The organism is Pseudoroseicyclus sp. H15, assembly GCF_054353345.1.
Genome location: NZ_JBTHJE010000001.1, coordinates 393,151 through 450,399 on the forward strand (window position 1 = coordinate 393,151; position 57,249 = coordinate 450,399).

General features: G+C 68.5%; 47 protein-coding genes and 1 tRNA gene (2 of these 48 cut by a window edge). 18 read left to right on the forward strand and 30 right to left on the reverse strand.

The window, feature by feature from the left end:
• The 4 genes from ACXN5S_RS01795 to tsaD form a co-directional block, all read right to left on the reverse strand.
• Positions 1–275, reverse strand: partial view of a DUF1761 domain-containing protein gene (locus ACXN5S_RS01795; protein ID WP_458603671.1) — the 5' portion only. 142 nt of this gene lie to the left of the window's left edge; the window shows 275 of its 417 coding nt (coding positions 1–275); its start codon is at positions 273–275; its stop codon lies off the left edge, out of view.
• A 611-nt stretch (positions 276–886) separates the two neighbouring features.
• The gene (locus ACXN5S_RS01800; protein WP_458603672.1) at positions 887–1,309 is read right to left on the reverse strand and encodes an EVE domain-containing protein; all 423 of its coding nucleotides are present in this window, start codon (positions 1,307–1,309) and stop codon (positions 887–889) included.
• A gap of 6 nt (positions 1,310–1,315) precedes the next feature.
• A complete protein-coding gene (locus tag ACXN5S_RS01805; RefSeq protein WP_458603673.1) occupies positions 1,316–2,275 on the reverse strand; it encodes an NAD(P)H-dependent glycerol-3-phosphate dehydrogenase in 960 nt (319 codons plus the stop codon).
• Complete coding sequence (tsaD, locus tag ACXN5S_RS01810; RefSeq protein ID WP_458603674.1) at positions 2,272–3,366, reverse strand: tRNA (adenosine(37)-N6)-threonylcarbamoyltransferase complex transferase subunit TsaD; 1,095 nt, start codon at positions 3,364–3,366, stop codon at positions 2,272–2,274. Before tsaD ends, ACXN5S_RS01805 begins: the two co-directional genes overlap by 4 nt.
• 87 nt (positions 3,367–3,453) lie before the next feature.
• Here tsaD and ACXN5S_RS01815 point away from each other — a divergent pair, with 87 nt between their 5' ends.
• From ACXN5S_RS01815 to ACXN5S_RS01835, 5 genes are all read left to right on the forward strand, one after another.
• Positions 3,454–4,128, forward strand: a complete 675-nt coding sequence (locus tag ACXN5S_RS01815; RefSeq protein WP_458603675.1) for a uroporphyrinogen-III synthase — start codon at positions 3,454–3,456, stop codon at positions 4,126–4,128.
• Between the two features lie 138 nt (positions 4,129–4,266).
• A complete protein-coding gene (locus ACXN5S_RS01820; RefSeq protein WP_458603676.1) occupies positions 4,267–5,943 on the forward strand; it encodes a COG4223 family protein in 1,677 nt (558 codons plus the stop codon).
• A complete protein-coding gene (locus ACXN5S_RS01825; protein WP_458604069.1) occupies positions 5,943–7,475 on the forward strand; it encodes a heme biosynthesis HemY N-terminal domain-containing protein in 1,533 nt (510 codons plus the stop codon). The genes ACXN5S_RS01820 and ACXN5S_RS01825 overlap by 1 nt, the downstream gene beginning before the upstream one ends.
• A 147-nt stretch (positions 7,476–7,622) precedes the next feature.
• Positions 7,623–9,524, forward strand: coding sequence for a M10 family metallopeptidase C-terminal domain-containing protein (locus ACXN5S_RS01830; protein WP_458603677.1), 1,902 nt, complete (start codon positions 7,623–7,625; stop codon positions 9,522–9,524).
• Positions 9,525–9,667: 143 nt separating this feature from the next.
• A tRNA-Thr gene (locus tag ACXN5S_RS01835) sits at positions 9,668–9,743 on the forward strand.
• A gap of 49 nt (positions 9,744–9,792) precedes the next feature.
• Here the strand turns inward: ACXN5S_RS01835 and ACXN5S_RS01840 are convergent.
• Positions 9,793–10,773 carry a hypothetical protein gene (locus ACXN5S_RS01840; protein ID WP_458603678.1) on the reverse strand — a complete coding sequence of 327 codons (981 nt, stop codon included), beginning with the start codon at positions 10,771–10,773 and terminating at the stop codon, positions 9,793–9,795.
• Between the two features lie 433 nt (positions 10,774–11,206).
• Here ACXN5S_RS01840 and ACXN5S_RS01845 point away from each other — a divergent pair, with 433 nt between their 5' ends.
• Positions 11,207–14,752 carry a calcium-binding protein gene (locus ACXN5S_RS01845; protein WP_458603679.1) on the forward strand — a complete coding sequence of 1,182 codons (3,546 nt, stop codon included), beginning with the start codon at positions 11,207–11,209 and terminating at the stop codon, positions 14,750–14,752.
• Here the strand turns inward: ACXN5S_RS01845 and ACXN5S_RS01850 are convergent, their stop codons facing one another.
• Together ACXN5S_RS01850 and ACXN5S_RS01855 are read right to left on the reverse strand one after the other, a co-directional pair.
• Complete coding sequence (locus ACXN5S_RS01850; RefSeq protein ID WP_458603680.1) at positions 14,753–15,415, reverse strand: ABC transporter ATP-binding protein; 663 nt, start codon at positions 15,413–15,415, stop codon at positions 14,753–14,755.
• A gap of 13 nt (positions 15,416–15,428) precedes the next feature.
• Positions 15,429–16,889 carry a capsule biosynthesis protein gene (locus tag ACXN5S_RS01855; protein WP_458603681.1) on the reverse strand — a complete coding sequence of 487 codons (1,461 nt, stop codon included), beginning with the start codon at positions 16,887–16,889 and terminating at the stop codon, positions 15,429–15,431.
• Positions 16,890–17,002: 113 nt separating this feature from the next.
• Between ACXN5S_RS01855 and ACXN5S_RS01860 the strand changes: the two genes are divergently transcribed.
• On the forward strand, positions 17,003–17,938 hold the full coding sequence (locus ACXN5S_RS01860; RefSeq protein WP_458603682.1) for a glycosyltransferase: 936 nt from the start codon (positions 17,003–17,005) through the stop codon (positions 17,936–17,938).
• A gap of 108 nt (positions 17,939–18,046) precedes the next feature.
• Here ACXN5S_RS01860 and ACXN5S_RS01865 read toward each other — a convergent pair whose 3' ends face one another.
• Entirely contained in the window at positions 18,047–20,602 is a 2,556-nt protein-coding gene (locus tag ACXN5S_RS01865) for a glycosyltransferase (protein WP_458603683.1), read from the reverse strand.
• A gap of 73 nt (positions 20,603–20,675) precedes the next feature.
• Entirely contained in the window at positions 20,676–21,818 is a 1,143-nt protein-coding gene (locus ACXN5S_RS01870; protein ID WP_458603684.1) for a polysaccharide biosynthesis/export family protein, read from the reverse strand.
• 279 nt (positions 21,819–22,097) lie between these two features.
• On the opposite strand from ACXN5S_RS01870, the gene ACXN5S_RS01875 reads away from it, so the two are divergent.
• From ACXN5S_RS01875 to ACXN5S_RS01905, 7 genes are all read left to right on the forward strand, one after another.
• Positions 22,098–23,507 (forward strand): sulfotransferase family protein, encoded by a 1,410-nt coding sequence (locus ACXN5S_RS01875; protein ID WP_458603685.1) that lies wholly within the window; start codon positions 22,098–22,100, stop codon positions 23,505–23,507.
• Positions 23,504–25,843: a glycosyltransferase gene (locus ACXN5S_RS01880; protein WP_458603686.1), complete on the forward strand. Its 2,340-nt coding sequence runs from the start codon at positions 23,504–23,506 to the stop codon at positions 25,841–25,843. The genes ACXN5S_RS01875 and ACXN5S_RS01880 overlap by 4 nt, the downstream gene beginning before the upstream one ends.
• Positions 25,844–25,849: 6 nt before the next feature.
• Complete coding sequence (locus tag ACXN5S_RS01885) at positions 25,850–26,635, forward strand: class I SAM-dependent methyltransferase (protein WP_458603687.1); 786 nt, start codon at positions 25,850–25,852, stop codon at positions 26,633–26,635.
• The gene (locus tag ACXN5S_RS01890; protein ID WP_458603688.1) at positions 26,632–27,567 is read left to right on the forward strand and encodes a GNAT family N-acetyltransferase; all 936 of its coding nucleotides are present in this window, start codon (positions 26,632–26,634) and stop codon (positions 27,565–27,567) included. Before ACXN5S_RS01885 ends, ACXN5S_RS01890 begins: the two co-directional genes overlap by 4 nt.
• Complete coding sequence (locus tag ACXN5S_RS01895; protein WP_458603689.1) at positions 27,567–27,989, forward strand: sugar 3,4-ketoisomerase; 423 nt, start codon at positions 27,567–27,569, stop codon at positions 27,987–27,989. Before ACXN5S_RS01890 ends, ACXN5S_RS01895 begins: the two co-directional genes overlap by 1 nt.
• On the forward strand, positions 27,986–29,257 hold the full coding sequence (locus ACXN5S_RS01900; RefSeq protein WP_458603690.1) for a glycosyltransferase 61 family protein: 1,272 nt from the start codon (positions 27,986–27,988) through the stop codon (positions 29,255–29,257). Before ACXN5S_RS01895 ends, ACXN5S_RS01900 begins: the two co-directional genes overlap by 4 nt.
• 87 nt (positions 29,258–29,344) lie before the next feature.
• Positions 29,345–30,445 (forward strand): DegT/DnrJ/EryC1/StrS family aminotransferase, encoded by a 1,101-nt coding sequence (locus ACXN5S_RS01905; protein ID WP_458603691.1) that lies wholly within the window; start codon positions 29,345–29,347, stop codon positions 30,443–30,445.
• A 146-nt stretch (positions 30,446–30,591) separates the two neighbouring features.
• On the opposite strand, the gene ACXN5S_RS01910 is transcribed toward ACXN5S_RS01905, so the two are convergent.
• From ACXN5S_RS01910 to ACXN5S_RS01950, 9 genes are all read right to left on the reverse strand, one after another.
• Positions 30,592–31,968, reverse strand: coding sequence for a phosphomannomutase (locus ACXN5S_RS01910; RefSeq protein ID WP_458603692.1), 1,377 nt, complete (start codon positions 31,966–31,968; stop codon positions 30,592–30,594).
• Positions 31,969–32,050: 82 nt separating this feature from the next.
• The gene (locus tag ACXN5S_RS01915) at positions 32,051–33,094 is read right to left on the reverse strand and encodes a DUF2793 domain-containing protein (RefSeq protein ID WP_458603693.1); all 1,044 of its coding nucleotides are present in this window, start codon (positions 33,092–33,094) and stop codon (positions 32,051–32,053) included.
• A 142-nt stretch (positions 33,095–33,236) separates the two neighbouring features.
• Positions 33,237–34,277, reverse strand: a complete 1,041-nt coding sequence (locus tag ACXN5S_RS01920; RefSeq protein ID WP_458603694.1) for a leishmanolysin-related zinc metalloendopeptidase — start codon at positions 34,275–34,277, stop codon at positions 33,237–33,239.
• Positions 34,278–34,405: 128 nt separating this feature from the next.
• A complete protein-coding gene (locus ACXN5S_RS01925) occupies positions 34,406–35,320 on the reverse strand; it encodes a hypothetical protein (protein WP_458603695.1) in 915 nt (304 codons plus the stop codon).
• Positions 35,320–35,982 carry an acetyltransferase gene (locus tag ACXN5S_RS01930; RefSeq protein ID WP_458603696.1) on the reverse strand — a complete coding sequence of 221 codons (663 nt, stop codon included), beginning with the start codon at positions 35,980–35,982 and terminating at the stop codon, positions 35,320–35,322. Before ACXN5S_RS01930 ends, ACXN5S_RS01925 begins: the two co-directional genes overlap by 1 nt.
• Positions 35,979–37,109, reverse strand: a complete 1,131-nt coding sequence (locus ACXN5S_RS01935; protein WP_458603697.1) for a DegT/DnrJ/EryC1/StrS family aminotransferase — start codon at positions 37,107–37,109, stop codon at positions 35,979–35,981. The genes ACXN5S_RS01930 and ACXN5S_RS01935 overlap by 4 nt, the downstream gene beginning before the upstream one ends.
• A gap of 75 nt (positions 37,110–37,184) precedes the next feature.
• On the reverse strand, positions 37,185–37,826 hold the full coding sequence (locus ACXN5S_RS01940; RefSeq protein WP_458603698.1) for a class I SAM-dependent methyltransferase: 642 nt from the start codon (positions 37,824–37,826) through the stop codon (positions 37,185–37,187).
• On the reverse strand, positions 37,823–38,440 hold the full coding sequence (locus ACXN5S_RS01945; RefSeq protein WP_458603699.1) for a WbqC family protein: 618 nt from the start codon (positions 38,438–38,440) through the stop codon (positions 37,823–37,825). The genes ACXN5S_RS01940 and ACXN5S_RS01945 overlap by 4 nt, the downstream gene beginning before the upstream one ends.
• Positions 38,440–39,312 (reverse strand): hypothetical protein, encoded by an 873-nt coding sequence (locus ACXN5S_RS01950; protein ID WP_458603700.1) that lies wholly within the window; start codon positions 39,310–39,312, stop codon positions 38,440–38,442. Before ACXN5S_RS01950 ends, ACXN5S_RS01945 begins: the two co-directional genes overlap by 1 nt.
• 172 nt (positions 39,313–39,484) lie before the next feature.
• Here ACXN5S_RS01950 and ACXN5S_RS01955 point away from each other — a divergent pair, with 172 nt between their 5' ends.
• Positions 39,485–42,862 (forward strand): HlyD family secretion protein, encoded by a 3,378-nt coding sequence (locus tag ACXN5S_RS01955; RefSeq protein WP_458603701.1) that lies wholly within the window; start codon positions 39,485–39,487, stop codon positions 42,860–42,862.
• Between the two features lie 50 nt (positions 42,863–42,912).
• Here ACXN5S_RS01955 and ACXN5S_RS01960 read toward each other — a convergent pair whose 3' ends face one another.
• From ACXN5S_RS01960 to ACXN5S_RS01995, 8 genes are read right to left on the reverse strand one after another with little or no spacing between them, the layout of a single operon-like run.
• Positions 42,913–43,206, reverse strand: coding sequence for an acyl carrier protein (locus tag ACXN5S_RS01960; RefSeq protein WP_458603702.1), 294 nt, complete (start codon positions 43,204–43,206; stop codon positions 42,913–42,915).
• A 31-nt stretch (positions 43,207–43,237) separates the two neighbouring features.
• Positions 43,238–44,116 (reverse strand): class I SAM-dependent methyltransferase, encoded by an 879-nt coding sequence (locus ACXN5S_RS01965; RefSeq protein WP_458603703.1) that lies wholly within the window; start codon positions 44,114–44,116, stop codon positions 43,238–43,240.
• Between the two features lie 12 nt (positions 44,117–44,128).
• On the reverse strand, positions 44,129–45,022 hold the full coding sequence (locus ACXN5S_RS01970) for a CE1 family esterase (RefSeq protein WP_458603704.1): 894 nt from the start codon (positions 45,020–45,022) through the stop codon (positions 44,129–44,131).
• On the reverse strand, positions 45,019–46,539 hold the full coding sequence (locus tag ACXN5S_RS01975; protein ID WP_458603705.1) for a hypothetical protein: 1,521 nt from the start codon (positions 46,537–46,539) through the stop codon (positions 45,019–45,021). The genes ACXN5S_RS01970 and ACXN5S_RS01975 overlap by 4 nt, the downstream gene beginning before the upstream one ends.
• Positions 46,540–46,542: 3 nt before the next feature.
• A complete protein-coding gene (locus ACXN5S_RS01980) occupies positions 46,543–47,304 on the reverse strand; it encodes an SDR family oxidoreductase (RefSeq protein ID WP_458603706.1) in 762 nt (253 codons plus the stop codon).
• 8 nt (positions 47,305–47,312) lie between these two features.
• On the reverse strand, positions 47,313–48,065 hold the full coding sequence (locus tag ACXN5S_RS01985; protein ID WP_458603707.1) for an SDR family NAD(P)-dependent oxidoreductase: 753 nt from the start codon (positions 48,063–48,065) through the stop codon (positions 47,313–47,315).
• 2 nt (positions 48,066–48,067) lie between these two features.
• Positions 48,068–49,189, reverse strand: a complete 1,122-nt coding sequence (locus ACXN5S_RS01990) for an alpha/beta fold hydrolase (protein WP_458603708.1) — start codon at positions 49,187–49,189, stop codon at positions 48,068–48,070.
• A gap of 55 nt (positions 49,190–49,244) precedes the next feature.
• Positions 49,245–50,834: an alkaline phosphatase family protein gene (locus ACXN5S_RS01995; RefSeq protein ID WP_458603709.1), complete on the reverse strand. Its 1,590-nt coding sequence runs from the start codon at positions 50,832–50,834 to the stop codon at positions 49,245–49,247.
• 282 nt (positions 50,835–51,116) lie between these two features.
• On the opposite strand from ACXN5S_RS01995, the gene ACXN5S_RS02000 reads away from it, so the two are divergent.
• Positions 51,117–51,566, forward strand: coding sequence for a hypothetical protein (locus tag ACXN5S_RS02000; protein WP_458603710.1), 450 nt, complete (start codon positions 51,117–51,119; stop codon positions 51,564–51,566).
• Here the strand turns inward: ACXN5S_RS02000 and ACXN5S_RS02005 are convergent.
• Both ACXN5S_RS02005 and ACXN5S_RS02010 read right to left on the reverse strand, forming a co-directional pair.
• A complete protein-coding gene (locus tag ACXN5S_RS02005; RefSeq protein WP_458603711.1) occupies positions 51,557–52,453 on the reverse strand; it encodes a hypothetical protein in 897 nt (298 codons plus the stop codon). The genes ACXN5S_RS02000 and ACXN5S_RS02005 overlap by 10 nt on opposite strands.
• Entirely contained in the window at positions 52,450–53,454 is a 1,005-nt protein-coding gene (locus tag ACXN5S_RS02010) for a CE1 family esterase (RefSeq protein WP_458603712.1), read from the reverse strand. Before ACXN5S_RS02010 ends, ACXN5S_RS02005 begins: the two co-directional genes overlap by 4 nt.
• 182 nt (positions 53,455–53,636) lie before the next feature.
• Here ACXN5S_RS02010 and ACXN5S_RS02015 point away from each other — a divergent pair, with 182 nt between their 5' ends.
• The gene (locus ACXN5S_RS02015; RefSeq protein ID WP_458603713.1) at positions 53,637–54,536 is read left to right on the forward strand and encodes a sulfotransferase family protein; all 900 of its coding nucleotides are present in this window, start codon (positions 53,637–53,639) and stop codon (positions 54,534–54,536) included.
• Positions 54,529–55,914 (forward strand): hypothetical protein, encoded by a 1,386-nt coding sequence (locus ACXN5S_RS02020; protein WP_458603714.1) that lies wholly within the window; start codon positions 54,529–54,531, stop codon positions 55,912–55,914. The genes ACXN5S_RS02015 and ACXN5S_RS02020 overlap by 8 nt, the downstream gene beginning before the upstream one ends.
• A 30-nt stretch (positions 55,915–55,944) precedes the next feature.
• On the opposite strand, the gene lpxK is transcribed toward ACXN5S_RS02020, so the two are convergent.
• Complete coding sequence (gene lpxK, locus ACXN5S_RS02025; protein WP_458603715.1) at positions 55,945–56,931, reverse strand: tetraacyldisaccharide 4'-kinase; 987 nt, start codon at positions 56,929–56,931, stop codon at positions 55,945–55,947.
• A 4-nt stretch (positions 56,932–56,935) separates the two neighbouring features.
• A protein-coding gene (locus ACXN5S_RS02030; RefSeq protein WP_458604070.1) for a 3-deoxy-D-manno-octulosonic acid transferase crosses the window boundary here: on the reverse strand, positions 56,936–57,249 show its 3' portion. Its footprint extends 895 nt past the window's final position; only the last 314 of its 1,209 coding nucleotides appear in the window; its start codon lies off the right edge, out of view — the gene reads right to left on this strand; it ends in the stop codon at positions 56,936–56,938.

The following is a 57,249-nucleotide window of genomic DNA, read 5'->3' on the forward strand; positions in this document are numbered from 1 at the left end:
ATGAAGAACAGCCCCACGCCGAGGCCAGAGGTGAGCCCGCCGTGCCAGGTGGCGATGCCGGTGGCGCGGAAGATGTGCTGCATGAAGGTCGCGACGATCAGCATAGCGATGACCGAGAGCACATAGGGCAACGCGCTGCCCTGCGTCTGCGGCCGGCCCTCCACGTCACGCTTCAGGCCTGCGGCCTCTGCCCAGGGTTTCGCGAGAAGCATGTACCAGACAGCGCCGAAGAGCCATGCCGCCAGTGCGGCAGCGATTATCCCGAGAATGCCCATCGAAACCATCCACTATGTTGATACCAACATGGCAATGGCATGGACGGTACGCTTTGGGAATAGGGCTTGGCCCGTTCCCTCAGACGAAAGCGGCAAGCAGGCCAGCCCAGAAGATCGTGCCAAAGAGTGCGGCGGGGGCGATCCACCAGCCCGCGGCCGGCCGCCCTGATATTAGGCCTACGCGGCGGAAACGGGCGGGGCGGTGAAGTTGGGCAATCATACGCAAGGCTCCTGAGCAGGTGTCAGAAGCAGGCTAGCGCCGGCTCGCGCTGAGTACGGCAGGGCGGTCGCCCAGCTCTCGTGCAGAGGCGACCATCGCCTGTGCAGCCAATGTGCAGAGCGAAAGACAGAAGTATTGCGGAACAACGGACTAGGCCAAGTTAGCCCGAAGCAAGCGCCCCAAGCAGGCCATCTAGAACCGGCTGGCGAGCGCAGCTACAGGCGCCAGCCATGCAAGCGCACCGAAGACGCTGGCGGGAACGATCCACCAACCCTCGAAATGGCCAACCCCCGGCCTCGTCTCAATTCTCTCATTAACGTCACGCATGGCGGGCTCCTCCCACACCGACACGTACGATTAGAGAAGTTAACGCAGGCTCAATGGGTTCCTGTCAAACGCTTTCATTTTTAGACAACTCGAGAATGACCGCCCATTCCTCTTCAGTCACAGGCTGAACCGACAGGCGGGAGTTGTTGGCGAGCACCATGTCTTTCAGGCGCGGCTCGGCCTTGATTTCCTTCATCGTCACCGCCCGTTTCAGCGGTTCGACGGCGCGGATATCGACGCATTCCCAGCGCTCGTCATCGGTGGTGGAATCCGGATGAGCGCGGTTGCAGACCTCGACAATGCCCACGATCTCCAGCCCCGTGCGGGAATGGTAGAAGAAGCCCTGATCGCCCTCTTCCATCGCTCGCATGTTGTTGCGGGCCTGGTAATTGCGCACGCCATCCCACTGTTCGCCTTCATCGCCGCGGGCGACCTGATCGTCCCACGACCAGACATCGGGTTCGGATTTGAAGAGCCATTTGGCCATGCGATTCTATTCCTCTTTCAGCGGTCGTGAGAGTAGCCCGGCCAGCACCTCGGCCACATCGGCCTCGCCGGCGACCAGCGCAGCAACGGCACCGGTGATCGGCAGATCCACCCCGATGCGCTCCGCCAGCGCCATCGCGGCACCGGCAGTGGCGGCGCCCTCGACGGTGACCGAAGGGTCGAAACCTTCGCCCGAGCCGACGGCGAGGCCATAACGGTAATTGCGCGAGCCGGCGGAAGTGGCCGTGAGCACGAGGTCGCCGAAGCCGGAAAGGCCGGCGAGCGTCTCTGCCCGCGCGCCAAGGGCGAGGGCGAGGCGCTGCATCTCGGCGAAGCCCCGGGTGAGCAGGGCGGCGCGGGCGCTTTCGCCGAGCTTGGCGCCCATGGCAGCGCCGCAGGCGATGGCCATGACATTCTTCAGGGCCCCGCCCAGCTCGGCGCCCGTCACGTCGGTCGAGCGGTAGAGGCGCAGAGAGGGGGTGGAGAGCAGGTGCTGCAGATGCTCCGAGCAGCTGTCGTCGCCGCAGGCTAGCGTCAGGGCGGTCGGCAGGCCGCGCGCGATATCGGCGGCGAAGGAGGGGCCGGTCATCACGGCGGCGGGGGAACCGGGCAGCGCGGCCTCGATCAGCGCGGTGGGGCCGGTGACCGTTTCCAGGTCGATCCCCTTGGCGCAGACCACCAGGGGGCGCCCGCCCAGCATGGGCGCCGTCGACAGAAACCCACGGAGGGCCTGGGCAGGGACCGCGAGCAGCACGGCTTCGGACTCGGCCAGATCGCTCAGGTCAGAGGTCAGCCGAACGCTCTCGGGCAGCTCGGCCTCTGGCAGGCGAGGCAGGCGGCGGGTCTGTTTCGCCTCGGCGATCACCGCGGCGTCGCGGCCCCAGAGGACAACCTCACGCCCGGCGAGCCCCTCGGCGATGGCGAGCGCGGTGCCGAAGGCTCCGGCTCCGGCGACGGCGATGCTCATGCCTTGGCCCCTTTTTTGCCCGAGCCGATCATCGGCGCGGCGGTTTCGTCCAGCGGCCAGCGCGGCCGGGCACAGAGGCTAAGATCGTCGACCAGCCCCTCCGCCAGCCGCAAGCCGCCGGCATAGGCGATCATCGCGGCATTATCGGTACAGAGCGCGAGGGGAGGCGCCGCAAAGGCCACGCCGGCACTCGCCGCCTCTGTCTCCAACGCGGCGCGGATGGATTGGTTCGCTGCGACGCCGCCGGCGACGGCGAGTGCGGGGGCTTCGGGGGCCAGCTCGAGGTAGAGTTTCAGGGCCCGCCGCGCCTTGGCGGCGAGGATATCGGTGACGGCGGCCTGGAAGGCGGCGGAGAGGTCGGCCACGTCCTGCGCACCGAGCCCGCCCTGCTCGGTCACCAGCCGGTCGCGGGCCCGCAGCAGTGCCGTCTTGAGGCCGGAGAAGGACATGTCGCAATCGGGCCGGTCGAGCAGCGGTCGGGGCAGATCGAAACGGGCCGCGTCGCCCTTGGCTGCCGCCCGTTCGACATGCGGCCCGCCCGGCTGGGGCAGGCCCAGCAGGCGCGCGGCCTTGTCGAAGGCCTCGCCCGGCGCATCGTCGATGGTGCCGCCGAGGCGGGTGAACTCCGTCGCCGAGCGCACGATGAGAAACTGGCAATGCCCGCCGGAGACGAGGAGCGTGAGGTAGGGATAGCTCAGCCCGTCGGTGAGCCGCGGCGTCAGCGCATGGCCGGCCAGGTGGTTCACCCCGATCAGCGGCAGCCCCGTGGCGGCGCTCAGACCCTTGGCGAGCATCACGCCCGACAGCACCCCGCCGATTAGCCCGGGCCCGGCGGTCACGGCGATGCCGTCCAGCTGCGTCAGGCCCAGCCCGGCCTGCTCCAGAGCCGCCTCAACCGCCAGATCGAGCTTCTCGGCATGTGCGCGGGCGGCGATCTCGGGCACCACGCCGCCGAAGGCCGCATGCAGCGCCTCCTGGCTCATGACGACGTTGGAGAGGATCTCGCCCCGCCCCTCCGCAATCCGCACGATGGCGGCGGCGGTGTCGTCGCAGCTCGATTCGATGCCCAAGAGGGTGAGGGTCTGGCCCATGTCGCTCCCATTGCGGCTGTGTCTCAGCGAGGTAACATCGGGGCAGGGTGCGAACAATGGCGCCCTGCGGAGAGGAGGGCAGCCGAGGTGGCGCGACCGTGGCTGATCATCACGCGGCCAGATGCGGCCGCCCGGCGCTTTCAGGCGGAGCTGGGCGACGTCGGGGCTGATTGCTTGATCTCGCCCATCATGGCGGTGCTGCGCCGCCCCTTCGCGCTGCCCGATCCGGTGCCCGACGGGCTGATCCTCACCTCCGAAAATGCCGCCTTCGCTGTCGCCAGCCTCACGCCCGGCCTGCCGGCCTGGTGTGTCGGCCAGCGCACTGCAAAGGCGGCTGCGGCGGCTGGGGCCGAGCCGGTGTTTGTGGCCAGCACGGCCGAGGCGCTGGTGGCCGCGATGTCGGAGCATCCGCCGGATCTGAACCTGCTGCATCTGCGCGGCGCCCATGCCCGCGGCGACGTGGCCCGGCGGCTGGGGGCGCAGGAGCGCATCGTCTATGTGCAGGAGCCGCGGTCGCTGACGGCTGAGGCGCGGGCAGCGTTGGCCGGCGACCGGCCCGTTGTGCTGCCCCTCTTCTCGCCCCGCTCGGCCACGCTGGTGGCGGCGGAGGCTGAGGTGAGCGCGCCGGTCACGGTGGTGGCGATGAGCGAAGAGGTCGCCTCGGCCGCGCAGCCGCTCCGCCCCCGCCGGATCGAGCTGGCCGCAAGCCCCGACGGGCGAGAGATGCGGGCGGCGGTGCGGCGGGTGATCGCCGCGCTATAAGGCGGCAGGGCCGGTACCATTGTCCGCGCCACGGCCTCTGCGGCGCTTTGCGGCGGTGCAGCGCTTGAGGCGGGCGGTCATGCGGACTAGTTTTCAGGGAACAGCGCCAGTGCGGCGCACAAAGCGAAGGGGCGAGGCGTGGCAAGATCATCGAAGGGCCGATCGGGAAAGACCAGCCCAGCCGGGATCGAGGACGCCGAGATCGTCGGCGGCCCCGACAAACCGGAAGAAACGCCCGCGCCCGATTCGCCGCAGGAAAACCCCGATCGCCCGCCGGAGCCGAACGAGGTTCCCGAACCCGCGCCGCAGGAGGCGCCCGATCTCGACCCCGACGCGCTGCCCGAGTCGCCGCCGGAAGAGACCCCGGCGGAGGAATCACCCATCGAGATCCCCGGTGAGACCGGCCCGAGCGAAGAAGCTCCGGCAACGCCGAGCGAGCTGCCGCCCTCTCCCTCCGAAGTGCCGGGCCCCGGCCACATCCCCGGCAGCCCGGGCGAACAGCCGCCGGGCGCGCCCGATGAGATTCCCCCGCCGCCGGACGAGACGGACAGCCTTGGCGTGGCCGAGCGCGCCGCCGTGGCCGACTGGGGCCGCACGCCGCCGGACGAGGTGATCGCCGAGGCGAAAGCGGAAGAAGAGCCCCCCGCCGCCGACGCACCGCCGGCCGCCCCCGTGGACGAGCCGGAAGAAGAGCAAGCGGCGCCCGTCGCCTCCTCCGTGCCGACCGCGCGCAAGGCGCCCTCGGAAAGCACTCCGCCCGCCGCAGAGCCGGCACCGCGGGAGACGCCAGCCGCCCCGCCGGCCCGTCGGGGCGGCTTCGTGGCCCTGGTGCTGGGCGGCGTCGTTGCCGCGGCGCTGGGCTACGGCGCCCACTGGTACCTGACCGAACAATCCGCCGGCGACCGCGAGTCGGAGATCGCCGCGCTGCAGACCCGCATCGACGATCTTCAGGCCGAGCTCGGCGCGCTCCCGCCGCCGCCCGAGGAGCCGGATCTGGCGCCGCTGCAGACGGCTATCGACAGCAACAGCACCGCCATGGACGAGCTACGCGCCGATCTTTCCGGCCAGATCGAGGCGCTGGGCACCCGCATCGATGAAGTCGAGCGCGCGCCCTCCGCCGATGGCACGCTCACGCAGACGGCCCTCGAATCCTGGCAGGCCGAGCTCGACTCCGTTCGCGCCGAGATCGCCGACCAGCAGGAACGCTTCGGCGCGCTCGCCGATGACGCCGCCCAGCGAATGCAGGAAGCGCAGGATCAGGCCGCCGAGGTACAGGCCGCCGCCGAGGCCAGCGCCGCGCGCGCCACCTCGCTGGCCGGCCTCTCCCGCATCCAATCGGCGCTGGAAGCCGGCGCACCCTATGAGGCGGCGCTGGCGGAGTTCCAGAACGTCTATAGCGGCGACATCCCCCCCGCTCTGGCCGAGGCCGCGCCCGAAGGCGTGCCGACGCTGTCCGAGCTGCGCGAGACCTACCCCGCCGCGGCCCGTGCCGGGCTGGCCACGGCGCGTGAGGAGGGGCTGTCGGGCGAAGAGGGCAACCGCTTCACCGCCTTCATGCGCAACCAGTTCGCCGTGCGCTCGACGCAGCCGCGCGACGGCGATGCGCCCGATGCCATCCTTTCCCGCGCCGAAGCGGCGCTGGAGGATGGCCGGCTGAACGACGCTCTGGCCGAACTGAACACGCTGCCCGAAGTGGTGCGCGCCTCGATGACGGAATGGCTCGCCGCCGCAGACCTGCGCGCCCGGGCCCTCGCCGGCGCCGAGGCTGTGGTCGCCGAGATCAATGCAGGCGAAACCGCCGCGGAAGGTGAATGATGCTCTGGTCCCTTATCAAGCTGCTCCTGTTCATCGCCGCCGTTCTGGTGGCCACCTGGGGCGCCGTGCAATTGCTCGAAGTCTCGGGCCAGGCCGTCATCACGCTGCCGGGCTTCGAATTCACGCTGACGCCGCTGCAGATGGTTCTGGGCCTTCTGGTCTTCGCGCTGCTGGTCTGGCTGGTCATCAAGGCCGTCGGCCTGCTGATTGCCTTCCTGCATTTCCTCAATGGCGACGAGACGGCGGTGTCGCGCTACTTTAACCGCAACCGTGAGCGGCGGGGCTTTGCGGCGCTGGCCGATGGCATGGTCGCGCTCGCCTCAGGCGAAGGGCAGCTGGCCATCACCAAGGCGCAGCGCGCCGAGCGCCTGCTCGACCGGCCGGAACTGACGAACATCCTCACCGCCCAGGCCGCCGAACTGGCGGGCGACCGGCGCAAGGCCGAGGAGACCTACAAGAAGCTGCTGGCCGACGAGCGCACGCGCTTCGTGGGCATCCGTGGCATCATGAAGCAGCGCCTGGCCGAGGGCGACAGCGAGACGGCGCTGAAGCTGGCGCAGAAGGCTTTCGAGCTGAAGCCCCGGCATGAAGAGGTGCAGGACACTCTGCTGCGCCTGCAGGCCGAAAGCCACGACTGGGCCGGGGCGCGCAGCACGCTGGGCGCCAAGCTGAAATCGGGCTCGCTGCCGCGCGACGTGTACAAGCGGCGCGACGCCGTGCTGGCCCTCAGCGAGGCGAAGGACGTCTTCTCCGACGAGAGCACCATCGAGGCGCGCGAGGCCTCGATCGAGGCGAACCGCATGTCGCCCGATCTCATCCCCGCTGCCGTGATGGCCGCCCGCGCCTATATCAAGGCCGGCAACAAGCGTTATGCCACGCGGGTGCTGCGCAAGGCGTGGGAGGTGCACCCGCACCCCGACCTTGCCGCCGCCTTCGCCGAGATCGAGCCCGATGAGACGCCGCAGCAGCGCCTCAAGCGCTTCTCGTCGCTCACGAAGAGCCAGACGAGCCACCCCGAGACCAAGATGCTGCTCGCCGAGCTGCAGATCGCCGCCGAAGATTTCCCGGCCGCCCGCCGGGCGTTGGGCGACCTGCCGGAGACCGACCCGACCGCCCGCAACCTGGCCCTGATGGCCACCATCGAGCGTGGCGCGGGGGCCGACGAGAAGGTCGTGCGCGCCTGGCTTGCCAAGGCGCTGGTGGCGCCGCGCGGCCCGCAATGGGTTTGCGACAAGTGCCACAATATCCACGCGCAATGGGCGCCGATCTGCGACAATTGCGGTGGCTTCGATACGCTCTCCTGGGTCACGCCGCCCCGCGAAGAGCTGGTGATGCCCGGCAATGCAGACATGCTGCCGCTCTTTGCCGAAGCGCCCGGTGTGGCGCCTGAGCCGGGTGAACCGGCGCAGGGCACGCTCGTGATCGCCGAAGACACGACCGGCGATGTCGACCCGGCTGTCGTTGCGGCCGAGGAGGCGAAGCAGGACGGCGCCAGCACCGGCTCGCCGGACGATGCGCCCAAGACTGCATAAATATTAACCATAATCCCGTGTCAAAATCGCCCGTCGGCCATCGTTTTGAACGATTTGTTGACATGGTTGGGTCATTGACCCCGTCGTGACCCGCGGCGGGGCGTGTCTGGTTACCCGCTCGTTCGGGCGGTCAACAGGGAGAGCCTCGTGGCGCAAGAAGTTCAAATCGCAAATTATCTGGCGGCCGGTTACTGGCTGGATATCGGCTCTGTGCCGCACCGGTTTCAGCAGCCCGTCATTACGTACGACATTTCCAGCCTCACGCCTTCCGGCAAAGAGCAGGTGACAGCGGCGCTCGAGGCCTGGTCGCTTTATGCGAACCTCACCTTCCGCCCCTCGGGCAACGCCGACATCACGTTCAAGAACACCAGCCCCGGCGCCGTGACCAACGCCAGCTTCACGAGCAGCGGCGTGACCGACAGCGCGATCGTCAACATCAGTTCGAGCTTCCGCGCGGGCAATGGCGATGCGATCGGGCGCTACAGCTTTCAGACCTACGTTCACGAGATCGGCCATGCCCTCGGCCTCGGCCACCCGGGCAATTACGATGTCTCGGCCAAATACGCGCAAGACGCCAAGTTCGTGCACGATTCGTGGCACACGACGCTGATGTCGTATTTCAGCCAGACGGCGAACCCGAATTCCGGCGCCTCGCTCGCCCTCGCCGCCACGCCGATGGTGGCCGATATCCTGGCAATGCAGCTGCTCTACGGCGCCACGCAGGGCGGCCCGACGGCCGGCTTCACAACCTATGGCGTCGGCGCCAATACCGGCACCTATCTGGATGATTTCTTCGCCCACAAAGCAGGTTCGCCGAAGACGAACACCTTCGCCATCTATGACGAAGGCGGGAAGGACCACATCAACTTCTCTGACGATGTCAGGGATCAGACGGTCAAGCTCGCCCCCGGCAGCTATTCCGATGTCTACGGTCTGACCGGCAACATGGCCATCGTGCCCGGCACGGTGATCGAGAAGTACAGTGCCGGCTCGGGCGACGATGTTGTCAACGGCAACGGCTCGGGCACGTCGATCTACGGCAATGCCGGTCAGGACAAGATCTCAGGCGGTGGCTCGCGCGATTGGCTCTTCGGCGGCAACGGCAACGACAAGGTCTTCGGCAGCAACGGCAGCGATTTGCTCTACGGCGACAATGGCCGTGACGAGATCCATGGCGGCAACGGCGACGACCGGCTGCAGGGCGATGACGACGAAGATCTGCTGTTCGGCGAGAATGGCGACGACAAGCTCTACGGCGGCTGGCAGGCCGATTCGCTGATCGGCGGCAAGGGCCACGATTACCTCTATGCCGGCGGCGGCAAGGACTGGGCCGATGGCCGCGGCGGCCGCGACACCGTGAAGGGCGGGCAGGGCGATGACTTCCTGCGCGGCGGCGACAACCACGACCTGGTCGACGGTGGCGGCAGCAACGACACGCTGTATGGCGACACCGGCGACGACACCGTGATGGGCAACGTCGGCGACGATACGCTCTTCGGCAACGGCGGGATCGACGATCTCGGTGGCGGCGAGGGCAACGACACGCTCTACGGCGGCCGGCACGATGACTTCCTCAACGGCTCTGTCGGCGACGACATGCTCTACGGCGGCGACGATGACGACAGCATCCTCGGTGGCCAGGGCTTTGACGAGATCTACGGCGGCTCGGGCAACGACCGGATCGACGGCCAGGCCGACGACGACTTCATCTACGGCGATGCTGGCGATGACATCATCTGGGCCAAGCTCGGTAATGACACCATCGACGGCGGCGCCGGGGATGACGATCTCTACGGCGGCGCCGGTGCAGATGTCTTCATCTATGCCGATGGCGGCGTCGACGTGATCCATGACTTCGAGAATGACCTCGACACGATCTACATCGACCGCGATCTGCTGATCGATCCCAGCGCAAGCGTAGAGGAACTGATCGACGACGCTCGTGTGGTTGCTGGCAGCACGTCTATCGGGCTGGTGGAGGGCGGCAGCATCGTCTTCCAGGGTCTGTCGAACCCTGGGTTGCTGGCCGACGACATCACCTTCTTCTAGGTGAAACAGCCGGGCCGGAGGGGGCGCAAAATTGCGCTTTCCCCTTCGGCCCGCCGATGCTATGTGCCGCCCGCACGGTCGGCGCTCCCCTCAGCAGGGAGCAGCGACGGGAGCTGAAAATCGGCCGCTGCGGCGACCGAGATGCCGGTGTAGCTCAGTTGGTAGAGCACGTCATTCGTAATGATGGGGTCGGGGGTTCGAGTCCCTTCACCGGCACCAGCTCCCCCCACCAAACCATCGCGAGATCACGAACCGCCAGGGCCAAGCCCTAGCGGTCGTCGCGCCATTGCACGTAGTCGGCTTCCTGCGGCTTGGGCACCATCAGGCCGAGCTCCGGCTCCCAATGATGCAGAGCAGGCGCATCCACCGGGTTGCGCCAGACACGGAACAGCCCCTCGGGCTCGGCCCAGCCCAGCGGGCCAGAGACGGCCTCGGCCGCTGCGACTGCGGCGGCCCAGCTTTGCGCCGTGGCGGGGCCATGGCTGATCGAGCAGGCCTGCCAGGGCGAACCCGGCCAGCCGTGGTTCCACCGGCGAATGGCCTGGCCGACCCGCCGGGTCAGCGCCATGCCATGCGAGCTTCTGTCGGCCTCGATCAGCTCCGGCAGGCGGCCTGATGAGGCGAGCGCCGAGAGAAAGGCGCAGAGCGTGCCGGCGTTGCACTCCGGCTGGGTGATCGCCCAGAGCACGGTCGAGAGCTGATCCTTGCTGTCGAGGTCGATCTCGGTGGCGAGCGCATGCCAGAGCGCCGGGTCGGCCTCGGCCTGATCCAGCACGAAACCCAGCAGCCCGTGGCCGCCGAGATCTACCCTGCCCTCAGCCCGCCAGGTACGGACGGCCGCGTCGAAGGCCTGCCGCTCGCGCAGATACCGCTCGCGCTCAGCCGCGATCTTCGCTGCCTTCGTGCGCAGGTCGCCCACCTGACGCGGCTCGATGAAATGCGACAGGGCGGCTTCGGCCTGCGTATCGGGTGCGACGATGACCTGCAGCACGAGCCAGAGCGCGATGAGTGCGGAATCGTTCAGATCTTCAAAGCGGCTGACGCCGAAATGCTTGAGCCCGCCGTGAAGGACATTGGCGACAAACAGCTCAACCGGGATCGGCCCCTCGTGGAACTGTGCGTAATCGGGGATGCGCAGCCGCCGCGACAGCTCGGCGACCAGCGCCGCGCGCTCGGGCACGCCACCCTCACCGGGGCGGCTGCCCCGCTCGGGCCGCACGCCCGACCCGCGCCAATAGCGGCGGCGCATCGCACGACGATGCCACAGCCCCAAGGGGATCGCTGCCACGCCGGCCAGCAACAGCCCGATAAACAGGCCTTCAGGAAGAACCGCGCCCGCCAACAGCGGTGACGCCAAAATTGCAATCGTTACACCACCAAGAGCAATCGCGGTGATCGAGCCTTTGTCGATCGCCCGCGACCTGCTGACTATGCCCGCCATCTCGCACTCCTCGTGCCGCGGTCTTGGAAAATGAAATCTTCTCCGAATGTGGCTGACCTTTGGCGCCGAGATGGCCAAGTCGATGGCGTTAATGTGGTCTTAAAACGGCACCGCAGGTTTGCATAAAACCCATTGAAAAGTAGATCGAAACGCCCTTCGCTGGCCACTTTTCGGTAAGCCACCTTTCTCAACCCTTGCCCGATCTACGCCCCATCTTTTTGGCGCGGATGGGGGCATCCAGATGAGCATTGTCGAAGTGGGCCGCGTGGCCTGGCTGGCGGGTGGGTACGAGCAAACCTATCTGGTCGGTATCACGGATATCTGGGTCGAGCAGGGCGCCGAAGGGCCCGTGCTTTACACCATCAGCGAGGCGGGCCGCGCGCTGGTGAGCTGGTCGCTTGAGGGCGACACCTTCTCGGTGATCGATGGGCTGTACCTGCCCTCGGCCTATACGCCGGGCGTCGATGCCGCCGTCACCCTGGTCGACATCGCCGGGCTGCAATTCGCCTGCGTCACGGGTGTGGCGAACGAGGCGGTAACGCTGAGCTTCGTCGACGATGCCGGCGTGTTCACCCCCTTCGGCGCGCCGAACCCGTTCTACGCGCTGCCCGATGACGTCAGCCAGGTGCTTCTGCTCGACGCGGGCGGAGAGAGCTACATCTACGGGCTTCGCCCCGGCTGCGACGGCATCTCCACCTGGCGCGTCAGCGATGGCGGCACGCTTGAGGCGGTGTCGATCTGCCCGCCTGAGCGGCCCGCTGCCTCAGGCCCCGGCCTGTCGGATCTGGCCTCGCTGCAAGGGCATGGGCAGACCTGGCTCGTGGGCGCCAGCACCCATCTCGATGCGATGGTGCTTTTCCGCGTGGGCTCCAACGGCGTGCCGGAAGAGACGGGCCGGATGTGGAACATGACTGGCATCGGGCTCGACTCGCCCTCGGCCATCGTCGCGGCCGAGGTAGGCGGGCATGGCTATGCGGTCATGGGCTCCTCCGTCACCTCCACGCTCACGGTCGCCGAGATCATGGCCGACGGCAGCCTGCGGGTGACCGACCATGTGCTCGACAGCCGCGACACGCGCTTTCAATGGGTCTCGACGCTCGAGATGATCGAGATCGACGGGCGGGTCTATGTCGCCGCGGCGGGCGGCGATCACGGCATCACGCTGATGGAGCTGCTGCCCGGCGGCCGCCTGCTGACGCTGGCGGTGGTCGAGGATCAGACCGACACGGGCCTCTTCACAATCACCGACATCGCCCTCGCTGAGGCGGACGATGGCGGCATCGACATCTTCGTCACCTCCGGCTCCGAGCCGGGGCTCACCTGGCTGCATGCCGATCTCCCCAATGCCGGGCGCAGCGATGCGGCCCCTTCCGGCGGTGGCTCGCTGGCGGGCAGCGGCGGCGCCGATGTGCTGGGCGGCGGCGATGGGGCCGACCTTCTGTTCGGCGGCAATGGCGACGACATTCTGATCGACGGGGCCGGCAGCGACACGCTGACGGGCGGTGCGGGGGCGGATGTGTTTTTCCTCGAAGCGGATGGCCGCGTCGATGTCATCGAAGATTTCGAGCGCGGGCGCGACAGCATCGACCTCTCGGCCTGGACCTTCCTGCGCAACACCGGCCAGCTCGGCGTGGTCGAGCGCAGCTGGGGGGCGGAGATCCGCTTCGACAATGAGGTGCTGCGCATCTACACCGCCGACGGCCGCCCGCTGACCGAGGCGCAGGTGCTGGAGATGGACCTGATTCCCCTCGAACGCCTGATGCCGAGCTGGGTGCCCGATCTGGTGCCGCCGAAGACTGTCACGGGCACCGATGGCCGCGACGACCTTTATGGCGACGAGGCGGGCGACACCGTGATCGGCGGCGGCGGCGATGACCGGCTCTACGGGCTGGAGGGCGGCGACACGCTGTTGGGCGAGATGGGCAACGACCGCCTGTATGGCGGCGAGGGCCAGGACTGGATGGAGGGCGGTGACGGCAGCGACCTGCTCGACGGCGGCAAGGGCTCTGATCTGCTGCATGGCGGCGATGGCAATGACACTGCCTACGGCGGGTCCGATGACGACCTTCTGCTCGGCGGCGACGGCCATGACGCGATGGATGGCGGCGGCGGCAATGACGCGCTTGAGGGCGGGCGCGGCGATGACCGGCTGGAGGGTGGCAGCGGCAATGACGAGCTGAAAGGCGATGCGGGGCGTGACCTGCTCTACGGCGAGGAGGGTCATGACATCCTCCGCGGCGGCGCCGATACCGACACGCTCTACGGCCAGACCGGCAACGACAACCTGGGTGGCGGCGATGGCAACGACTCGCTCCTCGGCGGCTCAGGGGATGATGTGCTGGGCGGAGATGCAGGCGGCGACCGTATGAAAGGTGAGGATGGCCGCGACACGCTCGACGGCGGGTCGGGCGCCGACCTGCTCTATGGAGGCAACCATGACGACAGGGTCTTCGGCGGCAGCGAAGCCGATACGCTCTGGGGCGACGCCGGGGCCGACCGGCTGGATGGCGGCAGCGGTGACGACGTGCTCTACGGGGGCACGGGCCATGACAGCGCCAATGGCGCGGGCGGGCACGACCGGCTCTATGGTGAGGAAGGCGACGACACTCTGCTGGGCGACAGCGGCAACGACCGGCTCTACGCGGGCGCCGGCCATGACCGGCTGGATGGCGGCTCTGGCGATGACCTGATCTATGCCCACGCCGGCCACGACCGGCTCGCCGGTGGCGACGGGGCCGACACGGTCTTCGGCGGCGATGGCAATGACCAGCTCGATGGTGGCCATCAGCGCGATTCCCTCTACGGCGAGGCGGGCAGCGACACGCTCAGCGGCGGCGCCGATCACGACCTGTTCTATGGCGGCGCCGATGCCGACGTTCTGCGCGGCGGCGGCGGCAATGACGTGCTCTACGGCGAGAATGGCCGCGACGAGATCTTCGGCGATGCCGGAGAAGACCGGCTTCTCGGCGGCAATGACAACGACAAGCTCTACGGCGGCGACGACAAGGACGTGCTGAAGGGCCTCGCCGGCGTGGATTTCCTCGACGGTGGCTATGGGGCCGACCTGCTCTACGGCGGGGCGGGCGCGGATTCGATCACCGGCAAGGAGGGGCACGACAGGCTCTATGGCGACGATGGCACCGACACGATCGGCGGCCATGACGGCAACGACGTGATCTATGGCGGCAAGCACAACGACCGGCTGCTGGGCGGCTATGGCAGCGACACGCTGTACGGGCAGGACGGCTGCGACAAGCTCGAGGGCGGGCACCACCCCGATACGCTCTGGGGCGGCGGCGCGGCCGACAAGCTTTACGGCATGAACGGGACAGACATGCTCTATGGCGGCGGCGGCAACGACCTCGTCCAGGGCGGAATGCATGCCGACAAGCTCTGGGGCGAGAATGGCAACGACACGCTGGTGGGCGGCGAGAACAACGACAAGCTCTACGGCGGCAACGGCCACGACGTGCTGAAGGGCAACAACGGGCCCGACAAGATGTTCGGGGGCACGGGGAACGACCAGTATTTCGGGGGCGGCCAGGCCGACATCTTTGTCTTCGAGCGCGGCAAGGACGTGATCAAGGACTTCCAGCTCGCGCAGGACAGCATCCAGATCGATCGCTGGCTGCTGGACGGCGCCAAGATGAGCGGCCAGGCGATCCTAGATACCTACGGCCATCTTCAGGGTGGCGACACGGTGCTGGATTTCGGCGACGGGCACAGCCTGCGGATCAAGAAGATCACCGACTGGAACGCGCTCGACGATACGATCGGGATGATGTGATCAGCGCGGCTTGTTCGAGTTGAACTTGTGCACCTCGATGGCCTCGTCGATCTCGTTGAAGTAGGTCAGCCGCCCGCCTTCCAGCACCAGCCCGGCAGAGCAGAGTTCGCGCGCGCTGCCGGGCGCGTGGGTGACGAAGATGGCGCCGGAATCCTTCAGGCGTTCCTTCAGCACCGCGTCAGACTTGCGCTTGAAGCCGGCGTCGCCCACGGCGGTGATCTCGTCGAGCAGGTAGGTGTCGAACTTCAGCCCCATCGACACGCCGAAAGCGAGGCGCGAGCGCATGCCCGAGGAATAGCTGCGCAGCGGCAGGTTGAAGTGTTTGCCCAGCTCGGCGAAGTCGCGAACGTAATCCATCAGCGAATCCGTATCGACGCCGTAGATCCGCGCGACGAAGCGGATGTTCTGCGCCCCCGTCATGTCGGGGTGGAACGAGCCGGCATAGCCGACGGGGAACGAGATGGTGCCGTCGGTGAGGATCTCGCCCGCGGTCGGGTTGGTGGTGCCGGCGATCATGCGCAGCAGCGTGGATTTGCCGGCGCCGTTGCGGCCGAACAGCGCGATGCCGGTCTTCGACGGCAGCACCAGCGTCGATTCGTGCAAGACGCGCTTGGCCGTGCCGTTCAGCACGTAGACCTTGGCCACTTTGTTGAACAGAATCATGGGCGAACGGGCGTCAGCGCCGGTCCTTGAAGGCGTAATAGGCAAGCACGCCCATCGCCCAGATGAGGAAGGCGAAGAAGGCGATCAGCGCCAGGATCGTCAGCCGCTGGGGATATTCGGGCGTCTCGGCCAGCGTGGGCCGCACGTGCGTGGCGAGATACCGGCTTTGCCGCTGCGATTCCGCCACGGCCGCGTCGTAAGAGGCGCGGGCGGCAGCGTAGCTTTGCTCGGCGAAGTTCAGATCGACGGCGAGGCTTTCGTATTCGCCCACCAGATCGGCGAACAGCTCCGACTGGCCCGAACGCCCGTCGCCGCCAAGTCCGAGCTTGGCGCGCTCTTCGGCGATGCGCTGCTCGATCACGGCGATGCGGCGTTGCTCCTGCTCGATCCGCGGGTCGGTGTCGCCCGCCGTCTGGCGCAGCATGTCGACCTCGATCAGCGAATTGGCGAGCTGCGATTGCAGCTGCGAGAGAATGCCCATCTGGCTGGTGATCGAGGCTTCGGGGTCGACGATCTGATTGTCGTTGCGGAAGCGGGTGATCGCCTCGCGGGCCGTCTTCAGGCGCTCGACTGTCAGGTCCAGCTCGTCGCGGGCGTAGCGGGTGGCATCCTGCTGCGCGTCATACGACAGGCGGTTGATCATGCGCGAGCTCTCGGCAACGATCGTCTCTGCGATGAGCTGCGCATCCTCGGGCGTGAAGGCCTCGGTTTCGATGTTGAGCAGGCCGGTGCTGCCGTCTTTGTAGACATGCACCATGCGGCCCCAGTAGTTCACCAGATCCTCGATCGTGCCGGGGGCGTGGTAGACGAAGATCGGGTCCTGCTCTTCGTCACCCTTCGACCAGATGCTGCGCAGATCGATCAGCGAGTCGATGCGCGTCACCATCTCCTGGCTCTGCAGGTACTGGTGAAGGATATCGACATCGTTCGACGAGCCGCCGCCGAGCGCCGCGACGCCGCCGAGAAGCTCGAGCGCCGAGCTGACTTCCTGCGTGCGGATCGACAGGCCGGCTTCCGAGGCATAGCGGTCGATCGCCCGCTCCCACAGGTACCAGCTGCTCGCGATCACCGGGACGACCACGATGTAAAGAAAGGCAAAGACGACCGACCAGTGCCGCTTGCGCGGATGGCTGCGCGCCGGGGCAGCACGAGTCGCCGCCTGCGCGGCGGACTGGCCCTTGGGCTTCTGCGGTTGGGGCTGCTGGTTAGGTGCCTTGGCGGGGGCGGCCTTGCCGGTGGCCTGACCCTCGGGGCGCGGCTGCGCCTTGCCGGCGTTGCCCTTGGCGGTATGGCCGCCGCCCTGATTTTGCAGGCGTTCGGTTTTTTCGGCCTGCGCGCGCGCGATCGCGGCCTTCCGCTCGGCGAGAGAGAGGACGGATTTGTCGTCGCTCTGGGCGTTGGCCGGGCGTTGGTCTTTGGGCTCGTCGCCGTCACCAGTAGCGCGGGGGCCGCCCTCGTTGGGGTTCTGGGACAAAGAGGCCTCTGCTCGCCGGTTGAAACTCGTTGCTCCTTCCTACATAGAAACGAGCGCACTGACCAGAGTGCCGGATGGGGCGGCCCGAGCTCGCGACCAGCTTCGAGAATTGAATGGCAGCGCCACATATCCACATCCTTCTCTGCACGCATAACGGCGGCGCACATCTGGCCGACCAGCTCGAATCCTACGCGGCGCAGGCCCATGGCGACTGGTCGCTCTGGGTGTCGGACGATGCCTCGACCGACGGCACCCGCGCCACGCTTGCCCGCTTCGCCGACAGGCATCCCGGCCGCAGGGTGACGGTGTTCGACGGGCCGGCGCTGGGGCCGGCGGCGAATTATCTCTCGCTTATCCTGCGGCCCGAACTGCCCGAAGGCTGGGTGGCGCTCTCCGATCAGGATGACGTCTGGCTGCCGCACAAGCTGCAGCACGGGCTGGCGGAAATGGGCGCGCGGGGCGCGCAGGTCTATGCCAGCCGGACGATCCTGGTGGATGCGCATCTCACCCGTATCGGCCCCTCGGTGGTGCACAAGCGCGGCCCGAGCTTTTCGAATGCGCTGGTGCAGAACATCCTGGCCGGCAACACGCTGATCCTCGACCCCGATGCCTTCGCCCGGCTCAGGGCGATGACGGCGGCGGCGGTGGAAGAGGGCATCAACCCGCCGCATCACGATTGGTGGATCTACCTGGCCATGTCCGGCGCGGGCATGCCGATCATCAACGACCTGCGCCCCGGTCTGCTCTACCGCCAGCACGACAGCAATTCGCTGGGTGCCCACCGCGGCCTGCGGGCTGGCACGGCGAGGGCGACGCTGCTGAAGGACCGGCATTACGCGGGCTGGCTGGCCACGAACCTTTCCGCCCTGTCCGCTGCCTCGATGTACATGACGCCGCCGAACCGCACCTTGGCCGAGGCCTTCGGCGCCATGCGGCAGGTGAAGGGCGGCGCGGCGCGATTGGCAGAGCTGCGGCGGCTGGGCCTGAAGCGGCAGAGCTGGCGCGGCGATCTGGTGCTGGCGGGACTGGCGCTGACGGGGCGGCTGTGAGGGTGGTTCTGGCGGGCTGACGCCCGCCGCTGCCCGCTCAACCCGCGCCTACGCTAGCCGGGCGGGTGCGACGCGGAATTGTAGTGGCTCTTCAGCGCCCCGCCGTCACTATACGGCAGTAAACGCCTCCAGCGCCGCCTCTTCCGGCGCCTTGCCCGGAGTCAGCGGGATCACGCGGCCATTCGGCGCGCGGGCCACCGCCGCGCCCTGGGCGCCCAGATGGAAGGACCAGACGGGCAGGCCCGTCGCGAGGGCTTCGTGGGTGGTGTAGGAGAAGGTCTCCGGCCAGATCGAGGGGATGAACCACTCGGTCACGCCGTAGCGCTCCACCAGCATCTGCAGCTCGCCCAGCTTGTAATCGCCATGCACCTGCACCTCGAGCGGCGGGGCATAGGCCGGGTCGATATTGCCGATCACCACCAGCTTCGGCCTCTCGCCCCCCGTCAGAGACCCGCCGAGCGCCGAGACGACCTTGGCGCCCTTATGATAGCCGAGGTTGCCCAGCGTCGCGATCACGCGGGGGCTGCCGGCGGGCGGGGCGGAGAGCTGCGGCACTTCCGCCAGCAGACCATGCGGCTGCACCCGGATCTTTCCCTCCGCCTGCGGATAGGCGGCGGCGACATGGGCGGCGCTGTCTTCAGAGAAGCAAGTCAGCGCATCGGCGGCATCCACGAGCTTGCCCCAGGCGGCGCGCCACTCGGCGAGGCCCGCGGGCTTGGCGAGCAGGCCGCGATAGCTGTGCGCCTTGTCGGCCTCCGCCTCTTGCCCGGCGGGCACGACACCGCTGAAGCGGCCATCGGCGCCCATCAGGGTGTACGAGGGCGAGACGGGGAAGAAATCGTGGAACAGGATGTCCACCCGTCCCTCATCCGCCGCCTCGGCCATCGCCAGCAGCTCGCCGGGCAGCGCCATGGCCTGCGAGTCGCCCACGCCGCAGGAATAAACGACCTCCCGCCGGCGGATCGGCTGCAGCAGGCGCATCAGCACGTCGGTATCGTCGAGCGAGGTGGAAAGCGTGCCCTTGGGGCTCATCACATCCACCATCCAGCGCCGCCCGCCGCCGACCCTCAGCACGATGGCGGGGCGGCCGGTGACGGCCAGCTCGGTCTCGATCTTGTCCAGCAGCCAGTTCTCGGCGCCGCCGCCGATGGTATGGGCGAGGTAGATGGGCACCAGCGCATCCTTGGCCCCCTCGGCGGCGCGCGCGTCGCTCCATGCCCCGGCCCAGGCCATGGCCAGCGCCATGCGGGCCGAGATCAGCGGATCGGCAGCGATCCAACGCTGCACCTCGGCATCGTAGCCGGGGTAGCGTTTTTCGATCATCGCGCCGTTCTTCTTCACCAGCGCCAGCTTGGTCTCGGAGCCGAAGCTCTCGCCGCCCCGATGCTCGACGTAGAGCGTAGCAAGCGCGAGGTTCCGCCCCCCTTCCGCCAGCGCTTTGCGGCACCAGTCGACCTCTTCGCCGTAGCCCTTGCCAAAGGCGGTATCGAGCGCCGGGATCTTGGCGAGATAGGCGCGGTTCATCGCCATGCAGAAGCCCATGCCCGTTGGCACCTCGGCTTGGGTCAACGGGCCTGACAGGCGCTGCGCCTCGCGGTCGATGATGTCGGCCATGCCGGGGAGGATCGGCGTCTGCACGCAAAGGGCGGGGGCTGAGAAGATCTCTGCATCGTTCGCCATCGGCGTGACACTGGCGACATCCGGCTCGGCCACGATTGGGGCAAGCAGGCGCGAGGCCCAGCCTGCCGGCACGAAGGCGTCGGAATTGAGCAGCACGACATGGCGGTTCAGCTCGGCCGCACGGGCGAGGCCGCGGTTGACGGCGCCGATGAAGCCGAGGTTCTCGTCGTTCTCCATGAGCTCGATGCGCCCCGCCTCGCCCGGATGTGCCGCTTCATGGGCGGCCACGCGCTCGCGCAGCCAGGGCCGCACGCGCTCGTCGGGCGATTTGTCCTCCACCACGATCAGGCGGAAGGGCAGGTCGGTGTGCTCGATGACGCGGGCAATCACCTCATCGAGCAGCTCGAAGGCATTGTAGACGGGCAGGACGATGGCGATTTCGGCCTCGCCCTCCTGCGGCACGGGCCGCCCCTCGTTGCCGAAGGCCGAGCCGAAGATCGTCTCGTCAAACGAGAGCGAGAGCTTGTGCAGTTCCAGCCCCAGATTGGCCTTCACCTGTGCCCGGGCGGCGAGATCGTGGCGCATCAGCCAGCGGATGGCGGCGGGAGCGGAGCGCAGGCAGGCCCAGGCGAAGCTGGCGGCCAGGCGCGTCTGGCCGCGCATCTGGTCGGGCGCGGGCAGGGCGATGATCACCGGGTCGCCGCCGGCGGCGGCATCGAGCTGCACGTAGGGCACATGCCCCACCGGCAGCTCGGCCCGCGGGGCCGTCAGGTCGAAGCCGACCTCGGGCCGGATATCGAGCGAGCGGGCGACATCATGGCGCGCCAGCGAGGGTACGGCGGCAGCCCTCTCGCGCCCGAAGCGCAGCACAACCTGGCTGGCCAGTGTCCACCCCGCGATGCGCAGGCCTTTGCCATCGAGCTTGATGAAGTCGATCCGGCCGATCCGGCGGCCGGAGTTGTCGTACATCTCGAAGCCCGGCATTTCGGCTCGGAAATGCGCGGTGGCGTAGCGGCTGTAGAGCGACGCGATACGTCTAAGCATTCCCGGCCCCGGCGAGTGATGTGCGGCGGGCGGTGGCTTCTCCTCTGCGGCGGCTCAAGTCAAGCGCCGCCCGTCACAAGCGGTCCGCCACGCCGGCGACACTGCCGAGGATCGAGATAATGGCCTGCGCAGAGGTCAGCGGGCTTTCGGTGGCGTAAACGAGGTCGCCCGAATAGATCGGGAAGCGCCCGGCAGAGAACAGCCCGTCGGCCGAGGTGAGGTCGATGGTGAACACGACGCGGGTCATCGGCGGCCCCGAGCCATCGGCGCGGACGGCAGAGGCGGGATATTCGCGCAGCACTAGAATGCCCTGCGGATTGGCGCGGTTGTCGGCGAGGCCGCCGACGACCGACATCGCCTCGAGCGCCGTCATCGCATCTTTCGTGAAGGGATGGACGGATTCGCTGCCTGTGGCGCCGAGCGACAGGAAGAAGCGGTCATCCTCCTCCACCAGCACCCGGTCGCCCCGACGCAGCGTGGTGTCGAGCGAGGGCTCGGAGAACAGGCGCGAGACCGAGGTGCCGTAAACGGCGCCGCTCCGCATCAGGCGGATCTGCGGATTGCGCAGCGCGTTCTGCACGCCGCCGCCCCGTGCCAGCAGTTCGAGGACGGTGTAATCCTGGTTGGGCAGCGGATAGGCGCCCGGCGAGGCAACGCCGCCCACCAGCGCCACGGTGCTCTCTGGTCCCTCCGTCATCTCAAGCTGCACCTGAGCATTCGGCGTGACGGTGGCGAATTCTTCCTCGACCCGCTCGCGGGCATGGTCGGGGCTCATCCCGGCGACACGCACTTCGCCCACATAGGGCAGGAAGATCGCGCCGCTGGCGGAAACCGTGAGGTCGGCCATCCTGATCGAGCGCTGGCCCGGCGAGGTGAGCAGCGAGTTCTCTTCGGCCGTCCAGAGGGTGATGTTGATCAGGTCGCCCGAGGCAATGATGCGGTTCGCCGGCTCGGCGGTGCGGGCGATCCAGTTCAGCGCCGGCTCGCCGAGCGCGGGCCAGGCGGCAAAGCGCGGCAGCGTCTCGCGCGTGACCGGCTCGACAGTGAAGTCGCGCACCGCTTCGCCAGTGGCGGTGCGGGCGCTGGCGGCCAGAACTTCTGACTCCAGCCCCGCGCCGCGCGGCAGGGTGCATCCGGCGAGGGCAGCAAGCAGGACAATCGTTCGCGGCAGCGCGGTGCCGATGATGCGCGGCCTGCGCGTCGTCGCCGTGACCATGAGGCCTCCCCCGTTCTTCTTTTCGGGCTGGCAGCCCCCTGAGGCGCAGCATTACTTAACCTGCCGCATCAGGGGAACACCCTGCCGCTGCGCAGGTGGTTTTTTGCGCAGCGCTTGCGAGGATCGCGTGGGCTGACTAGTACTTTCGAAGTTATGTATTAGAGGGTGGCGGGCCTGTGCCTGCCAATTTTATCACGAATGCGTCAAACCGCCGTCCAGCCTGACACCGCGCGTCGTCGGGCGATCGTGGTGCTGGGCATGCACCGTTCCGGTACCTCAATGTTGACGCGCCTGATTTCTGGCATGGGCGCAGACCTGCCGGGCACATTGATCGGCGCCAGTGCCACCAATCCCGCGGGCCATTGGGAATCGCGCAAGATCCAGCTTTTGAACGACCAGATGCTCGAAGCGCTGGGCGGCCATTGGCATGACTGGCGGTCGCTGCCCGAGGGCTGGGCGCAGTCGGAGATTGCCCAGAGCTTCCGCGCCGAGGCCGAGGCGCTGGTCCAGGCCGAATTCGGCGACGCCGAGCTGTTCGTGTTCAAGGACCCCCGCATCTGCCGGCTGGCGCCCTTCTGGATCGATGTGCTGGAAGGCATGGGGATCGAGGTGCTGCCGCTGATCGTGGTGCGTCACCCGCTTGAGGTGGCCCAGTCGCTGGAAGAGCGCAACCGCCTGCCCTCGCAGGTGGGGCATCTGCTGTGGCTGGCGCATGTGCTCGATGCCGAGGCGGCGACCGAGGGGCGCCGGCGCCTCGCGGTGGATTACGAAACGGTGCTTGCCGGTAAGGCCGAGGCAGTGCTCGACGGCATCGCCCGGCATTTCGAGTTCGACTGGCCCGTCGATGCCTCTGTCGTCGGCGATCTCTCCCTTTCGATCGACTCGCGGCTGCGCCACCAGCATTCCGACGAGACCATGCTCACCGACCGTCCCGACCTGCCCAAATGGCTCGGGCCGGTATGGTCTGCGGTCGAGAGCTGGGCCACCAGCGGCGGCGCAGAGGATGTCGACCATACTGCTCTGGAAAAGGCGCGCGAGGGGATGCGCGCGGCGGAGCCCTTCCTCGGCCCCATCAGCACCCGAGCCCGCGAGGCGCTGCTTTACGGCGACAGGGTGCGCGCCGCCGAATGGGAGGCGCATGTCGCCCGTAAGGAGCTGGCCGAGCGTATCGAAGAGCAGAGCGCGCTGCAGGCCGAGCTCGACGCCATTGCGCCCGAGGCCAATCGCGCCGCGCAAGAGCTGCTGGAGCTGCGCCCGAAGCTCGAGGATGCGGCACGCCGGCAGGAGCATCTGCAGGCCGACCTCGACGCGCGCTACAGAGAGATCGTCAATTTCTCCGGCCTGCTGCTGCGGCTTGAGGATGAGCGCCGCGCGATGGCACAGCGCCTGGCCGACGAGCAGGAGGCGGTGCGCCACGCCCGCTACGTGGAATCGCAGCGCGACCTGTACCTGCGCCTGATCCAGGCCCTTGTCGGCCCTGCCGCCGGCATTACGCGCATGCGCCGCAAGTGGCAGTTGCGTGCGGCGCTCGATGCCGTGCGCGAGAGCGGCGTGTTCGATGAAGAGTATTACCGGCGCGCCAACCCCGACGTCGCCGGCTCAAAGACCGACCCGCTCGAGCATTTCCTGCGCTTCGGCCTGGCCGAAGGGCGGATGCCGAACGCCAGCCTGGCGAAAGCAACATCGTGACGCCCGGCAGCGAGGCCAGCATCGCGCCCGGGCCAGAGGCCGAAGTGCCGTTGGAAGATGACGTGCTCATCGCTCAATCCGGCCTGTTCGACGCCGATTGGTATGTCGAGCGCTACCCCGATGTCGGCCCGTCGGGCCTGAGCCCCCTGGAGCATTACCTGCGCATCGGCGGGCGGGTCGGCCGTGATGCGGGGCCCCACTTTTCCGGCGAGTACTATCTGCGCATCTATGGCGACGTGCGCAGCTGTGGCGCCAATGCACTGGTGCATTACCTGCGCAACGGCCGGGCCGAGGGGCGGCTGGCCCTGCCGCCCGAGACGGCCGAGCGCCCGCGCAAGGCCTCGCAGACGCCGCTGCGGCTGGCGGGCGCGCTCGACCTGCGGGCCGACAGTGCGGTGATCAATGGCTGGCTCGCCGTGCGCGGCGATCCGGCCCCGCGCGCCGCCCGACTGGTGATCGACGGCGAGGCCGTGCAGCTTCCGGCCGACATGCACCGCGCCGATCTGGAGAAGGCCGGCGTTGGCGGGGGGCTGCATGGCTTCCGCTACAGCGTGCCGCCGAAATTCCTGCGCGGCGCGGCGCATCAGGTGGAGCTCATAGACGACGAGACAGGCAAGCTCGTCACGAAGCGCAGCATCCGCTGGATTCGCCCGCCGAGCCGCTACCGCTCGTTCGACGATTACCTGCGTGACACGCTCACCCAGTCACGAATTCACGCCCCTTTCGACGAGCCGCAGAAGCGCGTCTTCGCGCAGATGGACAGGCTGGCCGACCGCTTTGAAGCGCAGGCGCTCGCCGGTGAGGCGAGGCCGCGCGTCTCTGTCGTCATGCCTGTCTTCAACCGCGAGACCATCGTGGGTGACGCCATTCGCTCGGTGCTGGCGCAAAGCTGGCCCGACGTTGAGCTGATCGTGGTGGACGACGGCAGCCGCGACCGCTCGGCCGATGTGGTGCGCAGCTTCGACGATCCGCGATTGCGCTTCATCGAGCTGGGTCAGAACCAGGGCCATTCCGCCGCGCGCAACGCCGGCGGGCGCGCCGCCACCGGCGAGTACGTCGCCTATCTCGACAGCGACAACACCTGGGACAAGCGCTACATCGCCGCCATGCTGGGTGCGCTGCAGGAAGGTGGCGCCGAGGCCGGCTATTCGGGCTTCTACGTCTGGCGCGGCGACGAGACCTCACCCTCGACGATGCGCTTCGCCCATTTCCACCGCGGTGCGCTGGAGAACCGCAACTTCGCCGATCTCAACTGCTTCATGCTCAAGCGCGAGCTGCTGGAGAAGGTCGGCGGCTTCGACACCGGGCTGCGGCGCTTCGTCGACCATGATCTGGTGCTGCGGTCCTCTGAAATGGGGCGGATGATTTCGATCCCCGTCGCGCTCTGCCACTACACGGTCGGCCGCACCGAGAATGCCGTCTCCGACGATCACAGCCTGTCGCCCTTTGCCCGCAAGCTGCAATCGCGCCTCGCCACCCGGAAGGCGGCGGCGCTGGCCAAGGCGCCCTTCGCGCTCGACCGGCCCGCGAGCGCTGTGATCCCCAATTGGCGGGCGCTGCCGGACCTCAAGGAATGCCTGGCGGCGATGGAAGAGCTGCGGGTGCGCGGCGATCTGGAGATCGTCATTGTCGATAATGATTCGGGTGGCGACACCACCGACTTCCTGCGCAGCCGCGCCGAAGAGGGCCGCATTCGCCTGATCGAGAACGAGGCGAATTTCGGTTTCTCCTACGCCGTCAATCAGGGGGTTGAGGTGGCGCGGCCGGGCCGTGACCTGATGATCCTCAACAACGATGCCATTCTGGCGCGCAACGCCATGCGCGAGCTGCAGCGCGCCGCCGATACGCTGCCCGATGCCGCCATCACCGTGCCGCGCCAGGTGTTGCCCGCCGGTCAGGAGACGATGCGCGCCCATATGCCCGACAGCGACCGCGCCGTGCCCTGCGATGTCACGCTCTCCGCCCACCACAACAACGTGGCCGACGTGCCGCTGCTGCACGACGGTGGCCCGGTCGAGCTGATCTACGCGCCGTTCTTCGCCGTCTATGTGCGCCGTGATGTGTGGAACCGCGCGGGCCCGCTCGATGCCGAACTGGGGCGGCATTACCGCTCTGACTGGCTTTATTGCGACCTTGTCCGCCGGGTGCTGGGCCAGAAGATCTGGTACGTGCCCGCGGCCTCCGCCATCCACAAGGTACAGGCGGCGACGGGCGAGCTGCGCCGGGCAAAGCGGCCCGGCAGCTCCGATTTCGACACGATGTTCCGCAAGAATCGCTGGGATGACGAGACGGCCGGGCTGCTCGGCTATCACCGCCCGGTCTGGGATGGGGATTGAGAGAGCATGGCGCACGAGCCGGGCCGTGATGACACGAAGGATGCCTCTGCCCGGTTCGGCGGGCTGACCTACGCCGATTACCGGGAGCGCGCCGGTGATGCCTCGCTCAGCGAGACCGAGAAGCTCGGCTCGCCCGACAGCTTTCGCGAAGGCTTCGAGCCGGCGATCCTTGCCGATTTCGAGCACAAGCTGCCGGGCCTGCTGCGCGAGGGGGCGTCGGTTGTAGATATCGGCTGCGGCTTTGGTGAGCTGACGCGGCAGATGCTGGCCCGGGCGGGCGAGCGCGGCCAGCGCTTCGTCGCCGTCGACAGCCCCGAGATGCTGGCGCTGCTGCCCGATGGCCCGGCGCTGGAGCGGGTGCCCGGCCGCTTTCCCGATGAGAGCCTGCCGGCCCTGCGCCAGGCGCTGCCCGGCGGCGCCGACGTGGTGATCGCCTACGGTGTGCTGCAGGCCGTCTATTGGGAGGCGAACCCCTTTCGCTTCATGGACGACGCGATGAGCCTGCTCGCCCCCGGTGGCGCGCTGCTCATCGGCGATGTCGCCAACCATTCCAAGCTTCGCCGCTTCCTCAATTCCGACGCCGGCCGCGCCTTCCACCGCGCCTACATGCGCACCGAGGACGACCCCGAGGTGCCGCCCTTCGCGGGCGATCCGGCGCGGATGGACGATGGCGTGCTCATGGGGCTGATGGCCCGCGCCCGCGCCGCCGGTTTCGACGCCTGGCTGATGCCGCAGCCCTCTGCGCTGCCGGTCTCCAACCGGCGCGAGGATCTGCTGATCTGGCGGCCATGAGCCTGACGGCCCGCCCCTACCGGCCAGACGAGGCGGCGACATGGGATGCCTTTATCCGCGCCAGCCGCAACGGCACCTTTCTCTTCGAGCGCGGCTACATGGATTACCACGCCGACCGCTTCACCGACGCCTCGCTGGTGGTGGTGGACGAGGGCCGCTGGCGCGCCGTGTTGCCCGCCAGCCGGGCAGAGGGTGTTCGCTCCAGCCATGGCGGGCTGACCTATGGCGGGCTGGTGCTGGCCGACGACATGGGGCTGGCGGAGGCGGAGGCGGCGCTGGGCGCCGTCTGCACGGCGGCGGCGGCAGAGGGTGACAGCCGGCTGATCTACAAAACCGTCCCCGCCATCTACCACCGCGCCCCGGCGGAGGAGGATCGCTGGGCCCTCGCCCGCGCCGGCGCCCGGCTGATCCGCCGCGATGCGCTGACGGTGATCTCCCCCGGCGCGCCGGAGCCGAGCCGGATGCGTCGCCGCAACATCGCCAAGGCGGAAGGCGCGGGGGTGGAGATCGGCTACAGCGACGACTGGTCGGCCTTCTGGGCGGTGCTGGAAGAGCGGCTGGGAGAGGCGCATGGCGTGGCGCCGGTGCATAGCCTCGCCGAGATCACGATGCTCGCCGGGCGCTTCCCGCAGAACATCCGCCTCCTCGCCGCCACGCGCGGTGCCGAAATGCTGGGCGGCATGGTGCTTTACGCCACGCCCACAGCGCTGCATTCGCAATATACCGCCGGCAACGCTGTCGCCCGCGAGACCCGCGCCCTCGACCTGCTCCATGCCGAAGCGATAGGCTTGGCACACGAGGCGGGGCAGGTGCTCGACCTCGGCATCTCGTCAGAGGAGGGGGGGCGCGTGCTGAACGCCGGGCTGCAGGGCTACAAGGAGAGCTTCGGCGCCCGCGCCGTGATGCACGATATCTACGAGGTCGCGCTCTGATGCCATCCATCGACGATTGCCGGCTGATGGATATCCACTCCGTCTACGATCACCGCGGCTCCATTGCCATCGTGGAGGGCGGCAAGGACATTCCCTTCGAGATCGCCCGGGTCTACCTGACCTTCGACATCCCCTCCAAGGCCACCCGCGCCGGCCACGCCCATAAGCGGCTCTGGCAGCTCTACATCGCCGCGTCTGGCGCCTTCGACGTGCATGTCGACGATGGGGAGCGGCAGAAGGTGGTCACTCTTCGCCATCCCGAGGAGGGGCTGCTGCTTGGCCCCGGCATCTGGCGGGAGATCAACAATTTCTCGGCCAATGCCGGGCTGCTCGTGCTCGCGTCGGAGCATTATGACGAGGCCGAATACGTGCGCGATCATGGAGAGTTTCTGCGCCTCGCGGCAGGCGGAGCCTTCGGGTGAGCCTGCCGGAAGACATGCGGGAAGCGGCAGAGGCGGCGCTGGCCAACCCCGGCGGCTGGCCGATGATCAACTTCAAGGCGGCGCTGTCGGAGCGGCTGGGGGCCGCGGCGGCGCGCGGCGAGCTGGCCCGGCTCCTCGCCCCTTTCGGGCCGCGTCGCGGCGGCACCGGCGCGCCCGGGCAGCTGATCGACCACGTCTCGCCGCGCATCTACGCCGAGGCGGCCGAGGTGCCGCTGGCGGGGGCACCGCTGGCTACGGGCGGGCGGTCACCCCGTGTCACGCTCGCGGGGCGGGCGCTGTTTCTGGCCGAGCTGGCGGACGCTCGCGTCTTCGGTCGCTCGGCCTTCATCGAGGCGGGTGGGCGGCTGCTGGCCGACCATCAGGGAGATGAGCGCACGCGCATGGCGACGCGCCCTTGGTTCGACGCGCTTGTGACGGGCGAGGAGGCCGGCGAGATGCACTGGCTGCTGCCTGAGAACGACGCGCTGGAGCTGGACGAGGCGATCAGCCTTATCGGCCCGTTCTCGCCCGGCTGGGGCCATGCCCTGCTGGAATTCGCGCCGCAGCTTCTTCTCGCGGCCGAAATGGGCTTGCCGCCCGGCGTGCCGATGATCGTCGATGCTGGCCTGCCGGAGCCCTTCGAGGCGCTCTTCCGCTGGGTCGCGCCCGGCCGGCCGCTGATCCGCCTCGGCGTTGGCCAGGCGGCGCGGGTGCGGCGGCTGTGGAAGGCAAGCGCGCCGGAATACTGGCCGATCCTGCGCCAGCCGGAGGTGATCTTCGAGACGCGCCATTCCTCGATGAACCCGCCGGCCCTGGCCCGCCTGCTCGCCACCTTGCCGCCCCCGCCTCCGCCCTCCGGCGAGCGGCTGTTCCTCGCCCGCTCCGGCCATCCGCGGCTGGCCGACCAGCCGGGTGTGGCCGCGGTCTTCGAGCGGCAGGGCTTCACCGTGCTCTATCCGGAGCGCCTGCCGCTCGCTGAGCAGCTCCGCCGATTGCGCGCGGCCGATGTGGTCGCTGGCGCTGCGGGGTCGCAGCTTCTGCAGGCGCAGCTCTACGGGCGTGCGGGGCAGCTCAGCCTCAACCTGCACAACCCCGAGCTGGAGGAGACGCCGGCCCTGACCGCCACGCAGGAGGCGCTGGGCCAGACGGTGCTGGTGCTCACCGGCACGCCCGACGCCGAGGCGCCCGGCCTGCCCTACAACCGCCCGCTGCACTTCGAGCCAGCGGCGCTGGAAAATGCGCTCGAGGCGCTGCACGCCCATGCCTGACCGCGCGCGGGACAGGTCCAATCCCCCGGGGAACGGCAACATCGCGGCCCAGCCTGGGCATGTAATCGCTGCGCTGGAGATGCCCGGATGACGATCCCCTTTCTCGACCTCGCCGCCGCCGCACAGGAGGAACGGGCAGAGCTAGATGCGATCTGGGCGCGGTTCCTCGACAGCGGTCGCTACATCCTTGGCCCCGAGGTGGAGGGCTTCGAGGCCGCCTTCGCGCGTTATTGCGGGGCGGCGGAGGGCATCGGCACCGGAAACGGGCTGGATGCGCTGGCCATCGCGCTGGAGGCGGCGGGCATCGGGCCGGGAGACGAGGTGCTCGTGCCGGCCCATACCTTCATCGCCACCTGGCTGGCCGTGCGTATGGCGGGCGCCACACCCGTGCCCGCCGAACCGCCGGAAGGCGGCTACAATGCAGATGCGGCCGGCTACGCCGCGGCGCTGACGCCGCGCACGAAGGCGATCGTGCCCGTGCACCTATATGGCGCCGTGGCGCCGATGGAGGGCATCCTGGCGCTGGCGGCGAAGCACGGGCTGGCAGTGATTGAGGATGCCGCGCAGGCGCATGGGGCGAAGGCGGGCGGCCGCGTCGCCGGCAGCTTCGGGCTGACTGCCGCCTTCTCGTTCTACCCGGCGAAGAACCTCGGCGCGCTGGGCGACGGTGGCGCGCTGGTGACCTCCGATGCCGATCTCGCCGCTCGTGCGAGGCGACTGCGCAATTATGGCTCGGAGCGGAAATACGAGCATGAGGAGGCGGGCCGCAATTCCCGGCTCGACCCGCTGCAGGCCATGGTGCTGTCGATGCGCCTCAAGCGGCTGGACGCCGCCAACGACCGCCGCCGCGCTATCGCTGCCCGCTATCGCGAAGGACTGGCGGGGCTGGACGGGCTGGCGCTGCCGCCGGAGGTGCCGGGGGATGCGCCGGTCTGGCATCTCTATGTGGTTCGCACGCCGCAGCGCGATGCGCTGGCAGAGCATCTGGCCGGGGCGGGCGTGGCGACGCAGATCCACTATCCGCGGCCCGTCTACCGCTTCGCCCCCTTCGCCGAGGCGGGCCCTGCAATCGGCAGCCCGGCAGACCGGCTGTGCGACGAGATCCTGTCGCTGCCCATCGGGCCGCATCAGAATGAGGCGGCGACGGAGGCCGTGATCGACGCGGTGCGCGAGTTCTTCGGGGGGTGACCCAAAGGAGCGCCTGCGGCGCATTCGATGCATGCGATGAGGGGGCTGTCTGCCCCCTCAAACACCCCCGAGGATATTTCGAGAAAAGCGAGGATAAGAGGGGCGTTTGCTTTGGATGTGCGGCGATATCCTGAGGGTGGGGTTTTTTAGACGCGCTCTTTCAGGAGGGCGAAGGCGCGCTGCATGAGGGCGTCTGCGTCCTCGGCGCTGCCGGCTTCGGCGTAGACGCGGAATTCCGGGGCATTGCCGGAGGGGCGCAGGTGCAGGATGCGGCCTGAGGCGAGGGTAAGTCGGAGGCCATCGGTGCTGTCTTCGGCCTGTTCCTCTTCACCCAGATCCGAGAGGAGGGCGGCGCGGGCGGTGGGATCGTCGCGGAGGCCGCGCAGGAAGGCGGCGGAGCGGTCGCTCGGCATCTCTTGCAGGCGGTCGGCGGCGGTGAAGCGAGCCGGTTCGGCGGCGGCGCGGGCGGAGAGGCTCTGGCCGGCGGCCTTTGCGGCGGCGAGGGGGGCGATGATGGGCAGGAGCGCGTCGCGCGTCATCAGGCGGGGCAGGGGGCCGGCGGGGCCTGCGGCGTCGAAGCCCAGCAGGAAGCCACCGTTCGCCTCGTAGCCGACGACATCGCCGGAGGCGCGCGCCATGCCGGCGATGACATAGGGCGAGCCGATGCGGGTGCGGATGACCTCGGCAAAGGCGCCGGAGAGCTCGGCGCCGGTGTTTGAGGAGACCGGCGTCACCACCACGGCGGCGCCGAGGGCGCGGGCGGTGATCTGGCCGAGGATGTCGCCGGGGATGACGCGGCCCGTCTCATCCGTCACCAGCGGGCGGTCGCCGTCGCCGTCGGTGGAGACGATGGCGTCGAGCCCGTGCTCCTTCGCCCAGGCCTTGAGCTGGGCGCGGATCTCCGGAGGCACCGCCTCGGTATCGACGGGGATGAAATGCTCGGAGCGGGCCAGCTCGGTCACCTCGGCGCCGAGGGCGGTGAGGCAGTTGTGCAGCAGGTCGCGGCCGACCGCGGAATGGGAATAGAGGCCGATGTGCAGCCCGTCCAAGGCCGAAGGGCCATAGGCGCGGCTGTAGCGGGCCAGATAGGTCATGCCGGTGCTTGGGGCGGCGATGGGCTCCAGCCCCTCGCCCTGAGGGGCGTCACCGAGGGCGGAGAGGATGGCGGCCTCGTCCTCCTTCGTGATCTCGCCTTCTGGTGTGTAGAACTTCAGCCCGTTGCGGTCGTCCGGGATGTGGCTGCCGGTGACCATCACCGCCGCCGCGCCGGCCTCCATCGCCGCCAGGGCGAGGGCCGGGGTGGGCACGGCGCCGCAATCGGTGACGCGCAGGCCCATGGCGCCCGCGGCTTCGGCCACGACGGCGGCGATGGCGGGCGAGGAATGGCGGAAGTCGCGGCCGACATAGAGGCCGGTGCCGGTGTCGCAGGCGGTGACGAAGGCGGCGACATGGGCGCCCACCAGCTCGTCGGTCAGCTCAGTCACCAGGCCGCGCAGGCCGCTCGTGCCGAATTTGGGTGCCATGATCGTCCCTCTGCCCCTTCAGGTTGCGACAGAGGTAGGCCAGCGGCGCCGGGCGGTCTACCCGCAAGGCGCCGAGGCAGGCTCAGGCCCAGCGGCCGATGGCGCTCATGGTGAAATCGCTGGCAGTGGCGATGGCAATGGCGGCATGCAGCAGGGCGCTGGCGCCGGAGGTGGTAACCCCGCTGGCCGAGGCCCAGACGCCGGCGGCGGAGACCTGCCCGCCGGTGACCGCCGGCGCAGCGGCGAAGGGCTGCGGGAAGGTCCAGGCGACGGCGGCGGAGCGGTAGAGGGCGCCGTCTGCCGTGGCGATGGCGGCGGCGGAGAGGTCGCTGCGCCAGCAGATCTGGGTGCCGTCGGCGAAGCGCAGCCAGGCGCCGTTGGCGTTGGTGCCCTGCTCCAGCAGGCCGCCGGTAGGCACACCGCCCCCTAGGCCGACCGTGCCCAACACATTGCCGCGGTGATAGGCGATCTCGCCGTCGATCTCGGCGCCCGCCAGCAGCGAGGCGGCGCCGGTGCCCGAAAGAGCGAGGGCGCTGTGCCAAGTGGCGCCATCGGGGCTGACCTTGATCGAGAAGGCATCGCTGCCTGCCAGCCCCATCTCGGCGCGCCCGGAATAATCGGACTGGAAGAGCAAGCTCGCCGTCTCGCCCGGGGCCGCCTTGTTCACCTTCACCTGGTGGCCGCCGCCCGCATGGGTGAGCAGCACCGCATCCGAGGCGACGGTGAGCCGGTTGGTGCTGTTCCACGTGGCATTGACGCCGAGGCCGGAGACCCCCTGCAGATCGGGTGCCCAGGCGGCCCAGCTGCCGCCCTGAAACAGCGCGAAGCTGCCCTCGGCCAGATCCCAGGCCAGCCAGCCCTCTTGCGGCGCCACGAAGGCCCAGCCGCCGTTGGCCGAGATGGCGAGCTTGCTGGACTGGCCTGCCCAGGCGCCGGTGGCGCCGCTACCGACGGCATGCACATCCCCCGCCGCCGGCGAGGTGGGCGGGCTGGCGGCGCCGAAGCTCTTGATGCGCAGGGCGACCAGAGCGTCGAGCAATTGCAGCGCCTCGTTATGGGTGACGTGCTTTTGCGCCTGCGCCGCCTGCATATAGGGCAGCGAGAGCCGGGGCGACGTATCGGGCATGGGGCCTGTCCTTGAACATTTGCAGTTGCGAAGGGATAGGCCGGGCCAGGTGAGCCCTTCGTCACCGCGCCGCGCGGTGGTTCACAAATGATGAACGCCGCCCCCGGTGGGAGCGGCGTTCCAAAGGGCCGGGGCCTTTCGATCAGACGATCAGATCGTCGGGCTGCGGGATGGGGGCGAGCGGGTCGCTGGCATCCCAGATGGTCTCGTAACCGAGGTCTTCGAACTGGGCGACGGTCATCGACGAGACGTAGTTTGGCGAAACGTAATCTCCCACATCGTCGGGCGAGCCGATGAAGCCGGTCATCAGCTCGTTGAGGAAGGTATCGTCATCCCAATGGCCGCCCGCCGTGCCGGGGCCGCCGTCGGTTTCGACCGGCACACCGAGCCAGGCGAAGCGATCCTCGCTGGAGATTGCCGAGAGCTCGTTCTGATAGGCGATCTTGGCGTTCTCGCCGGTGAAGCGCATGCCGAGGCGGGTGTTGCCGACCACGAGGTCGAGCATCTCCCAGATGGTGCCGAGGCCGAGCACATGCATCATCTCGTGCACGACGATGTCGTCGAAGAGGTCCATGGCATCGAAATCTTCAGCATCGGCGACGTCGAATTCCATCTTGCCGAAGGTCGGCAACGAGCTGCTGCCGCGGAACAAAAGCGGCCCGGCCTGGCCGAGCACCTGGCCCGGACCATCGATATCCGAGATCTGGGCGTTGATGCGAATGTCGTCGATCAAGCCGCGGAAGGCATCGGGCACGTCACCTGTAATGATGGTCGACAGGTATTCCGCCGCCTTGATGAAGGCGCTTTGCAGCGTTTCCGTCCAGCCGTCGCCCTTGAAGACGACCTCGATGTTGAAATCGGAAAAGACGCCGAGCCCGCCCTGGCCGGAGACGTAGCTGTCGAGCAATTGCTCTGCATTGGCTTCGGCAAAGTCGATGGCGACGCTGATCGCCACCGCGGCCTGCGGGCCGTCTTGCGTCACGACGATGGCGGCATCGGCCGTCTGCATCGTCAGAACATGGTGGGCCAGAAGGCCGCCGCCCTTGCCCAGTGCGGCATTGTCGCCGGCGCCAAGAACGCCGTGGTCGCTGTCTCCGAAATCGAAGGTATCCAGCGCTTGCAGTGAAGAGAAAATAGCTTTGTGGCTGCCGGCGGGGCCGGAGCCGAGGCCAAAATCGGCCATCAGGGATTTCATTGGAATCTGCCTCCTAAAGAGATCGTGCGAGATTTCTACCTTTCAACCTTGAATCGGGCAATTGTTTTGCAATTGGCGCGGGCGACTGGCCAATCGTTAGGCATGGGTAAAGAGGGTCAAAACTCGAGGCTGGCCCAGCCGAGGCCGGTCTGGCCGAAGCCGTTGCCGCAATAGAGCATGATCAGCCGGTCGCCATACGGAAGGATGGCGGCATATTCCTGCATGTCGCTGTCCCAATCGCCCGGGCCGGGCGGGTTGGCGAAGCGCAAGGGCGCGGGCTCGCCGGCGGAGCCATCGTCATGGAGCGGGGCCAACATCAGCCGGTACCCGCCCGCCCCACCGCGAAAGCCGCGCGCGGCCCGCCCCGAAAAGCAGAGCCAGCGAGTGCCGGCTGCGCGGAAGATCCAGGGCCGGGTGAAGCCCCCGCCTTCGGGGCCGGGCCAGATGCCGTCGTCGAGGGGCTGCAGGGTGAGTCCGTCGGCAGAGGTCACGCGCCGCAGGCCATAGCAGGGGTCGAAGCCGCCCTCTGCCTCGATCCAGCCAGTGGCCGAGAGATACCAGCCCGCATAGCCGCCGGGCGCCTCCTCCAGATAGGGGGCCGAGGCGAAATAGGCCTCCTGCGGGCCAAGGCCGATGAGCGGCGCGGGGCTGCGCTGCCAGCCATCGCCCGCGCTGCGGAGCAGGCCGATGGCCATGCCGTAGGGCACGTCGCGGCGCAGATGCATGCCGATGTAGTAGAGCCGCGTCTCCCCGCCCACGCGCAGCACCGAGGTGGCGCTTTGCCCGGCGGAATCGAAGCTGCCGGGCGGGCCGAGTGGCACGAGGGGCGTGTCGTTCACCTCCAGCACCTCCATCGTCTCGGGATCGAGATCGATGTGGAAGATGCGGCTTTGGTTCTGGCTGTTGCGACCGCCCAGCCAGACGCGCCAGTGCCGCGGGCCGAGCGCCAGGGGGGTGGGCGTTTGCGCATGGCTCTGCCACTCGCCCTGGCCAGGCGGGGTGAAGAGAGTTCCGTGCCGCTGCCAGAGCATCAGATGAGCTTGTGCAGTTTCGTGCTTTTGAAGTTGCGCACCTCGCCCGAGGGGCCGGCGATGACGGCGTAATCGGGCAGATCGGCCTGCACGAAGGCGCCGTTCAGCACGGCCGCCCCCTTACCGATGGTTATGCCATGCGGCACGCCGGCTTTGCCGGCGAGGTAGCTTTCGGCCCCGATCGTCGTATTGCCGGCAATGCCGACATGCCCGGCGACGAACACATGCGGCCCGATCACGGTGTGATGGCCGATGTGGTTCGAGCTCCAGATGATGCAATTGTCGCCGATGGTGACGAAGGGCTGAATGGTGTTCTGCTCGAGAATCACGACATTCTCGCCGATGCTTTCAGCATAATTCCAGATGCCGGGGTGGATGAAGCTGGCGAAATCATAGCCCTTCGCCTTTCCCTCCAGATAGCGGTCACGGCGCACGGTATTCATGCGCTGATAAGTCAGCGGCCCGAGCAGTTTGACGCTGCCGGGCGGAAAACGCTGATCGATCTCTTCCCAATCGACGACGGGCAGGCCGTGGCGCCGGTCTTCCTTGCGATAGGCGGCATCCAGCGTGTAGCCGACGATGCGATAGTCGGAATGCCTGTCGAGATAGACCTCGATGACCTCCGCCATGGCGCCGGCGCCGAAAATGACGATGTCGGTCATGCGTATCCTCTTTGTTCGCCACGCCCTGAGAGAAGATCGAGCACCAGCGCTATCGTGTCTTCGCTCAGATCGTGAGAGACGGGAATGCCGAACAGCCGGGGCGCCAGCGATTGCGTCACCGGCAGCGGGTCGCTGTTGTAGCGCTGGAACCAGGGCTGCGCGGCGAGGCCCGCCTCGTACCAGGCGCGCGTTTCGATGAAGGCCCCGTGCAGCCGGGCCTGTAGCTGCGCTGACGAAGCCGGGCTTTCAGCCTCGAACAGCGCGTAGGCGGGCGAGATGTCTGGCGCCAGATGCAGGCGGCCGGGCAGCTCCACCTCGGCGGCGGCGCGGCGATAGGCACCGGCGACAGCGTCGTTCTCGGCCTGGCGCTGGGCGCGCCCGTCGAGCATCGCAAGGCCGACGGCGGCGTGATATTCGCTGAGCTTGGCGTTGGTGCCGGCGGTGCGGGCCTGCCGCGACCCCAGAAAGCCGAAATTCGCCCCCTGCTCCACACGGGCCTGGCCGAAGGCATTGTCCCACACGACGGCGCCGCCCTCGCCGGTCGAGAAGCCCTTGGTGGCGTGAAAACTCAGGCAGATCGGCACGCTGGGCGAGGCCTTGCGGCGCCTGGCGGCGAGCTGCTCGAAGCTGGCCGCGCCATCCAGCACGACAGGCACGCCGGTCTGGCGCTGCAATTCCTCCAGCGCGGTCACATCGGGCATCTGGCCGAAGGGCGCGACCGAGATCACAAGGCCGGCCTCGCCGATCAGCGGGTGCCGGGCCAGCCGCGCCGGGTCGAGCGCCCAGGTTTCGGGCGAGATGTCCACGAAATGCGGCTCGTATCCGCAGCGCTCGGCGGCGATGGCCGTGGCGGCAAAGGTGAAGGAGGGGATCAGGGCCAGCCGCTTCTGCTCGGCCCGGCCGGCATGGGCCATGATCGCAACTTCCAGCGCCGCCGTGCCCGACGACGTGGTGCGCAGCCCGTGCGGCTGCAGGCCGAAGAGGCTCGCAAGCCGGGCCTCCAGCTCGATCACAAGCAGGCCGCGGTTGGTGTAATGTCTTTCGACATCCACCCTCGCAAGATAGGCGGCCACCTCCGATGCGGCAGGCAGCTGCGGACGAAATACCCGGATGAAGTCAATATTCATGGCACTAGGTAAATTTGGTTCAAAATATACCGCAGCTTAGCGAACCCGGCTTCGTCCGGCTAGGAAAACTGATGGCTAACCGGAAACGGATGGTCTCAGGACATAGGCGGTATACTCGTAGAGCCCGTAATCCGCCCGGATGACCACCCGACGCCCGGCGAGCCTGTAGAGAAAGGCGAGCAGCTTGTCGGTTGGGACGTGAAACAGATCGTCCCTCCGCCAGTCCACCACATCGGACATTACGTTGAAAGCGATTCCCCGGTCGGCGAGCGCCCACATGGCTGTGACCATGCGCTCCATGAAGGCCCACATCTCGTCCTGGCTCAGCGCGTCCTTCACGGTGAAGAGGCCGTTGGCGACCACATGGTCGAAGCGCTCCGCCGGCGGGTCGGCCAGCAGATCGCGCTGCTCGAAGCGGGCGCCGGGGTGGTTCTGCCGGGCGCGGGCGATGACGGCGGCCGAGATGTCGAGCCCGAGGTAGCTGTCGGGCGGCGTGCCGGCGGCGGTAAGATGGCATAGAAACTGGCCGGTGCCGCAGGCGAGATCGCACAGGCGCCCCAGCTGCCCCGGGGGCGCCAGCCCCGCCATCACTTTGAATCGGGTCTGCCTGTCGGCCTCGTTGGGCCAGCCGGCACCCTGGGCGGTGTCGCCATGTTCGGCGAGGGCGCTGTCGTAATATCGCGCCAGCGCCGCGGGGCTCTTGGCCTCATCCGTCACAGATCGTCCCTCAGCAGCTCGGCCGGCTCGCGCGCCAGCGCCTCCAGCATGTGAAACCACGGGCCGGGGTAATCATCCAGAAATTCGAGCGCGATGCCGGCATCGGCAAAGGTGGCGGGATCGTAAAGTGCCCGCCCGCCCGGCAGGTTGAGATAGCGCGTGGCCCCGGCGGCGCGGGCCACAGCCAGCACCCTGTCCTGCGCGCGCAGCTCTGCCGGGATGGCGTAGCTCGATGAGTGGGCGAAGGGCGTGGTGATGCCCAGCCTGTCGCAGGCGCCGCGCAGCCGTGCCTCCAGCCAGGGCAGCGCCGGCTCGGGCAGGGGCGGCGCCAGCTCCTCCGCCATCTCGCCGGAGAGGCCGGGGACGGTGCCGAGCCGTTCGGCCCAGTCGGCATCGCGGCTGGCAGAGAGGGCGAGATCGCGGATCAGCACCTCGCGCGGCTGCTTGGCCAGCGGCAGCGTGAGCCAGCCGCCGGTGGAGAGCGGCGCGCGATGCACCCGGCCCCGGCGCGGGAACTGGACGCAATCGAACAGGATGAACAGATCGACGCGGTCGATGAGCCGGAAGTAGTTCATGTAAGGGTAGAGGTAGGGCTGCATGATGGCGACGCGCATCAGCCGCCCGCCAGAATGTCTTCTGCCGTGCGGAAGGCCCCGTTGGCCAGGGCCGCGGCCCGGTCGCCCGCGTCATAGCACTGGCGGGCGAATTCCTCCTCCAGCCGGCCGGCGCGCTTGAGGGCGATCCAGTGCCGCCAGTGCCAGCCCGCCTTGCCGAGGCTCGCCTCGTCGACGCCCTCCATCATGGCGGCGGCATTGTCGATCTTGCGGGAAAAGCGGGCGTAGCTGGTGAAGGGCAGATGCGCGATCAGCACGTCGGGCGCCGTGCCGGATGTGAGGGTGCGCCCCTCGCGGGCCACGCCGCGATGGCCGCCCATCGACAGGGTGGCGACGGTTTTGGGGTCGGCGATCACCTTCGGCGGTAGCAGATGCTCGACCCAGCGCAGGCTGCTGTCGGCCTCCAGCTCCTCGCGCTCCAGGTGGCGGCGGGCGGTGATCAGCGGCAGGTGGCGCAAAGCCTCATCGTCGAGCCCGGTTTCCTCGATCCCGCCTGGACCAGGCGCTGCATTGTAGCGTGGCACCGAGACAAGCTCATGCGCGGCGAGGAAGGCAGATTCGCTCAGCGGCCCCTGCGCGAGCCAGGCCTCGTCGGCATCGGTGAAGAGCACCCGGTCGGGCTGTTCGCGGGCCAGGATCGGGCCGAAGAGCGGGCCCTGCATCGATAGAAGGTTCTCGTAGCTGGGCAGGCTATCGATCAGGCGAACCCGGCTGTCGCTGCTCGCCAGGCTGGCGGCCACGGCGAGGGTGCCATCCTGCGAGCCGTCATCGAGGATATCGACGCTTGCGACGCCCGCGCGCAGCAGCACCTGGATGGTGACGGCCAGCAGTGCGGCTTCGTCCTTCACGCCGACGACCGCGCTGATCTTCATGGCTCGCACCTTCCGAAAGACAGCGTTGCCGCGATGCCGCATTACCCCAGTTCACAGCCAAGTTCCCGCCGCAGCTTGCTCACAGGTCTGCCGAGGCTTATTTCTTTGGCTGTCCCGGCACCCGTATTTCCGCCGGATGTCTCCGTTTTGCCGCCCTGCGGTGGAGTATGCAATGGCAGAGGCCGGCGAGCCCAAGAAATCAGAAGCTACAGCCGCCTGGCACCGCCCCCATCTGCGCGAGGGGCTGCGGCTTTCGTCTCCGCCCCGCGGGGGCGAGGGCCGGCGGGTTCTGACCGACCCCATCAAGGGCAAGGATTACGCGCTCTCCGAAACCGAGCTGTTCCTCTGCCAGTCGGCCAACGGCCAGGCCGACATCGCTACGCTCGCCTCCCGCGCCTCGGCCCGCTTCGGCACCCCTGTCGAAGAGAGCGAGGTCGCCGCCTTCTTCCGCCGCCTGCAGATCCTCGGCCAGCTTCGCGTGCCGGCGGGAGAGCAGGAGGAGACGCGCGCTGCCGTGCCCCTGCGCCGCCGGGCCGCGGGCGGGGGTCGCCGAAGAGAGCCGCTCGTGGCGCCGGCCCCCCCCGAGCCGAAGGCGGAGGAGGAGAGGCCGCGGATCGCGCGCCTCGCCCAGCAGCGCCGGCGCGCGGCCGGAAAGGCCACTGCTCCTGCTGCGAAGCCCGCTTCGCCTGCCGAGGGTACGCCGCGCCCGCGCCTGACAGAGCGGATGGCGGCGGAGAAGCGCCAGGCCGATGCGGCCAAGGCGGCGGAGGAAGAGGCGGAGGTTGCGCGTGAGGCGGCCAAGCCGGAGCCTGTGCTGCCCGATCCGCCGCAGGAGCGGAATGATGCCACGGAATCGGCGCCTCAAGAGACGTTCCCCGAAGACCCGCAGGCGACCAACGAGTCTGCCCCCGCCCGCCCGCGTATTGCCGCACGGCTCGCAGCCAGGGCCCCGCTGAAGCCGGGCGCAAAAGGCCCCGCGGCCAGCAAGCCCGCCGCGACTCTGCGCTCCCGCCCCGCCGCCCCGGTGCCGGCCGCGACGGAGGAGGCAGAACCCGAGACCCCGGCCGCCCGCCTCGCCGCCCGCCGCGCCAAGCTGCGCGAGCAGAAGGAGCGGCGCGAGAAGCAGGCAGCGGAAGAGGCGGCGGCTCCGCCTCCGCCCGAGCCGCCGAAAGATGAGGCCCCCGCCGAGCCGGAGGCGGAAGAGCGACCCGACCCGCTGATGGCCATCGCCGGCAACCTCCGCCGCCCGAGCGGCGGAGGCGGGCTGTTCGACCTCACCGACGATGGCGAGAATGACGATGACGACGACGATTTCGCCGGCTTCGGCCTGGGCGGCCCCCGTGGCCGCGCCGGCGGAGGCGGCGGTATGGGTGGCGCTGGCATGGGCGGCGGGGCCGGTGGTGGCGCCAACCGTGAGCGCATCATGCAGATGCTGGCCGCCCGTCAGGGCGGCGGCGCCGGTGCGATGGGCGGCGGCGGCATGGCAGGCGCCCTTGGCGGCGGGATGGGCGGCATGGGCATGGGCGGCGGTGGCCGCGCTGCCGCCGGGGCCGCCGACCCGGCCAATGCGCGCCCCGCCTCGCTGAAGCTCTTCAACCCCACATGGCTGCTACGGACGCTCTACGTCCTCTTCTATCCGCTGAAGTTCCTGATGTGGGCTGTCGTTCCGCTGGTCGTGCTGGCTGGGCTCACGCTCTTCCAGAACTGGGAGGCGCTGCTGCTCGACCATGCGGTGATCCTCAATTCCTCCAGCACGCTCACGCTGATGGTGATCTCGCTCTTCGCGGCCAACCTCACCAGCCGGCTCGCACAGGGCGTGGCCATCCTGGCGCATGGCGGCAAGGTGAACGATTTCGGGCTGATGCTGCTCTTCGGCATCCTGCCGCGCTTCTACATCGACCGCTCCGCCATCGCGCGGATGGACAGGCGAGGCCAGCTCTGGGCCAGCGGCGCGCCCTTGATGCTGCGGCTCGGGCTGTTCGGCTTCGGCACGCTCGGCTGGGCGATCAGCCGGGAGAGCGGCACCTGGCTGCCGCATCTGATGCTGCTGATCGCGCAATTCGGGCTGGTAATCTTCGTGCTTACCGCCTTCCCGCTGCTGCCTATCGACGGGCAGCGCTGGCTGGGCGTGTATCTGGGAGAGCCGCGCATCACCTCGAAATCCCTCGCCGCGCTTCGCCATGTGCTGTTCGGGCGGCCACTGCCGCCGAATTTCCAAAGCCCCAGCGTGTGGCCGCTGGCGATGTTCGGCATCGGCATGGTGATCTCGCTGGTCGCGCTCATCGGCGCGGCGGGCTACTTCCTGGCGATCGGGCTGGGCGCCCAGCTTGGCGGCTTCGGCGTGTCGATTTTCCTCGGCATCGTTGTGGCCTTCCTCGTCTGGGCGGCGCTGCTGAAAGCTACTATCGGGCGGCGCATGGCGCGATTGCAGGGCGGCGGCATGGCCGCCTTCGCCGCGGCCGAGCAGGGCGACCCCGCCCTTGGCCGCGTTGTTGACCCGCGCCCTGCCGGCGAGCGGGGCGAGGCTTCGGGCACCGCCCGCGTCATCTGGGCGCTGCTCATTGCCGGCCTCGTGGCCGTGGCATTCCTGCCTTACGAGTACCAGGCCGGCGGGCCGGTGGAGATCCTGCCCTCTGCCCGCGGCCAGGCCGTGGCGCGCAGCGACGGCGAGATCCTGCAGATCGACGTGGCAGAGGGCGATGTGGTGCAACGCGGCGATGTGCTGGCCGAGTTGTCATCCTGGAACCAGGCCCGCGAGGTCGCGGTGACGGAATCGATGCTCGACGGCGCCCGCGCCAGCCTTCAGCGCCTGCAAAGCGGCGCCAAACCCGAAGAGATCGAGCTGGCCCGCCGCGAGCTGGAGCGCGCCGAAAGCGCCACCGCCTTCTCGAGCGCCGAGGCCGAGCGCAACCGCGAGCTGCTCGCCTCGGGCACCGTCAGCCAGCAGGCCTATGACCGGGCGCAGACCGATTACGAGAACGATCTCGCGACGCTGGAGGTCGCCCGCGCCCAGCTCGATCTGGTGGAAAGTGGCGCGACCGCCGACGAGATCGACATCGCCGAGGCCGAGGTCGAGCGGCTGACCCGCGAGCTGCAATTCCGCCGCGACGAGCTGGAGCGCACCCGCATCACCGCCCCGATGGACGGCCGCGTCATCACGCCGGGCCTCAGCCTGAAGAACGGCGCCTTCCTGCGGGTCGGCGAGGTACTGCTGGAGATCGAGAATTCCGACGTCGTCAACGCCGCTATCTCGGTGCCGGAGAGTGACATCGCCCTGATCGAGCCTGGCGCCAGGGTCACCCTGCGGGCCGTGGGACATGCGGATGAAGAGATCATCGGCGAGGTCCGCTCCATCGCGCCGGCGGCGATGGAAGAGGGCTTCGGCTCTGTCGTGCGGGTCGATGCTACCTTCGAGAATCCCGACGAATTTCTCCGCTCGGGCATGACGGGCTATGCCAAGATCGAGGCCGAGCGGATGCGGGTGTGGGAGGCGTATCTGCGCAGCTTCCGACGCTTCTTCCAGGTCGAAGTGTGGAGCTGGATCCCCTGATGAGGGGAGGGCGCGCAGCCGGCGGGTGACGCCGGCTGCAAGAGCAGGGTTCAGGCGCGGTTCAGTTCGGCGGCCAGGAAATCGGTGATCTGGTCGACGGTGACGTCGCTCACATAGGCGCCGTCCTGGATGAAGAGCTGCTCGAACGGCAGGCCCTTCTTTTCTAGCGCCTCTTCTAGAGCCACGCAGAGCTGCACGATATCGATGGATTCGAAGCCCAGATCGTCGATCAGGGTGGTCGAGCCTTCAATCGGCTCCTCCAGATCCAGATCCCAATCCTGAACGGCGTCGTCGAGCGTGGAAATCACGACCTTCTTCAGGGCGTCGCGGCCGGAGTCACTCATCTTTAAAATCCTCTTGAGTAATCTGAATGGGTTAATCGCGGGTCGCGATGATCTCAAGCCAGTTGCGCGGCACCTCTGTGATGCCGAGATTGCGGAAGGCGCGGTTGATGCCCCGCGCCATGCACTGGCTGGCAATCTCCACCGGGTAGCCGCTCATCAGCACCTCGGCGAGGCCGCCATAGGCGCCGATCGCCTCCATCGCGGCGCGCGAGATCGGCATCTGGCGATGACCGCTCTGGCCCACGGTGAAGCCTGCATCTCTGACAAGCGCGCCCCATTCCCCCTCGCTCAACCATTCGGTGGAGAAAGCGCGCGCATGGGTGCCGCGCTTGCGGGGGATCTTCTCCTCGCCGCGCTCGCGCCGCTCAGCCTGCATCTCGTTGAGTACGATCACCGCCTCTTTCATGCATTCGGTGAAGACCGGCTCGGTGCCCTCCACGAAGGTGCCGGCGTAGAAGACGGAGTTGAAGGCGAACTGGCCGCCGGGCTTCAGCACCCGGGCGACCTCGGCCACGAAGGCACGGTAGTTGGGCATCATGTGGATGGCGTTACCGATGGTGACGAGGTCGATCGAGGCATCCTCGAACGGCAGCTCCATCGCCGAGGCCGCGTTCAGCCACACGCCCCGCTCGGCGCTGGCCCAGTCCTCGAAGCTGTCGATCAGGGGGATGCCGTCGGCGGCGATGTCGCGGCTCGCCAGCTCGATCTGCACGGGGTCGTAGTCGATCCCAGCGGTGACGAGGCCGGGCTTCGCCTCGAACAGCAGCCGGGTGATCAGCCCGGTGCCGCAGGCCAGATCGGCGGTGCGGGAGACGGGGCCAAGATCGAGCCGGGCGACGAAGGCGCGGTTGGCCGTGATGTAATCGGGGTCCGCCGCGTAATTTTCGTAAGTCAAATCGACGTCTTGCATGAAATCCTCAGATCAATGGGCCGGGGCGGTCAAAAGCCCCGGGTCTAGATGCCATGTCACAAATCGGGCGATCAGCTCCTCCAGCGAGCCGGTCAGCTTCGCGCCCGGATCACGGTCGAGCAGGCGGTGGCCGGCGCCGCGCAGAACCACGCGCCAAAGGTCGGCGCCCTCGCTGCCGCCGTCCCAGGCGTAGATCTCCACCCCGATCTGGCCGATGGCCGCGTCGAGACGGCGGGGCGTGCTGGTGCAGCGGTTGCGCTCGAGCCAGAAGGCTATGGTGTCATCGGCGCCAAGCAGGCGGCCGGGCACCGAGATGCCGGGCACCTGCGGCACTTCGCCCCCGGCCCAGGGGATGAACTTGTCCTCGGTCGCCTGCACGATCAGCAGCGGCACAGGCGGGCCTTTTGGGGCGCGGCTGGCATAGGCCTCGGGCATGGCGGCGACGATGGCGGCCACGGCGCGGGGGGGCGGGTCCATCTCGCAGGCCAGCCGCAGCGAGAACATGCCGCCGTTGGAGCCACCGGCGGCGGCCCAGACGGGGCGGTCGGTGCCCATGGCCTCGCCGTGGCGGGCGAGCAGGGCCTGCACCAATGCCTTGTCGCCCTCCCAGTTCTTCTCCAGCGCCGGGCGCCCGTCGGACCAATGCGGCTCTGCCTGGGGGAAGACGACGTTCTGCCCCAGCGCCGCAAAGCCATCGGCCAGGCCCGAACGGTCGGCGAAGCGCTGGGCCTCGCCGGCGCCGCCGTGAAAGCCCAGGATCAGCGCCTCGGCATCGCGCTTGGGGCGGATGGTGGAGTTTAGGCAGAAGGCGCGGGGGCCGGCGGGCGTGTCGACCATGCGGGGCGCCAGCAGCCCGGGCGGCGGCTCGCGGCCCTGCAGCGGGCGACGGCGGCCGGGCGCGATCACGCGGGGGCCTCGATGCGCTCGGCCGGCTCGGCGGCGACGGGCGCATGGTTGGCCAGCCAGACCTCCAGCCCGCCATCGGGGTTGTCCTGATACTCCCAGCCGCCGCCCTCGGCCCGCACCGCCACGCGGGGGCCGAAGACATTCGCGGTGCCGGTGAACAGCCCGTAGGGCGTCGAGACGAGGTTGCGGATGCCCCAGTTGTAGGCGTTGCCGAAGCCCCGCTTCGTCACCGGCATCCAGTTCTCGCCATCGGCGCTGCGCCACAGATCGGCGCCGCCCTCGTTGGCGATGATGCGCTCGGGCCCGACCTCTTCGATCAGCCGGCGCACGGCCGGCGGCGCCTCGCGCTGATGCGCCCAGCGCAGGTTGATCGACCAGTCGAAGGTGCCGGCATAAAGCCAGCCCTCGTGCACGCCCATCGCCCAGAGATAACCGTTGAAGAAGTTGCCGAAGCCCGCGCGCAGGCCCGAGATCGGTGCGCGCCCGTCGTCGGTCTTGTCGCCGACGACCACGTCGTAGCTGTCGTCTGGCCAGACGCGGATGATCTCGGCCGCCGCCGGGCCGATGTTGTTCACCCGGTCGATGCCGCCGCCCTGAATGCCGGTGCCGACATAGAGCGCCCCGTCGAACTCGATCATCGAGGCCGCCGCCTGGTTGAGCGGCCCTCGCCCGGCGCCCTGGTCGAACACCTTGCGCCAGCGGTACGGCACCCCGCCCTCACCATCCGTCGCCCAGAGCTGCATGCCGGAGATGTTGAGCGTCGAGGCGTAGAGCTGCCCGTTCGCCGTCGCCAGCGTGAACACGCCGAGGTTGCCCGGGTCGCCGAAGCCCGGCTCGTTGACCAGCACCCAGCCATCGGGATCGGTCGTGTCACCGGCGAAGACCGCCGCATCGCCGGTGGCATTCTGCTGGCTTCCATCGGTGCCGCGCCGGGCTGTGGGGGCGAAGTGGATCTTGCCCTTGAACGGGGTCAGCGACCGCGTGGTCGAGAAGGGCGGGTCGGTGATGCCGTAACGGGTGATCGGCTCGAAGGTCTCGCCGTCGGTGCTCTTCAGGATCAGCCCGCCATGGCTCCGGCCCGGCGACCACGACGAGATATAGAGCGCCTCTTGCGCATCGCCGGGCGCCTTGAAGACGGCCATCGAGCGGTAGCCGATCTCGCGGGGGGCGGGGTTGCCGTCGGTGCCCTCGATCATCGGGGCGCGCAGCTTCATCTCCCAGGTGCCCGCCGCCGGATCGTAGGCCCAGATCTGGGGGCGTCGGTCGAGCTTGTAGAGCCCGTCCATCGTGTCGGGGCAGTCGACCGGCCAGACCTCCAGCGGCATGCCGGAATAGCTCGACTGCATCTTCAGCATGCACATGTTCGAGCGGGTGGTGCCTAGATAGAGCCGCCCTTTGAACCACGCCATCGAATGCGCGTAGTTGTTGTGCCCGTCGCCGAGGCCGCCATGGCCGATCCGCCGGAATTCCGGCAGCGACAGGCCGCGCGGCGGCGTGGGGCTGGGCATCGGCGCCATGGCTCAGCCCTTGCCGCGCTTGCGGCGCTGCGGGATGGGCGCGACGACGGGGTTCACCAGATAGGCGTCGCGTGGCAGCTCGAGCAGGTAGGTGATGAAGGCGCCCACGTTGTCGGGCGTCAGCATGGCGCGGGGCTTGAGCGCGGCGGTGCCCGACTGGTCCCACAGGCCGGTATCGACGGCATCGGGCAGCAGCGTCTGCACCCGCACCCCCTCGCGCTGCACCTCTTCGGCGAGGCTTTCCGACAGGCCGATGATGGCAAACTTGCTGGCGGAATAGGCGCTGTCGAAGGCGCGGCCCTGCTTGCCGGAGACCGAGGAGATGTTGACGATGTCGCCCCGCTTCGCCGCCAGCATCGGCCCCAGCACGGCGCGGTTGGCGAGGAAGGTGCCGGTGAGATTGACGTCGATCACCTTCTTGAAGTCGGCGAAGGGCATGGTGGCGAGCGTCTTCATGCCCTCGCCGGCCCGAAGGATGCCGGCGGCGGCGATGAGCGCGTCGATGCCGCCATAGGCCTCGACGCAGGTCTCTGCCATGCGGGCCATGTCATCCTCGCTGGTGCAATCGGCGGCGCAGACCTTCGCCTCACCCGGCCCGGCATTGATCTCTTCAGCCAGCGCGCCGAGTTTCTCTTCGCTGAGGTCCACCAGCAGCAGCCGGGCGCCCTTGGCGGCGACGGCGCGGGCGGCGGCGGCGCCGATGCCCCCGGCGGCGCCCGTCACGATAATGGCGCGGCCGGCCAGGCCTTCGGTCGTCTCGGTCATTGCATTCCTCATGCGCGGGCCAGGCCCGCCTTCCTCTTTTGCGGCACGGGCAGCAGATACGGGTCGGGCACTGCCATCTCGCGGCCAAGCTCGATGAGCCCGATCAGCGCGGCGGCGAAGCTCTCCACGCTCATCTTGCCGCCATAGGGGCCGTCGAGCATCGTGTCGGCGATCAGCGGCGTGTCGATGGAGCCGGGGAAGACCGCGCGCACATTGATGCCCTCCGGCCCCAGCTCTTCCGCCATCTGACGGCTGAGATCGGCGATGGCGAATTTCGTGGCGCAATAGGCCGGGGCAAGCGGTGTACCACGCAGGCCCTTGGGCGTGGTCGAGGATGACATATTGACGATCTCCCCCTCGCCCGCCGCCAGCATGGTGGGCAGCACGGCCTGATTGGCGAGGACGACGCCAAAGAGGTTCACGTCGATCTGCGCCTGCCACTCGGCGAGGGAGAGATCCTTGGTTCGGGGCGGAAAGCCGGAGGTCTTCATCACGGCGGAGGCGACGCACAGATCGGCCCGACCGCGCGCTTCCACGGCGGTCTTGAGCTGCGCCATCTGCTCTTCCGATCCGACGTCGAGCTGCAGCAGCTCGTGATCGGCGCCGCCGGCAGCGGCCAGCTCGTCCTTCAGCGAGGCAAGCCGCCCCTCATCTCGCCCGACGCCAATGATCGAAGACCCCCGCCGCGCCAGCTCCAGCGCCATGGCGCGCCCGATCCCGCTGGTTGCGCCCGTGACGACGCTGACGCGGCCTTGCCACATGCTCAGGCGTCTCTGCGCAGGGCTGCGGCGGCGGCCAGCGCCGCGCGGCGGCCGCGGGCGCCCGGCATGTGCATGCGCGCGGCCAGGCGGCGGCGGTCATAGCTTGGGGGTGGGTCCTCTGCCTCGACCCCGGCCAGGAACATGCGCAAGGTTCGGGCAAAGAAGCGCGGCTTCACGATGGGGAAGAAATGCCCGGCGCCGGGCACGATCACCCGGCGGGCCTGGGGCAGCAGCTCCAAGAGCTTGTCGGAGGTCGGCAGGCAATGCGTCGTCTCGCCGTACATCAGCAGCACCGGCATCGTCAGCGCCGTGAAGCGTTCGGGGCGGATGACCGTTTCATCGTGAAAGTCGTGCTTGGCCGAGGTCGCCTCGAGCAGCTTGTTCCACTTGGCGGCGCTGCGCGTGCCCATCTGCCGGCTGCGCAGGTTGATGCCGCCCGGCGCCCGGGGCCCGGCCTCGGCCATACGCGCGCCGTTCGCGACGGGGCCGCCGTTCGCCGCCGCCGACATCGCCTCGGCCCGGCGCACAGGGCCACCGGCCGCGCGGGCCATGCGGGGGCCGTTGCGGGGCAGGGGGCCTTCGCCGGCAAGGGCAGAGCCGCCGCGCGGCCCAAGCTCGGCCAGCAGCGAGAAATCGATCTCGCGATCCTCATCGGGAAAGGTGGTCACCCCCTGCGCGATGAGATCGGCCTTCCAGCGGGGCCAATGCGGCCATTCGCCAAGCCGCATCGGCTTTTGCAGAAAGGAGATCTGGGTGTCGGCCAGTGTCAGGCTCGCCACCCGCTCGGGATGGTCGAGCGCGAAGGTCAGCGCCACGCGGGCGCCGTGGCTGTGGCCAACGATATGCACCTTCTCGGCGCCGAGGCTGTCGAGCAAACAGTTGAGATCGCCGGCGAGCTGATCCAGCCGGTAACCCGCCACCGGCATGCCGCTGCTGCCGTGGCCCTTGAGGTCATGCATGATGAGCGGGCGTTCTTCGCCGAGGTGGCGCACGGCGCCGAGCCGCCAGAAGGCAAGGTTGGCGCCAAGGCCGTGGATCAGGGCAACGGGGGTCGTCCCCGCTTTTATATCGGGGCCGGACAATACGTAATTGATGGTGTGGTCTGCCAAATCTAATTGCGGCATCACCCAGACTCCCGAACGCCCGCGCCATCAATTGCGCGCGGGCCCTACCTTTACGTCAATCCATATACCCCAGTTTCTTCATCTGGCGCAGTAAGGCTTCCCTGTCTTCCTCAGACGGCTGATCGGCCCCCGACCCTTCGCTTTCGCCGCCCGGCGCGTGGGTGCTGCCGCCTTTTACGGCGGTAATGCCCGACTCGAGGGCTTCCACCGGAACGCGGCCTTCCAGGTTTCGCGGCACCTGCAGGCCCAGCAGCGTGAGCATGAGCGGCGTGATGTCGAGCAGGTCGAGCGCGTCGATCTGCTCGCCCTTGCGGAAGGCCGGCCCGTGGCCGACGAAGATGCCCGCCGGCCGGTGCGTGCCCTCGGCCAGCTCACGCTGCACGACGATCTCGTCGGAATTGAGGATCGAGACGAAGCCACCGTCGCGCAGGGTGAGCGTGATGTCGGGGCAGGGCTCGACAAAGGGTGTGCCGCGCGCCTTGTTCAACTCGGCCCGCACGAATACCTGCTCGCCGCTCACCGGGTCGCGCCAGTCGAGCAGCTCTTTCTGCAGCTTCAGCACGGTCTCAAGGTAATTGTCGGGCGTCACGCCGATGCCGTTGCCGGTGTCGGGCTTGAGGAAGATCGCGTTCGACGAGGGCGTGGGCGAGAAGGCCGCCGTATTGCGCCAGTCGACCATGCCGAGATGGTCTTTCAGCTTGTCGGCGGTCAGCTTGTTGCCGCTGTCGGCCTCGGCGGCGGAGGACCACTTGAGATAGCCCTTCCGCGCCAGCCACTCGTTGACGTAGACGACCTCGGTCGTCGAGCCGAAGCCGTGGTCGGACGTAATGATCACGTTCGTCTCGGGGCCTGCCGCTTCCACCATCCGGCGAATGTTATCATCCATCCGCCTGTAGAAATCCTTGCACAGCGCGGTGATCTTGTCGGTCTCTTCGCCCGGTTCGCCGGCGTAACATTCGGGGTCGAGGTAGCGCCAGAACAGGTGTTGGATCTTGTCGGGCCCGTCGAGCACCACGCAGGTCAGCTCGGTCGGGTCGTCCGTCATCATGTTGACGGTCACCGTCGTCCAGGCCGCGTCGCGCTTGTTCTGCAGGTCGATCCAGGCCTCGCGCTCGTCGGCCTCGATGCCCTGCACGACTTTCTTCTCCTCGCTGTGGTCCATCGCGAGGTGCTTCCAGTCGTATTCGCCACTGGCTTTCAGCTTGTCGAAGAGCCCGGGTGACATGGCCTGGCGCAGATGCTTCCACGGCACGAAGCCGGCGGCGACATGGCCGTTCACATTCTTGGGCGGCGGGTAGTAGCCGAAGAAGTTCAGCGCGGTCGCCCGCATGTCCTGCCGGCTGACCATGGCGAAAATGCTCTCGGCATGATTGTCGCGCCGGTCGTTGACGTTCATGTAGACCGAACCGTCATCGAGAAAGACGGGGCGCAGGAAGTCGTAGATCCCGTGCGCCTCGGGGCTGACGCCCGTGGTCATCGATGTCCAGGCAGGGGGAGTGAGCGGGTTGCGCGTGCTCATCAGATGGGCGGCGGTGCCGCCGCGGATGAGGCTGGTCAGGAAGGGCAGGTAACCTTCTTGTGAGAGCGGCCGGAGCAGTGTGAACGTCGCTCCATCGAGGCCGATCATCAAAACGCGTTTGGTCACGAGCAGCCTCGCTAAATCGTTCAGAATAATAGGCAAGCACCAGCCGTTCGAAATATGAACGCCCACCCAGCTCGCCGGCAGCACTTAGCAGTCGCGGCATTTTCAGGCAACCCGCCGTGGGGTAAAGCCGCGGCTCTTGGCGTAGAATTCACCGGTGTAGCGCAGGCTCTCAAGGCGCGTATTCCCCCCCTTGACGGGGGATCGGCTCGGCCCGCCGCGGGCACTGGCTTGTTCTTGGCGGGGGTGTCCACTACGTCTTCTGATGCAAGAGAAGGTAGAACCATGAGCGAGCAGGCGGAGGGCCGGCCGGAAGTGACGGCAGAGCCTGTCTCTGGCGGCGGCAAGGTGGATGACGAGCTTCGTCACACGCTCGGCCGGGCCCTGCGCGATCAGGCGCAGCGTCAGGAGCGGCTGCGCCATGTTCAGGAATTTCTCTCCGCCCCCACCTTTCTCGACCTCAGCCAGCTTGGCGCCGATTACAGCGATCCGCCCGAGGCGCTGGAAGAGCGCTGGCGCGATCTCGACTACCGCGTGACGGTGCTGCGTTCGCTGCTTGGGATGATGGAGGAAGAGCGCGAGATGCTGGGCAAGCTGCTTGAAAGAGACGCGGCTCCGGGCACCGAAAGCGCCACCGATGTGAGCGCCGCCTTCGAAGATGCGGGCGACGACGCGGTCGCGCTGGGCGGTGACAGCCCGCTCACCCGTGCGACAAAGAGCCGCTCTCAGCCGTAACCCTGCGCTGCCGCGATATTGCGCAGATCGTCGGGCAGCCCGATCCCGTTGGGCTGAGCCGAGGGACTATCGAGACTCAGTTCGCGCGGCGCAAGCTGCTCCTTCAGAGCGGTCAGCGGCACGATATCGCCCGGCACATGCGCGCCGAGCGGCCCCGGCCCGGTGAAGGGCGAAGTTTCGGGATGCGACATGGCCGCCACTGCAGCCTCGTCGGCCGGCAGGCCGAGGCCTTCAGCAAGGCGCTCAAGTTCCGCCGCCGGCGATTGGGCGAGGTCTTCCACCCGGCAGGTCAGGATGTCGTCGCCCCAAAGCGCCCGGCACCCCTCCAGCCCCTCTTCCGCCGCCTGCAGCAGGGCCGGCGGGTCGGGACGAGGCGCCTCGCCGCTGCGGTCGATCGCGCCCAGCAGAAAGCCGGCGAGCCCGTTCTGCTGGCTCATCAGCCGCTCGCTGTGGTTGAGCGGATGCATCTGCAGCGCCACCAGCCGTGCCTGCGGAAAGGCCTCGTGCAGCCGCTCGCGCGCGCCTTCATCGAAGAGCGCGATGCTGGCGGAGGTGACCATGCGCCGCGGCGCGATCATCGCCTGCAGCTCCTGCGCCAGCGCCGGCATCGTCATCGCCATGCGCCGCATCAGCCAGCGCCGCGCCATCTCGACCGCCGCCATGCTCTGCTCGCCGGCGAGCAATTCGCAGAGCGCCCGCAGCAACCCGTGGCTGAGCGCGGCGCGCGGGCCGGTCAGCGAGCTCAGCCAATGGTCAACGTGAGTCGCCTCTTCGAGATGCAGCTCGGGCAGGCCCCAGCTTTCGGGCCCCTGGCCGAGCGCCGCCGCCAGGGTCGCCCCCGGCGTGCCGGCGGGCGCAAGAACAAGGATGGGCGCCGGCGCGGTCAAAGACCGTAGCGCTGGAAGAAGCCCAACATCCGGCTGGTCGCGTCGACGTCCTGACTGACGGTGCCCGACAGACGGCGCGCAGCCATGGCCGTAGCGCCCGGCCAGTTGTGGCCGCCGCCCTCGATGGTGACGAAGGTCAGGTTTGCGCCGCCGGAGCAGTCGTAGCGCGTCACCTCGGCCGTGGTGCCGTCGTTGGTGGTGTCGGGCAGCTGCTCTGTCCGGCCGCTGCCGCAGCTGTTCTGGCGCGCCCAGAAGTCCTGCGTCTGCTGGGCGGAGTAGACGGTGCCGCCAACGCCCACGCCCAGCATCGGCATGCTGGCGATTTCGCCGCCCTCGTAGGGCATCAGCCGGTCGCCCGTGCCCATGAAGAAGATCATCGGCACCGGAGCCGCGGGCCGGCAGCGCTCGGCCAGATCGGCGGGCATGGTGGCGGCGATTACCGCGAAGGCGGCAAAGGTGCCGCTCGCCTCGCAGGCCAGCCGCTCGGTGAACAGGCCACCGTTCGAGGCGCCCGCCGCAAAGGCGCGCGAGGGGTCGACACCGAAGCGCGACACGGCGTCGGACAGCACGGCAAGCGCGAAGCCCACATCGTCGCGCCCGTTCGCCGTCTCGTTGCGGCCGTCGTTCCACTGGCTGTTGCCCGAGCTGGGGAAGAGCGCCACGAAATTGCGACCGGCGCCGGAGCCGCCCAGGCCCGAGGCTGCCGCCGCATCGGTCGGGTCGCCCTCGCCGCCGTGGAACACCATGACAACCGGCAGCCCGTTGCCGCCGCCCGGAGGCACAGAGGCGTAATAGCTGCGCTCCTGCCCGCCGTGGCTGATGTTGATGAGCTGCATGCCGCTTTCGGCCTGAACATTGGCCTCGTCGCCGCCCCTCAGCCTGTCACGGATGGCCTCGCGAATCGGCCCGTCGCCCTGCCCCTGTGAGCAGGCAGCTCCCGCAAGCAGGGCCAGAAGTGCCGAGAGAACGGCTATCCGGCGGCCGGTGAACATCGTCGACATCTGCCCTGTCCTTTCGGCTGAGCGGCCAGAGCGCCGCAGGGGAAACCTAGGGCTGGCCCTTGAGGCTGGCAAGCGCGCGCCGCGATGCGCCAAGGTTGCTATGATGCAGCGCCGCGGCTAAGTCTTTTGCAGACTTGGCCGATTAGCCAGGCTCTGCTCATTTGTAAGCTGAGATTTTCAAAATGCCCGATCCCCTCTTCATCATTGCCCCGGGGCGATCCTATACCTCGCTGGTCGGCGGCATGATCGGCCAGCATCCCGATATCTACGGCCTGCCAGAGGTGAACCTCTCCGCCGTCGACACGATGGGCCAGCTTCTGCAGCGCCTGCAGGGACCTTTCGATTTCGGTCTCGCCGGCCTCCTTCGCCTGCTGGCCGAGCTGCACAGCGGCAACCAGACCGAGGAATCGGTGGTCGAGGCCCGGCAATGGCTGTCGGAGCGGCGGCACTGGACGACCCGGCAGATGTGGGAGCATCTGCAGGAGCAGATCGGCGACAAGATCATGCTCGAGAAGAGCCCGCTCAACAACTTCCGCATCGAGCATCTGAACAACCTGCTCGAGGTCTTTCCCAACGCCAGCTTCCTGCATCTGACGCGTCATCCGGGCACGGCCGGCAAAAGCTCGATGGCGCTGCGCGAGCAGCTGCGGGGCGAGCATGGCGGCGGCCAGCCGCAGAAGACCCGCTCGATGGACCCGGAGCAGGGCTGGCTGCGCGCCCAGAAGAACATCATGGAATTCTGGCACCAGCTTTCGGTGGGCCAGTACATGCGCGTGAAGGCCGAGATGCTGCTGCGCGATCCGCAGTTCTATCTTGGCCAGATCTGCGAGTGGCTCGGCATCCGCACCGATGCCGAGGCGATCGAGGCGATGCTGCATCCCGAGGCCTCGCCCTATGCATGCATGGGCCCGCCGAGCGCCAAGTTCGGCAATGACCCGAATTTCCTGAAGAACCCGGTGATCGATTTCGACCGGCTGAAGAAGATCAAGGAGCCGCCGCTGGAAGACGGCGCCGAATGGCGCGGCGGCGACGCCTTCGGCAAGGACACCCTGAAGCTGGCGCGCCAGTTCGGCTATGCGTGAGGCCGCGATGAAGGACGAGCAGACCAACCCCTTCCACTTCGTCGGCCGCGCCGGCCTTGGCAAACCCGATGCCACGCTGGCCCACGCCATGTGCTGGTTCGAGGGCAAGTTCTACCTCGGGACCACCACGCCCAAGTGCAACGGCCCCGAGGATCGCGCCCGCATCCTCACTCACAACACCGAGACCGGCGAGTGGGATGTGCTGTTCGAGTCGCCCCTGCTGGAGGCGACCGAGGAGTGCCAGAAGCGCGTCGCCGCCCGGTCTGGCGAGATGGGCAAGCGCATGGCGCCGCCGGAGGCTATCGCCCGCGAGTTCGGTGTGCGCTCGATGGCCGTCTTTCAGGGCAAGAGCGACCCCAAGCCCTGCCTCTACGCCGGCGTCATGTCTGTCTGGGGCGGGCTGGTGCTGCGCAGCGAGGATGGCAAGACCTTCGAGCCGGTCACCGAGCCGGGCATCGACAACGATACCTACCTGTCGTTCCGGGGGCTGACGCCCTTCAACGGCAAGCTCTTCACCTCGCCCGCCGGCACCACCAGCGCCGAGTATGCCGATCTCAACTACGTGCCGAATTCACTCGTCTATGTCTCCGACGATCCGGCATCGAAGGAGTGGCAGCTCGCCAGCACCGAGGGCTTCGGCGACGAGACCAACTCCGCCGTCTTCTCGCTCTGCGCCGCGCATGGCTGGCTCTATGCCGGCACTGCCAACGAGAAGACCGGCTTCCAGCTCTACCGCACCCGGGCCGAGGGCGAGGCGCCCTATACTTGGGAAAAGGTGCTCGACCGGGGCGCCTGGCGCTATCATTTCAACCTCTCGACCTCGGCGATGTGCGAGTTCGGCGGCGATCTCTATGTGGGCTCCGGCATCTCGGGCCTCGGCTATGACCGTGAGCACGATATCGGCCCCTGCGCCGGCGAGCTGATGCGGGTGTATGAGGACGGCACCTGGGATCTGATCTTCGGCGAGCCGCGCATCACGCCCGACGGGCTGAAGATCCCGCTCTCCGGCTACGGGCCGGGGATGAACGATCCCTACAACTCGGTGATCTGGTCGATGGCCGAGCACAACGGCCGGCTCTATTTCGGCACCCACCAATGGGAGCCGTTCGACTACGCGATCAACGGCGGCGGCAAGCCGCTGCAGGGCGGCTACCAGCTCTGGTCGAGTGCCGACGGCATCGACTGGCGGCAGGACATCGACGCCGGCTTCGGCTCGGTCACCTCGACGGGCCTGCGGACGCTGCAGTCGACGCCGAGGGGGCTGTATGTGGGCACCTGCGTCCACACGAAGCTGATCGCCTTCCAGGCGAAGCGGCATTCGGGCATCGAGGACATCAACCACCCGTCGTGCGGGTTCGATGTGCTTTTGGGGCATTGAGATAGGCGGGCGGGGTCAACCCCGCCACCCTCAGAGCCCGAGCCGACCCAGCGCCGCATGCACCTCCGCCCAGTCCTGCATCCGCAGCCGCACCGGCAGCGTCAGTACCTTCGCGCGCATCTCGGGCGGCAGGCGCACGGCGTCTTTCTCTGTCGTCACGAGCTGCGCCGTCACGGCCTTGGCCTGCGCCTCCAGCCGCTGCAGCAGCGCCGGGGTGAACGGCTGGTGATCGTCCAGCGCGACCGTCTCCACCAGATCCGTCCCGAGCGCGCGCAAGGTGGCGAAGAACTTCTCCGGATGCCCGATTCCCGCGAAGGCCAGCGCGCGGATGCCGGGCCAGGGCATGCCCGTCGGCAGCGGCTCCAGCGCGCCCCTCACCCGCGGCACTTCGCCCGGCAGGGGCCAGCGCGCGGCGAAGGCCACCTGCGCCTCCTCCGGCCCGATGGTCACCAGCAGATCGGCCCGGGCGAGGCCAGCCGCCACGGGCTCGCGCAGCGGACCCGCCGGGATGCAGCGCCCGTTGCCGAAGCCCAGCCCGGCATCGGCCACCACGATGGCGAGGTCCTGCACGACCGAGGGGTTCTGGAAGCCGTCATCCATCAGGATCACATCGGCCCCCGCCGCCTCGGCCAGCTTCGCGGCCTCCGCCCTGTCCCTCGCGATATGCGTGGGGAGGAAGGCGGAGAGGAGGAGCGGCTCGTCGCCCACCTCCGCCGCGCTCTGGCCGGCCACTGTCAACGGCCCGGCCTCGCTGCCGCCATGGCCGCGCGAGATGGCGTGAGGCCGGTGCCCCCGGGCGATCAGCCGCTCGGCCAGGGCAATGAGCGTCGGCGTCTTGCCGGTGCCACCGGCGGAGAGGTTGCCGATGCAGATCACCGGCACGCTGGCGCGGTAGCCCGGCCCGCCCCTCAGCCGCCGCGCCGTCGCCGCGGCATAAGCCCGGCCGAGCGGGGCGAGGGCCCTCGCCTGCCAGCCGGGATGCTTCGGCGGGTTCTGCCAATACGCGGGCAGTCGCATCGGCTCAGCCCTCCCCTTCGGCGGGCAGCACCGCCATCAGCCGCTCGGCCAGGCGGTCGAGCGCTTCGGCCCCCTGCGAGGTGACCGACCAGGCGGCATGGGCCATCATCGCTGCCTTGTCGGGCATCAGCAGCGTCTCGACCATGGCGCCTAGATCCTCCCCCGAGGTCACCACCCGGCTGGCGCCGGCGCGGGCGAGGCGGCGGTAGGCGCTGTCATGCGGCTCGGTGCGGATACCGTGCAGCACCGCAGAGCCCATCGCCGCCGGCTCGAACGGGTGGCGCCCGCCGCCGCGGCTCATCGTGCCGCCAAGATAGG

Bases quoted from the DNA above. Each gene is read 5' to 3' on its own strand.
- ACXN5S_RS01975 (WP_458603705.1), bottom strand. From the start codon at position 46,539: ATGGCGCCGATGCCCAGCCCCACGCCGCCGCGCGGCCTGTCGCTGCCG.
- ACXN5S_RS01885 (WP_458603687.1), top strand. From the start codon at position 25,850: ATGGCGCACGAGCCGGGCCGTGATGACACGAAGGATGCCTCTGCCCGG.
- ACXN5S_RS01825 (WP_458604069.1), top strand. From the start codon at position 5,943: ATGCTCTGGTCCCTTATCAAGCTGCTCCTGTTCATCGCCGCCGTTCTG.
- ACXN5S_RS02010 (WP_458603712.1), bottom strand. From the start codon at position 53,454: ATGTCGACGATGTTCACCGGCCGCCGGATAGCCGTTCTCTCGGCACTT.
- ACXN5S_RS02015 (WP_458603713.1), top strand. From the start codon at position 53,637: ATGCCCGATCCCCTCTTCATCATTGCCCCGGGGCGATCCTATACCTCG.
- ACXN5S_RS01990 (WP_458603708.1), bottom strand. From the start codon at position 49,189: ATGCCGCAATTAGATTTGGCAGACCACACCATCAATTACGTATTGTCC.
- ACXN5S_RS01985 (WP_458603707.1), bottom strand. From the start codon at position 48,065: ATGTGGCAAGGCCGCGTCAGCGTCGTCACGGGCGCAACCAGCGGGATC.
- ACXN5S_RS01960 (WP_458603702.1), bottom strand. From the start codon at position 43,206: ATGAGTGACTCCGGCCGCGACGCCCTGAAGAAGGTCGTGATTTCCACG.
- ACXN5S_RS01805 (WP_458603673.1), bottom strand. From the start codon at position 2,275: ATGAGCATCGCCGTCGCCGGAGCCGGAGCCTTCGGCACCGCGCTCGCC.
- ACXN5S_RS01920 (WP_458603694.1), bottom strand. From the start codon at position 34,277: ATGGCCGATTTTGGCCTCGGCTCCGGCCCCGCCGGCAGCCACAAAGCT.
- ACXN5S_RS01850 (WP_458603680.1), bottom strand. From the start codon at position 15,415: ATGATTCTGTTCAACAAAGTGGCCAAGGTCTACGTGCTGAACGGCACG.
- ACXN5S_RS01800 (WP_458603672.1), bottom strand. From the start codon at position 1,309: ATGGCCAAATGGCTCTTCAAATCCGAACCCGATGTCTGGTCGTGGGAC.
- ACXN5S_RS01910 (WP_458603692.1), bottom strand. From the start codon at position 31,968: ATGGCACCCAAATTCGGCACGAGCGGCCTGCGCGGCCTGGTGACTGAG.
- ACXN5S_RS01875 (WP_458603685.1), top strand. From the start codon at position 22,098: ATGTTGACGCGCCTGATTTCTGGCATGGGCGCAGACCTGCCGGGCACA.
- ACXN5S_RS01965 (WP_458603703.1), bottom strand. From the start codon at position 44,116: ATGCAAGACGTCGATTTGACTTACGAAAATTACGCGGCGGACCCCGAT.
- ACXN5S_RS01950 (WP_458603700.1), bottom strand. From the start codon at position 39,312: ATGAAGATCAGCGCGGTCGTCGGCGTGAAGGACGAAGCCGCACTGCTG.
- tsaD (WP_458603674.1), bottom strand. From the start codon at position 3,366: ATGGGCCAGACCCTCACCCTCTTGGGCATCGAATCGAGCTGCGACGAC.
- ACXN5S_RS01930 (WP_458603696.1), bottom strand. From the start codon at position 35,982: ATGACCGACATCGTCATTTTCGGCGCCGGCGCCATGGCGGAGGTCATC.
- ACXN5S_RS01865 (WP_458603683.1), bottom strand. From the start codon at position 20,602: ATGCTTAGACGTATCGCGTCGCTCTACAGCCGCTACGCCACCGCGCAT.
- ACXN5S_RS01980 (WP_458603706.1), bottom strand. From the start codon at position 47,304: ATGACCGAGACGACCGAAGGCCTGGCCGGCCGCGCCATTATCGTGACG.
- ACXN5S_RS01860 (WP_458603682.1), top strand. From the start codon at position 17,003: ATGGCAGCGCCACATATCCACATCCTTCTCTGCACGCATAACGGCGGC.
- ACXN5S_RS01845 (WP_458603679.1), top strand. From the start codon at position 11,207: ATGAGCATTGTCGAAGTGGGCCGCGTGGCCTGGCTGGCGGGTGGGTAC.
- ACXN5S_RS02000 (WP_458603710.1), top strand. From the start codon at position 51,117: ATGAGCGAGCAGGCGGAGGGCCGGCCGGAAGTGACGGCAGAGCCTGTC.
- ACXN5S_RS01945 (WP_458603699.1), bottom strand. From the start codon at position 38,440: ATGCGCGTCGCCATCATGCAGCCCTACCTCTACCCTTACATGAACTAC.
- ACXN5S_RS02020 (WP_458603714.1), top strand. From the start codon at position 54,529: ATGCGTGAGGCCGCGATGAAGGACGAGCAGACCAACCCCTTCCACTTC.
- ACXN5S_RS01925 (WP_458603695.1), bottom strand. From the start codon at position 35,320: ATGCTCTGGCAGCGGCACGGAACTCTCTTCACCCCGCCTGGCCAGGGC.
- ACXN5S_RS01870 (WP_458603684.1), bottom strand. From the start codon at position 21,818: ATGGTCACGGCGACGACGCGCAGGCCGCGCATCATCGGCACCGCGCTG.
- ACXN5S_RS01890 (WP_458603688.1), top strand. From the start codon at position 26,632: ATGAGCCTGACGGCCCGCCCCTACCGGCCAGACGAGGCGGCGACATGG.
- ACXN5S_RS01935 (WP_458603697.1), bottom strand. From the start codon at position 37,109: ATGAATATTGACTTCATCCGGGTATTTCGTCCGCAGCTGCCTGCCGCA.
- ACXN5S_RS01840 (WP_458603678.1), bottom strand. From the start codon at position 10,773: ATGCGCCGCCGCTATTGGCGCGGGTCGGGCGTGCGGCCCGAGCGGGGC.
- ACXN5S_RS01895 (WP_458603689.1), top strand. From the start codon at position 27,567: ATGCCATCCATCGACGATTGCCGGCTGATGGATATCCACTCCGTCTAC.
- ACXN5S_RS01905 (WP_458603691.1), top strand. From the start codon at position 29,345: ATGACGATCCCCTTTCTCGACCTCGCCGCCGCCGCACAGGAGGAACGG.
- lpxK (WP_458603715.1), bottom strand. From the start codon at position 56,931: ATGCGACTGCCCGCGTATTGGCAGAACCCGCCGAAGCATCCCGGCTGG.
- ACXN5S_RS01915 (WP_458603693.1), bottom strand. From the start codon at position 33,094: ATGCCCGATACGTCGCCCCGGCTCTCGCTGCCCTATATGCAGGCGGCG.
- ACXN5S_RS01955 (WP_458603701.1), top strand. From the start codon at position 39,485: ATGGCAGAGGCCGGCGAGCCCAAGAAATCAGAAGCTACAGCCGCCTGG.